This is a genomic window from Porphyromonas somerae DSM 23386 (assembly GCF_000372405.1).
Taxonomy (GTDB): domain Bacteria; phylum Bacteroidota; class Bacteroidia; order Bacteroidales; family Porphyromonadaceae; genus Porphyromonas_A; species Porphyromonas_A somerae.
Genome location: NZ_AQVC01000006.1, coordinates 1 through 57,671 on the forward strand (window position 1 = coordinate 1; position 57,671 = coordinate 57,671).

The following is a 57,671-nucleotide window of genomic DNA, read 5'->3' on the forward strand; positions in this document are numbered from 1 at the left end:
TCTCTAGTCCGCGAGACTTTAAGTCTTCAAAGAAAGCATTCCAAATNCCACTTCCTTCTGTGGGATTGTTGTACACTCCAACGATATCTCTACGACCGTCTGCATCCAAGCTCATTACAACAAAGAACGCCTCCTTGCTAACGCTATCTCCTCGCCTTACTGGGAGGTATGTTGCGTCAATCATAAGTGCTTCCAGCTCACTTGGAAGCGCCCTTTTACGCCATTCTAGGACAGCCTTCTGCGTGGAGAGAGCAAGACGTTTAACTTGGCTCGTGCTATAACTTTTGCCATACAAACGCTCAAAAACACCTGAGATGTCCTTCATCGTATTACCACAGCTATAGAGATAGCTCGCAACTTCTCCCATCTCTTTCTCTTGCTCTTTTAATACCCCTAAAATAACGGGCATAAAACCACGCTGACGTGTCCGAGGAACTCGCAACTCAAGCATATTACCACTCGCAAAAATACGACGACCTCGGTAGCCATTACTAACATCTCCGGTATCTTCCTTGTAAAGTTCGCGTTCCCCTTCCATCACGATCTCTACAACCAGCTCCATCAATCCCTTAATTCCTTGCCCTTCAATTATAAAGTTTGAAAGAATTTCCTTAACTTGCACTCGTGTAAGTCTCATACTAATGTCTATTCCTTTGTTATTAATTTACAACTTTACAAAGATAGCATTATTGGGGCTTACACACTTTTTTGGGACAGTATCGTTCGTCCGACTCATCCGACTCGTCCGACTTGTCCGACTTGTCCGATAAGGCACCCCCAAAAAGAGCACCCGACAGGGTGCCATTCAGATAGCCCCCGCGTCGGAGGGGGCAGAAGCCCCCGAACGACCGGCGGGAAACGAGGTACCCACCCCAACACACGACCCTTGTAGTCGCACAAACCTATCCAAGTGCGACCACAAGGGTCGAATTATATTGACCGTCACTTATCCCGCTGGTCATCGGCTCTGCGAGCCTCGACCAGGGGCTAGCTGAGTGGCACCCTCGCGGGTGCTCCGACACGTCCGACTTGTCCGACTCGTCCGACTCGTCCGACTCGTCCGATAAAGCACTCTAAAAAGCACCCTCGTGCTATGTCTCTTAGAAGAAAGCCTTCTTTATCTCACCTACCAATGATAGCTGCTCCCAAGTGAAGAGCTCCACCTCCTTATCCACAGCCTGTCCGTATGGGTCATCGAAGTGCTTCACCACACTGCGAGGGGTACGTCCCATGTGACCATAGGCCGACGTCTCCCTGTAGATTGGGTGCTTCAGCTTCAGCGACTCCACGATACTGTAAGGGCGAAGGTCATAAACCTCCAGTAGCTTCCGTGCAATCTCAGAGTCACTATACCCCACATTGCTACGGCCATAGGTATCCACGAAGAGACTTACCGGCTCCGCAATACCAATCGCATAAGCCACCTGTATCTTCACTTCATCAGCCACTCCAGCAGCCACAAGGTTCTTAGCGAGGAAACGTGCCGCATAGGCAGCCGATCTATCCACCTTCGAACTATCCTTTCCACTAAAGGCTCCACCACCGTGCGACGACTTACCACCATAGGTATCCACAATGATCTTACGACCCGTTAGCCCCGTATCACCAGCGGGACCACCGATTACAAACTTACCAGTTGGATTGACGTGAAGAATCACCTTATTATCAAAAAGCTTCTGCACCTCTGGTGAGTACTTTTCCACCACACGAGGGAGCAAAATAGAGTGAATATCCCGCCTGATCTGCTCCTGCATGATCCTATCCGCCTCCTCCTGCGAAAGCCCCGCATGAGGCTTCACAAAGTCATCGTGCTGCGTACTCACCACAATCGTATGCACACGCTCAGGGGTGCGGTCGAGGTTGTATTCTAGCGTCACCTGACTCTTAGCATCGGGGCGAAGGTAAGGCATCAAGTCTGGCTCCTCCTTACGGATACGGGAGAGCTCCTGAAGGATCGTGTGAGATAGCTCAATAGGGAGTGGCATATAGTTGTCACTCTCCTTAGTGGCATACCCAAACATCATTCCTTGGTCACCTGCACCTTGCTCCGCAAGGTCCTGACGCACCACGCCACGGTGGATATCAGGGCTCTGCTCCTTAATCGCCGTGAGGATACCACACGAATTGCCATCAAAGAGATACTCCGCCTTATTATAACCAATATCATTGATCACCCCTCTCACCACGGAAGGGATATCCACATAAGCCTGCGATGAAAACTCACCCGAAATCATCACCTGCCCAGTGGTCACAAGGGTTTCACACGCCACCTTACTCTCCTCATCAAAAGCGAGGAACTGGTCCAGGATTGCATCCGAAATTTGGTCGGCCACTTTGTCAGGATGTCCCTCACTTACCGACTCTGAAGTAAATAAATAACTCATAATAAAACCATCTGTCTTATATAAGGCCAAATAGACGAGGCAAGAACTCTCCACAGATAGCTAAAGGGGTGTCAAAAACCAGTCCGTCAGAAGATACAGTGACTGGCAGGGTCACTCATTTAGCATTTTTTACCGTGGTTGCAAGCAAGCACAAATCTCTCCACGACTATCTAGCGATAATATTAATAATTCCTTTTGTTTGGCAAAGGTAGCAAAATAGTTGGCATCCGCCACAAGATGAACCTCTAAAAATGATTAACTTTGGACTTCCAATCAAGTTCAATATGAAAAAGAGCCGATTGATCACCTCATACGCAACCAATGGAGATAGCGGTTTTGCATGCCTAGCTATGGTGGCAACCCACTATCACATCACCCTACCCTCATCCTTTTTTGAGCAGAATGCACAAAGCACCCTCACCACCCTCGCCAAGCATGCCGAAAGCCTAGGGCTGAGAAGTGTTGGAGGTCACATCTCAAAGGAGAAATTAGCCGCCCAAGCCCAGCTCCCCTGCATCATTCCGTGGAGCAATGGTGGCTTCGTGCTACTTGAGAAGGTAACTAAAAAGTGGAGGAAAAAGCGTACATACCATATCATTGACCCCTCCAACCCGAAAGAAGCCTACCAATGCTACGACGAGAGCGACTTCATCTCCCATTGGGGCAAAGGAGGTCTTGGTGCTGCACTGCTACTAGAGCCATCACCATTGCTACAATCACCCAAGATCACCCAAAGCAAACTCACCTTTCTCTGGAGCTACCTACAGCGATACCGCTCCCTATTCATACAGATTATGCTAGGCCTTTGGGTTGTAGCACTACTTCAGCTCCTATTTCCATTCCTCACACAGGCAGTAGTCGACTATGGTATCGGACAGCGACAGATCAGCTTTGTATGGCTCATACTCATCGCACAACTGATGCTGATATTCAGCCGCACCGCTATAGACCTCTACCGAGATATCATCTTACTTCACATCGCTAGCCGACTCAATATATCACTCATCTCCGACTTCTTCATCAAGTTGATGAGACTGCCCATCGCTTTCTTTGATCAGCGACAATTAGGCGATCTCCTCCAAAGGATTGAAGACAATCAGAGGGTGCAAAACTTCCTCACCTATAGTCCCATCAGCCTTCTCTACTCCCTTTTCACATTTCTACTATTCAGCATCGTCCTCGCCCTATATCATTGGGGTATCTTCCTCATCTTCGTGGCCGGGACAGTAGTTTATGTCGTATGGAAAGCCCTTTTCCTCAAAAAGCGAAAGCAACTGGATTATCAGCTCTTCGCAAAAGAGAGCGAAAATAGCAACGTCACCTACCAGCTCATCAATGGCATGCAAGAGATAAAAATACAAGGGTGCGAAGAGCCAAAGCGGTGGGAGTGGGAGCATGCTCAAGCAGGGCTCTTCAAAATCCATCTTAAAAGCCTCAACCTCCAACAAACTCAGGCCGCTGGCTGCACAGCCATTAGAGAGGTCAGCAACGTCATCATCACCATCATCTCCGCTACAACCGTCATCAATGGAGATCTAACACTCGGTATGATGCTAGCCATCCAGTCCATCGTTGGGCAACTCAATAGCCCCGTAGAGCAACTCATTGGATTTATCTACTCATGGCAAGATGTCAGCATCAGCCTTGATAGAGTCCAAAAGATTCACCACCATAAGGATGAGGATAGCGATACCTCCCTCCTCCCCACTGGTCAAATAAAGAGCGATATCCACCTCAGCCATCTCTCCTTCAAATATCTACTCAATAGTCCAAGAGACACTCTCCATGATATCTCACTCACCATACCTCACGGCAAGATTACCGCCATCGTAGGACCAAGTGGAAGTGGCAAAACCACCCTCCTCAAGCTACTTCTAGGCTATTACCAAGCCTCACTAGGGGAGGTAAAACTAGGCTCCACCCCTCTAGATCAATACTGCCTAGAGTGGTGGCGTAGTCAGTGCGGCGTAGTGATGCAAGATGGCTACCTATTCTCCGACACCGTAGCAAAGAATATCGCGCCCACCAATATCCTACCCGATGAAAAACGACTACAAGAAGTGATCCAGTTAGTTGGCCTCTCGAACTGGATCGCCCAGCTCCCTCACGGCATCAATACCCTCATAGGCGGAGAAGGGCAAGGAGTTAGCGAGGGACAAAAACAGAGAATACTCATCGCAAGGATGCTCTACAAAGAGCCAGACATACTACTTTTAGACGAAGCTACAAGTCATCTTGATAAAGATAGAGCCACCCAATTGATAGCGCAGATTTATCGCCACACTAGGGGCAAAACGATCATTGTGATCGCACATCAACTAGCCACCATTCAGCAGGCCGATCAAATCATATACCTCAGCAAGGGGCAGATAATAGAGCGTGGTACCCACCAACAGCTCATGGAGAAAAAAGGCGAATACTACAGACAAGTTCTTAAGGAGCATAACCATGAAAAGTAATAAAGAGATAGATATTGTAGGCAAAGTGCCCTCTAGCCTTACCATAGTAGGGCTTTCACTCATTGCTATCGCACTGGTCGGCATCATCGTCACCACCTACCTACTACCCTACGAGAGGAAGATGACTGGTACAGCTATGCTCAGCGATCTAACCCCCTCCAACGACAGTATCAAGGGAGTACTCCTACTAGAGCTCCAAGAGGAGCTACCTAACCACCTAATGCACTCCTCCGGCATTCCCATTCAGCTACGAGCAGATGAAAGAGTTATCAACGCCACACTTCTCAGCATCACTCAAGTAGACAGCATCAATACATACCAAGCTAATTGCCTGATAGCACCCACAGACACCACATTTCTCCACGTCCAAGAACTTACCGCCACCCTCCACGTTACCCCCACCAGCTTCACCCAAAAACTATACTCCCTATTCATCGCCAATTGATCCCCAAAGCAATACACAGGACGTTCGAGCACCCACCGAAAAAGGACCTCGGCAGAGGTCCGTGCTAAATAGGCACAGGTCGAGGGCGAAGCCCGAAGACCTGTGTATAGGAGACCACCACACCCCACGACCCTGGCCGAGGGGTCGGACAAACCCTATCTCTAGGTCTGACCCCTCAGCCGGGGTCATGGATATAGACCGCCTATCTGTACACAGGTCATGCGGGGCTAACGCCCCTTTGACCTGTGCCTATTTAACACGGACCCCTCAGCCGGGGTCCTTACCATTGACCCAAGCGTCCGACCTATCCGACTTGTCTGACCCGTCCGACTTGTCCGATAGGCACCTCAAAAAAAGAGCACCCTCCCCGTCCAATAAGGTGGCTACTCCTTTAGTAGGGCAGCAATCACCTGGTGCCACTCACTTGGAGAGAAACCCGAGGCAGGGTGCTGCACAGGCAATACCCGCACCTCATGGCCATTCCGCAAAGGGTAAATCCACGTCTCCACTCCACAGCAGTCAGCTCCTTGATGACCAGCTTCGGGCAGATGGTCATAAAGTCGGCTTCGACCCCATACCAGTACCACATCGGGCTGATACTCCTCCAGCACCTCTATGAAAGCAGCCTCCGAAGCCACCAACATCTCCTTTGTAGGTGCAGTACGAGGGCCAGTAAGAGGTTGTTGGACAAAGTTGTAGTAGAGTACTTCATCCCACACTGCTTCCGAAGAGAAGCGGTCCTCCTGATGCCCACTTAGAGCACTTGCAAACTTTGTGTAGGTATTCATCCACCCCTCAAAGTCGCAAGAGCGGTCAAACTGCCACTCAAACACCTTCGTGGTGATGTTGGGAGTTGCGTCGCTAGGGTTGTCACAATAGTGACTCTCCCCCAGCACCATCACACGCTTGCCCCATCTGGAGCGAGTATAGCTCCTCCCTACCCTCGGTAGAAACTTCACGTCACCCATTCTTCTTACCTCCACCCAAGGCAACTAAGATACTCACACCAACTGAAGCAATGGTACCGATGGTTTTAAGTACAGTCTCTGCAGTGTCCTTCCAGTCTTTTTCCTTGTTCTCGCTCATAATAGTTCTTGTTTTAAAAGTTATACATTATAGTTACTACTCCTCATTATATAGGTGATACAAGTCATCGACCCATTTCACAAACTCCTTGCGTACCCACTCCGGCTCCAGCACCTCAATCGTACCACCCATTGATAGAAAGGTCTGAAAGAGGTCAAAGGTAGGGCGGAGCTTGTACTTAAAAATAACGTAGTTACCATCCTCCTTACAGGGGTACTCCTTCTGCGAATGATGCAGCGGAAGGGTCCGAATATAATTGGCCTGCTTCCTTGTCGCCCTAATCGTGATATACTCGAAGGGGTCATCGCCAAGTATGATCCCATAGCAATCCTCAAAGAGCGACTCCATATTAAAGTCCTTAGGATACTCAAAAGTCTCCTCCAAGAGCGTCAGTCCATGCAAACGATCCAAACCATAGATCTTAAGCCCCGTAGAGAGATCTATCCCCTCCTCATCGTAGCAACCAAAAGGCGATAGGTCAGACTCCTTCACCTCCTTCGCAATAAGATACCACCGCTGCTTAAATAGCCGAAGGGCAAAGGGATAGAGCCTTAGAGTAGCTGAACCACCAAGTGCAAAACTCTGATATTCAATCTCTATCTGACGATTCTGCTGAATCGCGTCTAGCAACTCAAATAGATAAACCGAATCATAGCTAGGCACCTCCTCAAAAATCACCCGATCATGGATATTCTGATATTGATGAAAAAGAGTATTAAAGGTAAAGTTATCCAATAGCCATTGATTGATTTTCTTCTGACCACGAATAGAGTTAGTATCAATCGTATATCTATTCCCCGCCTTTTTATTGCAGCTAATCTCCACTTCAAAGAGCTCCATCACCGCATTCTTATGCTCATGGAAAGTCCGCTCCGACAGCGGTTCGCCCAACTCATTAAGAGGCGACTTCTCCCACTGCAGAGAGATCTCCTCACGTGTCAATCCACGTGAGCGAGCCAACGTATCATATAGCCATAGATATCTCCTCAGTAGTCGTGCTATACTTGTACGACCTGTACCACTATTACTTCTCGCCATAAAATCGATCACTACTCATTAACGATTCATAGGCAAATATACCCAATGATACTGCAACATCTCCGCAGTACCCTACCACCCACCCCACATTTAACATTTACCCCCCAAAAAAGGAGTAGCCTTCTCATCCAAAAACCTCTGCGAGGTTTTCGTCTGACCCGCCCTATAAGGCAACGTCAAAAAGCCCTGTCAAAGCGGGTAGCAAAGCTAAGCACCTCACGGCTGGGGATACCTAGCTTATTGGCGAGTTGTCTCCACCTCCTCATAGTCTCCGTAACCTCATCAATAATCCGCTGAGCAACCTCCTTCTCAAGCATATACTCCTCAGATGCATCTGCCAAAAAGTGCAAGTTAGCTTCACACGTATTGGAGTTGATGAGAAGACTTTGATATGGATTAAGCGTAGGGTTCATATCGTAAGCAGGAGACAAAGTCCATCCTTTAGCGGTCAATAAAAAACCATGGTTACGAAAGTGGTCATCACTATTACCAATACAGATATTAAAGGCCACCCTTCTATATAGTTCTTGTAGATTCGCTTGCACATCGGTACAATGCTGGATAATAAAATCAACAATATCTAGGTAACCAAAACCATTAGATGCATTGTCTCCATCACTCAACCCTAGCAAAGTCATTGCCGATGCAAAATGAATACGCTTATTCCCTTCCACCCTATCAAATCTACGTGATAATAGAGTATGATATGGAGTCTCTGTAGTTAACACCTTCGTATCAGCCGCATCAATACCAGCCTCTTTTGCCAATAAGTGACAAAAGTGCTCCCACAACCCTGCATCATAATCATCCTTCCTAGATGGAAACTTAGCGATGTATAAGGTTCCATCAGTATCTACCACATTAGCCTTTGGCCTAGCTCCACCAAGCGAGGAGCCAGGTTGCAATAGTTGTGTCAACCACTTCTTATCTGGCAATTCGCTCGCCTCCTCGCTTTGTTCTATTTCCTGGCTCGCCGCTTCCAAAGTCCTTAAATCAGTCAAAGGAGGCACCCTCAAAAACGGACTACTGTTGATAAATTCCCCATCAGCTACCTCCTTAAATCTAAAGCCACCCATACGAGAAAAGTCATCAATACCAAGGAGATAATCAAACGAGGTAATACGATGGAGAGGTCTTTGTTCTTCCATCGCTTGGATTTGCTCCCTACGCATAAAAAGCATCCTTCCCCAGCGATCTGGCAGTGCGTCTGAAAAGCAACCAAAAATCTCTTTACCCTCCTCAGTGTACTGCATACCAATAAACGGCTTAAGGTCAGCACTCAAATAGAGACTACCATAATCCCGAAGCCACTCTTTATCAAATGAGAAACCATAGCTATCAGACCCTCGAATCGATTCGTAAGACAATTCTCCGACCATCCTAACCTCATCAAGCCAATCAAAATCAGCATATACCAGCAAACTTTTCATGAGCATTATTTCTTTGAAGCACGTTGTCTATCCACCATACTCAGGTCTTGTAGACGGCGACCGAGTTCATCCTCTTTGGCCAACCAAAGGATGTCATCTTCAAGTTGAAGGGCATACAGCACCCTAAGGTAAATACCAATCGCCACGGTAGGAGTCCCCTTCTCTATCCGTGAAACAGTAAGAGGCGAACAGGTTGCTCGCTCTGCCACCTGTGCAATGGTAAGATTTCGTCTTAGCCGTGCCAGCTTAATCTGTTCGCCTACAATCTGCATCTTCTGCTCTAGTTTACGGGGCAACTTCGTCCCCATCGTATTCTTTGCCATACTACTTAACCTATCATATAATATGCAAATATACACAATATCTATATTTAATGATATATAACAGGACCTCGCAGAGATCCGATCTAAATAGCCACAGGTCGAGGCTCGAAGCCCGAAGACCTGTGTATAGGAAGTCACCACCGCCCCCTCCTCACGCCCCCGGCCGAGGGGTCGGACAAACCCCATCTAGGTCTGACCCCTCAGCCGGGGTCATAGGGGGTATTGGGCATCCACGGTACACAGGTCATGCGGGGCTGACGCCCCTTTGACCTGTGCCTATTTAATAGGAACCCCTCAGCCGGGGTCCTTACCATTGACCCAAGCGTCCGACTTGTCCGACTTGTCTGACCCGTCCGACTTGTCCGATAGGCACCATAAAAAAGGACGTTGAAGCAGGCGATTTGCCGAGTTGCAACTAAGCGATCGGCGAGTTGCAACTAAGCAATTGCCGAGATGCAACAAAGCAAATGCTTAGTTGCATCTCAGTTTTCGCCTTCATAATCTACTGATTGATAGCATGATACAAACATCAGATTTTCCCCTCTCCTTATGTGATAGAGGCACCCCAAAAAAGGACCTCGCAGAGGTCCGATTTGTCGTAGCCCCTAGTCGAGGCTCAAAGAGCCGATGACTAGGGGGAATCACGACAACCCACCCCACGACCCCTTGTGGGTCGGACAACCTTTTCCAGGATTAAAGGATGGGTGGTCCGACCCGCAAGGGGTCGATTATTATCGGCCCGCCATGAACCCCCAGTCGTTCGGGGCTGACGCCCCTCCGACGTGGGGGCTACGACAAATCGGACCTCCTCGCGGAGGTCCTTTTCCATCCGACCCACCTAATGAGGCACTCCCGATAAAGGACCTCGGAGAGGTCCGATTTGTCGTAGCCTCTAGTCAAGGCTCGAATAGCCGATGACTAGGGGAATCCGCGACACCCCCTCCCCCACGACCCCCTGCGGATCGGACAACCTATTCCAGGATTAAAGGATGGGTAGTCCGACCCGCAAGGGGTCGAATATTATCGGCCCGCCATAAACCCCCAGTCGTTCGGGGCTGACGCCCCTCCGACGTGGGGGGCTACGACAAATCGGACCTCCTCGTGGAGGTCCTTTCCCATCAGACCCACCTAATGAGGCACTCCCGATAAAGGACCTCGGCAGAGGTCCGATTTGTCGTAGCCCCTAGTCAAGGCTCGAAGAGCCGATGACTAGGGGAATCCGCGACACCCCCGCCACCCCACGACCCCTTGTGGGTCGGACAACCGCACCAACATTCAATACAAATTGGTAGATTTGTATTACAAGCAATAATCATGAATAAACTATAATGGCAGACAATAATTATTTAGCCCTCTATTATCACCTAGTCTTTTCAACCAAGAATAGGCAACGTACTATTCACCCAGAAATAGAAGCCAAATTATACCCCTACATTACAGGTTGCTCCATTCCACATAAGGTATCAATCATTAGGGTCAATGGTATGAGCGACCATATTCACCTACTTATTTCCGTCTATAGTGGCGACTTCAACCTTTCTAATTTTATTCGTGAGTTTAAGAAGTCAACCAACAAGTACATTAATACAACACTCGGCTTGAATGGGGCATTTTCATGGCAAGAGGGTTACTTCGCCAGCACCGTTAGCAAAAAAGATATTGGGTCTGTCAAACAATATATTTCCGATCAAAAACAGCACCATACGGCGATCCCCTTTGAAGAAGAAATGGTGTTGATATTTGGAGAAGAGATAAGGGAAATATTCAGATAATGTTGTCCGACCCGCAAGGGGTCGAATATTATCGGCCCGCCATAAACCCCCAGTCGTTCGGGGCTGACGCCCCTCCGACGTGGGGGCTACGACAAATCGGACCTCCTCGCGGAGGTCCTTTCCTGTCCGACACACCTAATGAGGCACTCCCGAAATCGGACCTCCTCGCGGAGGTCCTTACCCATCCGATCTATCCGATGAGGCAACCTCGAAAAAGGGCATTTGCTTATCCGATTTATCCTATGAAATCAGGGGTACATTATCAAAAAAGCAGTATTTTTTTAGTAAAGCTCAAATATATTACGTACCTTTGCTCGGAAATAGTGTATCGTATTGATACATTAAGAATGTTGAAATAGTAATGAGAATGCAATTTTTATACAACAAAACTAATTTGAAAATGAGTAAGAAATTTTTTCTAGCACTGCTCGCCCCCCTATTTATGGGAGGTCTCGTGGCTTGTAACAAGCAGGCCAGCAACGACCTCACCCCTGAGGGTCAGAGCACCGGTGACACCTACATCTCTGTCACCTTCTCTACAGCCAACCCTAACTCTACTGCTCGTGCAGCAAAAGAGGATATCGACTTCAACTCCATCGGTGAGTACATGGGTCGTGACAAGATTGAGAATGTAAACATCTACATGATCAATGCCCTTGACTATAGCATTGAAGTGAAGAAGTTTGACAACACTGATAACTTCAACACAGACCCCGACGGCAACCCTGACACTAGGGACTACCGCACTGAGGCGTGGAAGACCACTCCTGGTGACAAGATCGTTTATGTTTATACCAACATCGCTGGTACCGCCATTGAGACAGCTCTTGATGCAGCTACTGATAAAGCTTCCTTTGAAGCTGCCAACAAAGCTACCTATACTCTCGTGAAGAATGGTGCAGTAGATGAAGCTTATGCCAAGTTTGACGGCACCGACGACATCATCGCGATGAATACTGTAAAGCCTGAAAATCTTACAGTGGTTGCAGGTGTGAAGGAAAATGAAGCTAAGACTGGTGCCAAGAACTGTGCTACAGTAACTGTTCGCCGTCTTGTAGGTCAAGCTGCTGTAACTAGTACCGCTACTACTTACGAGATCAATGAGACTTTCAAGGGTGCTGAGACTACCCTTGCAACCCTTGGCAACTTCAAGTGGGACGTAATGCAGTTTGAGCAGAAGTCTTATCTAACACCAATGCCAACAGCGGATGGTAAGGACGCTCTTAAGGTTGCCTTCTGCAAGACTCCTTCTTTTGAATTCATTACGACTGATGCCAACTACACCACTGGCACAGACAATGCAGCTGACAAGTACGCATATCGCAAGTTTAATGGCGCAGAGGTTAAGCAATTCACTCGTAGTGGAGACGACAAGGCTAATGTTACTGCGATCGTAGCTACTCCTATGAAGTTCATCACTGAGACTACTCACCAACTTGGTAAGAAGATTGAGGATACTACCGCTGCACTTAAGACTGGTTACCGCAAGGGCAACACTGCTTACGTCATCGTATCTGCAGAGATCACTCCAAAGAATTGGGCTGAGGGTGAGGAAGCTAAGGATGGTGCAGATCTCTACTTCGGTGTCAAGGATCACAAGTTCTACAAGGAACTAGAGGCTGCTAAGACTGCCAATAAGGTTGAAGCAGTTCCTGAAAGCGATCAATTAAATACACCTGACAACGTAATCAAGTACACTGGTGGTATCTGCTACTACGTAGCTTGGCTCAACCCAGATGTCATTACAGAACCAGTTAATTCTCCAGTGCTTCGCAATAATATCTACCACGTAAATATTAGTGCAATTAAGAAGCTCGGTTACTCTGGTAACCCATTCAATCCAAATGGTGACGATCCAAAGGATCCAGATGATAAGACTCCAGATCCAAAGGAGACCCTTTATCCAGTTGATACCTACATGGCAGTACAGATCAACGTGGTTAACTGGGGTGTACACTCTTATGACCAGGAGTTCTAAATAAAGTCCTAGGGGTACTTGACACTTAAACCCCACAGGCAGGAGGTGCCTGACCGCACCTTCTGCCACTAAGAGAGAGGGAAAAGAAACAACAACAGACGCAGAGAATAAATATGACGAATATAAGCAGATCCATCAATCAAAAGCTAGCCACCCTGAGCGGCGTGCTACTAGCACTGCTCCTTAGCCTCACCGGCTGCCAGAAGGAGCGTTTCGTCCCCGAAGAGGATCTCGGCTACCGCCACACGGCAGAGTTTGATGAGGGCAGCACCTATATGTCCCTCGCCCTACGTGGCTCCAATCCACCGGCATCAAGCCAGCAGACCGAGGACCAGACCGGTGGCAACTACCAAGTCACTTGGCAGGGCGATGACATCATTGAGAACTTCGCCGTCTACATTATTTCCGAGGATAGCCCCGAGGTAAAATGTATCGCCCGTAAAGTGACCGACACTGAAGTTGTAGAGAACTGGGATCCCGCGAAGCAAGAGCTACTCCTCAAGCCCTTCAAGACCAATCCTGTCAATAAAAAGGTCTACGCCTTTTTCAACCCCCCTGTGGCGTATCTAAAGAAGCTTGAGTCGGAACTAGATAATAAGGTTAAGTTTGAGAACCTACTTAAGGAGCCAATACCTTTCCAAGGAGCACAAGGGGTTACCTACGATGGCGAACCCACAGGTATGGATGCATTCCACCCCGATACCCTTATCGCCACAAAACGACTTTATATAGGACTAGGCAAAGATGGATATGGTGACGATATAATGACGTCTTTTAAACTTGAAGACATTCCCTCTTTCGGAACCGAAGGAGAGATAAGGAAGAATGCCGAATTCGCATTAGATCCATTCTATCAAGTAAGTAAATTAGACTTCCTAACTCAAAAGCCACATAACTTTAGTTTTTACAAGTATGCAGATCGTATTCTTTCCACAGGGGTAAGGAGTTTCCTACCTGAAGATAACATCTCAAAGGAGTCTGTAGTGAATGACAAGCGTAACCTAGTGCAAGTCTATACCCGTAGAGCATTGGCACAGGCTATTGTAAGCACCGATGCTTCGGCACTTCTTAATCCTTGCGTAAAGGGTATGCGACTGATGTCTGTTACCTTCCAAGCACTCAACTTTGAGCCCTCTTTTTACCCCGTTGCTCAGACAGTAACTGAAGGGGAATGGCCTGGCAATGGCAACACCAAGTCCCCACTCTACTCCTCTACCGACGGAGCTACGTTAATCAACTTTAGCACCTACACCCCGACCGTAAAGATCAATGGCGAGACTGAAGAGTTCAACCCCTACACATTTGCCAGTGAGCGCTTCTTCCATTCAGCACACATCTTTTATGAAGGTGATTTGAAAGTTACTGACCCACAATATGCTCAAAAGCTTTTAAGACAAGTACAATTAAAGCCTAATGCAGGACAGGGTCCTTCTTTTTTGATGGATGGAAGTAACCCACCAGATCCTGGAGACGCACGTAATAAACCAGTAGCAACTACCACCTTTTGGGGGAGTTGCTATGTAACAGAGACCACACACAAGTGGGCAGAAGATGGGACAAGTGGCTACAAGACTTCCAACACTCCTTTCTTTGCTGTCATCGCTTCATTTGATGGTGCGTCCCTGCCTTGGGCGGAAAATATAGAGGAAGCGTATAACCTCCTAGATAGCAATAAGCAACAAGAGTTTAACAAGTTGCAAAAAGTTGTGGAACTAGATAGTCGGATTAATCCTATTAAGCAACAATTAGAAATTGCACAAGCTGAATTGGAGTCTAAACTAGGGCCGGTAAAGGCGAAACAAAAGGACCTTATAGATTTCGTAGATCCTCTACCTATGGTAAATAAAGGCAAGCCATATCCACCAGGAGATAAGGCCTGGGAAGACTTAAAGGTAGCCATGGATAAATACAATAAAGGAATTGCAACAAGTGAACGTCTTCTGCGTAATTTTCCTACTAGTACCGTTAAGCGTTATATCACCACCATTAAAAGAGGCATAGGTACTGCTAATGCAGCTGTATTTGACACTAAGTGGCAAGCGTACCTAACTGAAAGTAGAAAGGAAGATATAGTAAAAGCTAAAATAAAGTGCTTCAAACTCAACTTCGATATTAAAAACCTAGAAGGAGAGAAGGAGGAACTTTGGAAGGACGAATTTAGCCCAATGAGTTATCCTACGAATGACAAATTATCCCCTATCCTCTTTGAGCGTGGCATCAATAGGTTGTATTACTCCCAAGCAGATGGAAAATTCTATTTCGACTACCACGACATCCCAAAGGGTAATCGATTTGGTGTGGAGCATCATCTCAGTACCACCGACTCTTGGCTTCAGGAGCTCCAAGCTGCTATTGAAGCAAAGGGATGGAAGCTTCCGACTAAGGAGAACGGAGTTATAGAGTATAGAGCCGTATTGCCTCCTACACAGAAGCTATTAGACAAGCTGAGTGATCTGCTGAATGGAATCATCACGACGAAGGACTTATCTCCAATAGAGATGCGCTCTATGGATCTATACCTCTATGGAAGAGTAGCACCTTTTGTGATGAATACATTTGATAGCAAACATAAAGGCATTGAGCAGATAGACCTTCGTGCTGGCTTCATAGAGTGGTACACCGCTAAAAACAAGGACCAAGTGGTCAATTACGAAAGCTATCTTAGGACACGAGAAGAGCAACCTGCAGCAAAAGGTAGATACATAAGGATCGGTCACCCTCGCCTGCTGATGGTCTACTACGCTTGGATCAACCCAAATACAGGTGACCCAAGCAACAGCTACGCTTCGCCTGTATTGCGAAACAATATCTACCATATGCACATTATGGGCTTCACCAAGATGGGGCTATCAGCGATCCCATTTGTACCAGAGCAACCTAATGGGTCAAAGTACAGATTCCTACACAAGTTTGATCCAGATGAGGCGGTGCCAGCCAAAGGCGTACCCCTTCCACAAGCAGGTGGCACAGGACAGCCAGCCCAGACGTCGGCGCTTAAGTCGAGCTATTTGATGAAATTCTGATCAGAGATAAAGATGATGACTAAGATATACAGACATAACCTATTTAGCCTCTTGATGGTGGCATTGCTCCTCGTAGGAGCCAGTAGCTGCCAGAAGGAGCGGTTTGTAATAGACACTCCTGATGAGGAGCAAAAAGGGGTAACCCCCTCCTACGGCTCCACCTATATGTCGCTCAACCTCCGCACCGGCGGTGGCAGTAGCTTTTCAGAGGACCAAGACTACAACTATCAAGGCGCTTGGGCAGGCACCGACGACATCACCTCCTTCGCCGTATTCGTTATCTCCGAGGATCGCGACGAAGTCCATTGCATCTCCAGCAATAAGATTATCATCTCTCCTGCTGAGTATAGTAAAGACTGGCAAACATGGGGTCAAGTGACCAATAAAGCGGTATTGGACCCCAACGTACAAAAGTGGGAAAATAACGTACTGACACTGACTCCATGGCAAACCTCACCAGGGAAGAAGACCATCTATGCCTTCCTCAATCCCCCAGCTCAGTATGTTGAGTATCTAAAGCAAACGCTCTCCAGCAAGGCTAGCTTTTTGGAGGCGATCAAGAAGCCAATTCCTTTTCAAGGAGAGGCCGGTATGACCTATACGACGACAGCCGATGCCCCCAAGCTCGGAGGCTTCCGCCCCGACCCCAACATCGCCAAGAAGGTCATTTATAAGGGTCTTAATGAAAACTCTTACGAGTATACAACTGAACCCTTAACAGGCTTTAGCACTGACAAAATAAAATCCTTTGACAATCGTGCCTTTGATTTTAATTCAGAACCAGCTAAAGGTAGTTGTGATTTTGTCAAATATGCAGACCACATTATGTGCTCTGGCATAAAGGAGGACTTTGCCGTTACAGATAATGTGTCAAAAAGCGAAGTAGCCAATAGTCGCACGAACTTGGCTGTAGTCAGTGTCCGCAGGGTACTCGCTCAAGCCGTGGTGTCGTGGGATGAGAAGATCATCGGGGATGGGCTTAAGGGCGACCCCGAAAAGGAGAAGATGGAACTGAAGGGCATCTACTATCAGGTGCTCAATTTTGAGCCGACCTTCTACCCTATTGCCGAGCGTTCCGATAGTGAGTGGTTCAATATCAAGAATACCAAGAGTCCCTCTTATGACGATCTTACCCCCACCGACTTGATTAACTTTAACACCTATCATCCATACGGGGAGGAGAATTTTGACCCCATTACACTCGAGGATGAGCGTTTCTTCCGCAATTCTATTCCTGTGAATAAAAGCATGGTAATGCCCCCTAGCACAGATAATGCGATACCAAATCTCTTACGTCAAAAGGTGCTATTAGTGCCAGGAAAGGTGGAAGATGACGCATCATACAATAAAACTGGCTTTAAATTTCCTTATGAGACTCCGAGTGTACGATGGGGTGGTTGTTACCTGACCGAGACCACCCACCCATGGGGTGCCGGAGAGGATAGTGGCTACCGCAAGGGGAATACCCCTTTCTTTGCCGTCATCGCCTCCTTCGCTATCAAGAGCCTCCCATGGGATGAGAGTGCCCTCTCAGGGAGAAAGAAGAGAGAGGAAGATCTTCAGAAGAAGATTGCAGAAGTGAAAGCTAGTGCTGAACAAGCAAGAAGAGACTCGTTAGCACTTGAGCAACAACTAGTTCTAGAAAAAGAAGAATTAGCGAATTTTGAATCGTCAATTAAAGATTCTAAGAACTGGGGCAAAGCCGCAGAGTATACTAAGGCACTGAATAATCGGGATGAATGGCAAGAAAAGTACAATGCGGCAACGGGTAGAAACCGAAAAGCAGCTTATAAGAAAGAACTAGAAAAAGCTCAAGCACTAGTCAATAAGTTACGTAAAGATTACTATGATGCTAAAAAAGATTCTGATGGCTACAGCAAACACATTGCAGCGGAAAATCAGGTGACCACTACAGAAGCTAAGATCGCTGAGGCGAAGAAAAAGATAGCTAGCATTGATAAGGAAATAGAAAGGCTTACAGAAGAGGCTGACAAAATTGAAGTGGCTGGTGTGACGTATGATGATGGAGATGATATTACTCCTATCACCTACGCCCATGGCATCAACCGTATCTACTACTCTCTGGATACGCAGAAGTTTTACCTCAATTACCACGACATCCCTGCGGACAAACGTGGCGGTAACCATAAGTTAAAGACTACTGACGACTGGTATACCAATATTACCAATGCCATCCCGGCAGGGGTAGCGATACCAGTAGCGTCACAAACTTTGCTGGATAAGTTCAGCGAGGTGTTGAATGGTAAGATTAAGGCGGAGACGCTCCCTGCTGATGAGCAGCGAGCTATGGACTTCTACCTCTATGGTAGGGTAGCTCCCGACTTGGTTCCCGCCTTCAAACAAGGTGCCAGGAAGTATGATTATATTGACCTTCGTCTTGGCTACGTAGAGGAGTACACCGCTAAGCACAAGGACAAGGTGGTCAACTACGAAATTCTGACCCGATACCGTGGAACAGATACAGCAAGCGAAACAAGATACAATGAAAATCAAATGTTACAAACTCGCCTGCTGATGGTCTACTACGCTTGGGTGAACCCTAGCACCAATGACAACCGCACCTGGTACTCATCACCAGTATTGCGTAATAATATCTACCACATGCACATCACCGGCTTCACGAAGATGGGGCTATCGGGGATCCCCTTTGTGAAGAAGCCTGACGACCCACGCTTCAGCTTCCTGCATAATATCGACCCCGATGAGAAGGTGCCATCGAAGGATGAGTATCTGCCTATTGAGAGCCCATATATGGGTGTACAGGTGAATAATGTCGGATGGGGGATACATAGCTTTAAAAAACAATTCTAATCACTATTAGATATGACAAAGAGAATACTAAATAGGGCACTGGCCCTCCTCCCAATTCTATTTCTTGGAGGGTGTCAATCGTTATTGCACGACCAGCTTAAGGAGTGCCCACGGGAGATAGAGGTTTCGCTCTATACTCAGACCGATTGTGATGCAGCACGCACCTACCCTAGCGATGTGAAGAGTGTGCTCCTCATCGCCTACAATGAAAAGGGCGAGGCAGTAGCCACACAAACCCACGAGGGACCTATTTCGGCCGAGACCAAGGTGCGGATGACGGTGCCTGCAGGCGAATCGGTTCGAGTTGCAGCATGGTCGGGTCTTTACAAGGACTACTTTGCACTCACCCCTAATGCCAAGCTAAGCGAGCAATTTGTTCAGCTAAAGGCGGGTCAGGATCTGAAGGATCAGCGAATCCGCCAAGGGATTAGCCGTGAAGTAGCTCTGAAGCCACTCAATGAAGAGGGGGCAAATGAGGTCACCTCTGTGGAGGTGAATCTATTGGAGCTGACCAACCGCATCAAGGTGCACATCATCGGTCTTGAAGATCCAGATAAGATCTCTGTGGAGGTGGTATCGGCCAATGACCGCTACAGTGCCGAGGGTAAGATGCTGGGCAATAATGAGGCTACCCCTTATCCCTACCCTACCACGATTACGACCAAGGCGAATACCTTTGTCGGCCCAGTAGAGCCAGGTTGTGAACCTGGGTATGATGGCGAGCTAACAGCAGAACTGACCACCCTACTTCTGAGAAGCGGCCACAATAGTTGGGTCACCATGCGTAAGGCAGGTCAGGAGCATCCATTTTTCCGTAGCAACCTGATTGGGCTACTGATGAGTGCAGCTAAAGATGGTGCCGATATCAATCTCTACTGTGACCACGACTTCACCGTGGAGCTGAAGGTACGCCGCTGTCCTAACTGTTCCGAAGGATATCAAGTCGCTTGGGTGAAGATCAATAACTGGCAGGTACACAGCTACGATACTGAACTAGCTCCGTTATAATTAGGAATGAGACCGCTTTCCTATGGTGCAGGGATCTGCTGTTTACTACTGCTATCCCTCTTTCAGACCAGTTGTACCGACTTAATATTTGACGCACCTTATCCTGACCCTGGTCAGGGTAAGGTGGCGGTCGTTTTTAGTCGTCCCGAACTGCTATTGCCAGAGGGGACGGAGGAGCACTTCGGAAAGATCACCTCGCTACGTCTGGTAGCCACCAATCTAAAGGGAGAGGTGGTGTACAATGGGCGGCTACGCTACAAGGGGGCGGATAGAAACCTCAGTTGGCGTCAGCTGGCGTGTAGTGACCCTGTGGTACTGGATCAGAGTACCTATGAATTCTTTTTCTTCGCTAATGAGGAGGGGATCGGTATTCAGGAGGAGACATTTCAGCAAATCAATAGCAAGCAGGCGTTGTTGCGGCTCACCTATTTTATCCCTTTGTCACGCCCAGAGCATCGGCCATTTTTGATCCCATTGGTGGGGCACCTACAGCGACAGTTGCCTCGGCAAGAGGAGACGGATCGTACCATTATCCTCTATCCTCAGCTGGCACCATCGGTGGCACTCCTAGAGGTGGATACCAAGGGGTTGTCGATGGAGCGTATCGAGCTGGGGTTCCCTAAGGATCGGGAGGATGGGGGGCTCTTTGGGTACCCCTACTCTAAGGCGTCGGATCGGAGGCATCAGATGCACTACTATCCGCTCACCCCATTGGAGAAGGGGGGAACGCTCTACTGTGTCGGGGTGCCTGAGGTACGCTGTTATGCCCCGGAGCAGCAGCAGTGGCGAAGTCCAGAGCTCAGCGATATGACGCATCTGCGGATCCAGTTGACGAATGGCGAAACGAAGCTATTGCCACTGATGCAACTACCAGAGGAGCGACTCCCCAACAGTTACGAGGAGTACCTCCGCATCGCGATGGAGCCCGCCCCCATCGGCATCAATGGCCTCATTGAACGCTTCACCATCTTCCCAGGTGGCCATTACCGCTACCAGCTCCGTAATTTGTAGAGTACCTTATCGGACAAGTCGGACGGGTCGGAGCACCCGACAGGGTGCCATTCAGATAGCCCCCGTGTCGGAGGGGGCATTCGCCCCCGAACGACCGGCGGGAAACGAGGACACCCCCACCCCCCACGACTCTTGCATGACGCCTTATCGGACAAGTCAGACAGGTCAGACAAGTCGGACGGGTCGGAGAAGGACCTCGCAGAGGTCCGATGGATCCTAGCCCCATTCGAGGGCGTCAGCCCGATGAATGGGGGATCAATAACCGCCCACCCCCACGACCCCGGCCGAGGGCTATCTGAGTGGCACCCTGTCGGGTGCTCCGACTTGTCAGACTTGTCAGACTTGTCAGACTCGTCCGATGAGGCACCCCAAACCTTTCCCAATATTTGTTAAGTACCCTAAATATTACTATCTTTGTAGGTAGATAAACAGATATGGTGATAGGTTATCCTACTCTTTAGATAGCCTATAAAAGGGAATCCAGTGAAAGTCTGGAGCAGTGCCCGCTACTGTAAGCTTTGAAATAAGCTTTGGATATTCGTATTTATTTACCACTACCTCATAAGGTGGGAAGGTATTCCAAAGTAAAGCAAGTCAGGAAACCTGCCATATCATAGTGTGTATTGTGGTGCTCCGGGGTGCAGAGTGCTGTTATATTGATGTCGGAAACCATTTCAGACTTATGAGGAAATTATTGCTAGGGACTATGGCAGTTCTTATCTCTATGCTATGCCATCAGCAGGTGAGTGCTCAAAACAAGGTGTTTATTGAGGACCCTCTATTTGAAAATTTACAGGAGGGCGATAAAGGGGCCATCTTAATCACACACTTCGGTACCACACACGATGATACCAGAGCTGTGACACTTGATGCCATTAACAAGGCAGTTAAGGAGCGTCACCCCAATCTTGAGGTACGTGAAGCCTATACCTCTCGTATCATCATCAAACGACTAAAGGATAATAAGGGGATCATCAAACTCAATCCTACTGAGGCCCTACAGCAACTACACAATGAAGGTTATACCCATGTACTAGTGATCTCCACTTCTATTACCAATGGCGTAGAGGTCACCTCGGTAATCCGTGAAGTAGCCCACCTACCCTTTAACTTTAAGAAGATAAGAGTGGCAACTCCGCTACTATTCCACGAAGCAGACTACGAAAAGCTAATAAAACTTATCACGGCTGATAGCCAACCTGATGTGGCAACTATTTGGGTAGGTCACGGCACCTACGATGTGGCTACTGCACAATACGCGATGCTGGACCACATGCTGATGTTAAGTGGGCACCCTAATGTGATCATCGGCTGCGTAGAGGGCTACCCTTACTACGAGCAAGCACTTCAAAGACTTAAGGCTACAGGACTAAAGAAGGTGGTACTCCGTCCTCTTATGATTGTGGCTGGGGAGCATGCCAAGGAGGATATCGCCGAGGATTGGAAGGAAAACTTAACCAAGGCGGGATTTGAGGTAGAACTAAGGCTCGAAGGACTAGGCGAACTACCTGAGCTACAACAGATCCTCAACGACAAAATAGACTTCTACTCTCAATATAGAAGATTGCTCATTGGTGAGAAGAAAAAAGTCTATGAGGTAACAGGTGAAAAGATGCACGCTGATGATTAATAGACTATTTCTTACGCTTATCCTAGTTCTGACTGCTACTATAGCCACCGCTCAGACTTACCAGATAAATGGAAAGGTAGTGGATGAAAAAAATCATCCACTACCTTACGCAGTGATTGCCATAGAAGGCAAAGGCAATGTAGCAGCAGCCGATCAGACTGGTAGCTTCTCGCTCAACTTGAAGTCGGGCAGCTACCTACTCCGTGCCTCGCTACTCGGCTATAAAACCACTCACAAAAGGGTGAACCTCTCCAAGAATAGTTCCGTAACCATTCAATTAAAGGAGGATTATAAGCAGCTAGGAGAGGTATTGGTGGTAGGTCCCGACTACAGCAAGCAGATGCAAGAGGGGGTCTACGCTGCAAAAAGCCTCAATGTCCGCCCATACGCCGCCTCCAACAACAGCTTAAACAACCTATTGGGACAGACCAGCGGGGTGAGGATTAGAGAGGAAGGAGGTATCGGCTCCAACTTCGATCTCACCTTGACGGGACTAAGTGGCAATGCTATTAGATACTTCATCGATGGGGTACCACTTACCTCTCTCGGCAGTGGCTCCAACGTGGCTAATCTCCCAATTAATATTATTGATAGAGTGGAGATCTACAAAGGAGTGGTTCCTCCCGAGCTAGGTCTAGATGCCCTCGGCGGTGCAGTCAACATCATCACCCGCAAGGAGAATAAGAACTATCTTGAGGCCTCCATCAACGGGGGTTCTTTCCACACTTATGGTGCTAACCTTAGTGGAGAATACAGGGTGAAAAGCAATGGCTTTACCGTCCGTGGTAATGGTAGTCTCACCTCTACTCGTAATAACTATATGATGCGTGGGGTGGATGTGTGGAATCCAGAGGCCAATGAATACCAAGCTGGTGACTACCGAAGATTTCACGATGGCTACCGCTCTATCAACGGAGAAATACAAGCTGGATTCACTCAAACTAAATGGGCGGATGAAGCACTCATCGGCGTCTACTATGCCAATAGCAAGAGTGAGATTCAAACTGGTTTGAGCCAAAAACTGGTGATTGGTGCTGCTGAGAGGTACCGAGATGCCCTTAGAGTTTCTCTTAACTATAGCAAGAGGAATTTATTGGTGAAGGGGTTGACGGCAAAACTATTTGCCTCTCATACTTTGGACCATGTCCTTTTTGCTGATACCACCTTTAGAAAGTACTTTTGGGATGGTTCGTTCTTGGAGTCCAATAGGAGTGAGATCACTCAACGCGGCAAAATGCTCCGCCACATTAAACGACCTACCACTGTGGTAAGAGGTAATCTTTCATATCGACTGACGAATGCGAGTACACTCAACCTAAATTACACCTTAACCGCCAATCATAATAATAGGAGTGACAGCTATGATGAGGACTTTATCCCGACAAGTGACTTCTTAGCACGCCATATTATAGGACTTTCGTACAGTAGTTACTGGTGGGGCGATAGGATCAATTCCACCCTCTTTTTGAAGGATTATATTCTCCAATCTTCTATTGAGCAAGAGGATATGTATTGGATTACTGGAGTTCGTGATGTGGAGCGTAAAGTGGTTCGCAATAATATAGGGTATGGTTTGGGGGCACGTGTCACCTTTGCCAAAGAGATTTCGCTAAAACTCTCCTACGAAAATGCAACTCGGCTCCCTACGGCACGAGAGTTATTCGGTAATGGGGCTAGTATCTACCCCAATTTCAAGCTCAACCCTGAAAGAGCCCACAACCTCAACCTTGCCCTCTATGGAGCTTGGAGAATTAATAGTAACCACTCTATCAACTACGAGGGGACCTTTTTCATGCGCGATGTAAAAGATTATATCCGAAGAGATATTATAGGTGAAGGATTAGGTACCTATAAAAATGTAGGGGCAGCTCGAGTATTTGGAGGTGAAGTTGATCTCAAGTATCGATATAAGAATCTGATTGACTTCGGGGTGAATGCAACCTACGTCGATGAAAGGAATAGAAGCGAGAAGCTTCCCGATGGTCGAATAGATATCACCTATAATAACCGGATACCCAACAAACCCTTTTTCTACACCAATAGCTCACTGGGGATTAGTTTTCAGGAGCCTTTTGGTCTGAAGGAAAGTGACCTAAGGATTAATGCCTCGTATGGATATGTCCATTGGTTCTATCTCTCATGGGCAGCTCTGGGTTCTAAGAGTTCCAAAGCTATTATCCCCACCCAATCAACCACCGACATTGGTGCTACATGGTCTTGGAATAAGGGCAAGCAGAAACTATCCATCAACTGCAACAACCTTTTTGATCAGATTAATTACGATAATTATATGCTTCAGAAGCCTGGACGCTCTCTCTTCTGTAAACTTACCACATTCTTTAACTAAACAGATAACTTAAATGAAACGCAAGTCAATTATCCAACTATTAGCCATCCTAGTGATCGCTTTAACCACAAGCTGTGGCAGTAACGATACCCCTAAAGGTAAAGATCCGAAGAAACCTGATGTGCCAGAGCTACCAGAGCATCCAAAGGATCCTGAGAATCCAGAAAAGCCAGCTGAAGACCTCTATGATATGTGGTTGGCGATTGGAGAAGGTACCTCATCCACTAAAAAGCAAGACCCACATGTGGTTAAGAAAATACCTACCCTCCTTGAAGGAGAGTATGATATCAGACACAAAGGGGCTGAGACGCTTAAATCAGGTATCACCCCATTTGTTATCTACCATAAAGGCTATTACTACAGTATTAGCCGAGAAAACAACTTCGGTAAATATAAAATCACTGATTCTGGAGTGGAACCCATTAAAATATTCCCAATACCTGAGCTTTCTGACCGAAGATTTGCACATGAATGGCTAGATGACAATACACTTGTGCTTATAGGTGCACCCGACAGTAAAGACAAAAAAGCACCTAAAAAGCACAAGATGAACTGGTATAAGATTGATACTTCAGGAACCATGAAAGTATTAGCCAACGGCACATTGGATTTACCTAAGCTAGGCAACAATGAGATCTTTTCATCTTGTGGCCTCTTGGTATACCGAAAGGCGGATAACAAGCTTTTATTCAACTTTAGACACGAAGATAAGAATAAGCCTAAAGATAAAAAGACCCAAGATAGCCACAAATCATTCTTTACCGCTACGATCAATCCCGACAATATGGCAGTGGAACATGTCTACGAGGAGACGCGTGCAGATCGTCCTGGATTCGTATCATTTGGTTCTCTAAGACAACAACACGGCTTCTTCATGCCAAATGGAGACTACTATATGCTGTGTAATACGGTTAGAGATGATGCCACTACATCCACAATGCAATATGGACATATCATGCGTATTAAGGCAGGTGAATATAGACCTGACCCCAACTATATAATTGATATCTTTGACGATAACAAGATAATTACCTTACATCACATGAGAGGGACCAAGGTACTCGCCTACATAGAGAGCCCAGAAAATAAAGCTGTCGAAATTAGCTGGAAAGTACCTAGAAGATTCTTCTGGGCTGTAATAGACTTAACCCCAGGTGGAGATCAGCACCGCATTGAAGGAATTCCAACCAGCCAGGGTGGCAACTTCACAGAACTTATCGTGGTGGAAGAGGACTACGCCCTTCTTGGTATTAGTGATGACACTCAGACAAAATTCTATAAGTATGAATTTGCGACAGGAAAGGTGACTGAGGCAGCCAAACTAGCGCCCGGATTCTTTGCCGACCGCATCATAAAACTAGATAGATAACAAGATATCAACCACCTCACCCCACCACCTACCCAGGGGTTACGCATTAGAAAGGTTTTCCCTTATGGTTTTTAGTGGAGTGCCTAATGAAAAGGACCTCCTTGGAGGTCCGACGAATCCTAGCCCCCACGTCGGAGGGGCGTTAGCCCCGAACGACTGGGGGATTAACGGTCATCCCCCCTATCCCACGACCCCTTGCGGGTCGGACAACCGCGTCAGATTAATCCTGAAATGGGTTGTCCGACCCACAAGGGGTCGAATGGCGGGGGTGGGGCGGGGTTTGATTCCCTAGTCATCGGCTCTACGAGCCTCGACTAGGGGCTAGGATCCGTCTGACCTCCCACAAGGGGAGGTCATTCATGGTAAGGTCTTTCTAATGCGTAACCCAAGACAATCTACCGAACCAATTTGGTAGTGGTGGGGTTTTGTTGATATGAGACAATTGCACAAAGGCGATCTGCGGCGTTGCTTTCGGGATTCGGGCTCGGTCACGTACGTAAGTACGCTCCCAGCGCCCTCACCCTCAGCGCCTGGCATCTCATCCTTCGTGCAAAGTCTCAGCACATTTGAAGCAAATGTGCGAGAATGTCACTTCGTGCAACATTCTCTAAATAGGAAAGAGTTTTGTTTGGTACGAGAATCATTTTTGTTTGGTACCTAAAACATTTTGCTTTGATACGAGAAGCATTTCTGTTTGATACCTAAAACATTTTGCTTTGATACGAGAAACTCTTAGCTTTGTAATGTGAGGGAAAATGGTTGTTTAATTGATAGAGTTTAATTGAAATATAAATGTGATGGGAAAGATATATGTGATTGGGATAGGTCCGGGTAGTGAGCGCGACCTGACCATTGGGGCAAGGGATATTTTAGGCAAGGTGGATGTAGTGGTTGGCTACAAGTACTACTTCCAGTTTGTCTCGCACTACCTCCGACCTGATACAGAGTGTGTAGATACAGGTATGCGTCAGGAGACGGCAAGGGCAAGAGAGGCGTTTAGGTTTGCCGACGAAGGTAAGGAGGTGGCTGTGATTAGTTCTGGAGATGCTGGTATTTACGGCATGGCTCCCCTTATCTATGAGATGGCTGAGGAGCTGAAGAGTGATATTGAGATTGAGGTGCTTCCAGGCATTTCAGCCTTTCAGACGGCGGCCTCTATATTGGGGGCTCCCATTGGTCACGACTTCTGTATCATCTCGCTTTCCGACCTTATGACGCCATGGGCAAAGATTGAGCGAAGAATCATCGCTGCTGCCGAGGCGGACTTTATCACAGCGATTTATAATCCTAAGAGTGTCAAGCGGTACTGGCAGATTGAGCGTCTACGTGAACTTTTCTTGAAAGAGCGAGACGCTAATACTCCTGTGGGTATTGTACGCCAAGCAGGTCGTGAGGATCAAGAGGTGACCTACACTACTTTAGCAGAGTTCGATGCAGAGCAAATTGATATGTTTACCATGGTGATCATTGGTAACAGCCAGACGTTCACTACCCGCAATCGCATGATTACTCCTCGTGGCTACTATCGTGAAAAAGCGGATAAAGATACCAAGCTGGGTCAGCAAATTATGATCGAGAGCTTCCGAACGATAGAGTCTCAGCTTAAGAACCCAGAGATTCCGCTGGATCACAAGTGGGCATTACTCCACGCGATTCATACCACTGCCGACTTTGAAATGGAGCAGATATTCTACTCCGATCCCGATGCTGTGAAGAGACTGCATGAGGCGTGTGTTTCAGGGAAAATCAAGACCATTATTACTGATGTTACGATGGTCACCTCTGGTATTCGCAAAGGGGCTCTTCAAAGATTGGGCATTGAGGCTAAGTGCTACCTCTCAGACCCTCGTACCAAGGAGATGTCGGATCGTCTAGGTATCACCCGTACTCAGGCAGGTATTCGTCTGGCAGTGGCAGAGCACCCCGATGCCCTCTTTGCCTTTGGAAATGCACCAACTGCCCTACTAGAATTGGCCAGCTTAATCCGAAAAGGAGAGGCAAAGCCTATGGGTATCATTGCGGCTCCAGTTGGGTTCGTACACGTTTGCGAGTCGAAGCATGCGGTGAAACCTTTCCGTAATATTCCTAAGTTGATTATTGACGGCCGTAAAGGAGGTAGCAATCTTGCTGCAACACTGTGCAATGCGATTCTCACCTTTGATGATGCAGAGGCACTAAGACCAGGTCGCGACGTATAACCTCTTCCTCCTATGAAGATTACGATAATAGGCATAGACGACAATCGGGAGCAGTTTTTCCGCCCTGAAGTGCTCAAGGTGCTTCAGGAGGGATACCACTTCTCAGGCGGAAAGCGACACTACGAGATTATCAAACCTTACCTTCCGAGCAAACACGAATGGATAGAGGTGGTACCTCCTATGGGAGCGTTGATGGAGCAGTATCGCCAATTTGATGATTTGGTGGTCATTGCCTCATGCGACCCACTATTCAATGGAATTGGGGAGACCATTATGAGGCATATTCCTGAGGCGACGGTAAAGGTTTACCCTAGTTTTCACTCCCTACAAATGCTGGCTCACCGTGCCCTATTGCCTTACCAGAGTATGCACGAAGTAACCCTTACGGGGCGTCCTTGGCATGAGTTTGATAGAGCTCTTATCCAAAGGGAATCGATGATCGGATTGCTATTGGATCGCAAAGAGCATACTCCTGCTACGGTGGCTCAGCGGATGCTCGACTTTGGGTACGACAATTACAAGGCATACGTAGGCGAACTGCTAGGAAATCAGGAGGAAGAACGGGTGAGTGACCTGTCGCTCTCAGAGGTGGCGGAGAGGGATTTTAGCTATCCCTACAATATGATATTGGTGGAGACAAGGCCGAAGCAGAAGTACTTTGGGATACCAGATGAGGAGTTTCACCTCCTTAATGGTCGGGCTAAGATGTTGACCAAAAGCCCGATTAGGCTACTCACTCTTTCTATGCTTGAGCTGCATAATCGCCACGTCTTTTGGGATATCGGGAGTTGTACCGGTTCGGTCTCCATTGAAGCGAAGCTGCAATTTCCACACCTTCGAATGGTAGCTTTTGAGATCCGACCTGAAGGGGAGGAGCTACTTTCCTCCAATAGCAAGAAGTTTGGCACTCCAGGCATTGACTTTAGAGGAGGGGACTTTTGCGAGGTCGAGATGAGTGATTTACCAAAGCCAGATTGTGCTTTTATTGGAGGTCATGGCGGAAAACTGGTAGAGATCGTGCAGAGAGTTTGGCCGTTATTGCCAGAGAAGGGACTCTTGGTCTTTAACTCAGTTTCGCAAGAGAGTCAAGATCTATTCAGAGTGGCCATTGAGAAAGTATCTGGCACCATCATAAAAGAGGTGGAAATCTCTATTGATAATAACAACCCAATAAGGGTGATGAAAGCAATAAAATGATGAATCAAAATATAGGCATTATAATCCTCTCTGAGGTAGCGAAGGAGAAAGCACTCCAACTTCATTCCGAATTGGGTGGAAAGCTATATAGCACAAGAGAACTAGAGGGTTTTGAAAAGATTGAGGATCTTCAGGAAGAGACGGGGCGGGTAATGGCGGAGCACGACCTAGTCGTTTTCTTTTCTGCAATGGGAATTTGTGTGAGGAGCATAGCACCTTATCTAAAGGATAAGCATAGCGATCCAGCCATTATATGTATTGATACCACTGGTAAATATGTCATATCCGTGGCATCGGGGCACATTGGTGGAGCGAATGAATGGACTAGCCGAATTGCTTCAATACTGGGAGCGGAACCCATCATCACTACGCAAAGTGACCGACAGGGGCTTTGGGCGCTGGATACTCTGCCTAGACAGTTTGGCTGGAAATTGGAAACGGTGGGGGCGACTCTCAATGAGGCGATTACCAAGTTTGTAGATGGTGTTCCAACTGCTCTTTTGCTAGATATGCGATGCGACTACCTAGAGCGTACTAAGCCCAGTTATGTAGATGTCTATTATCATCTGGAAGACTTGGATATCTCAAAGTATCAATTGCTAATTGCAGTGACTCCAAGAGAGCTTTCTGACCTTAGTATTCCACAAATTCTTTACCGCCCTCAAGTGCTACACTTAGGCATCGGGTGTCGTCACAAAGCCAATCCTCAGGGGGTCAGTGAATACATTCTCAAGCAACTTCATACAGCAGGTTTCTCGGAGCTCTCTATAGCGAGTATTAATAGCATTGAACTAAAAAGAGGCGAACCAATTATTGAGAGACTTGGGGAGAAGCTGGGGGTAGTGCCACAATACTATTCGGCCGATCAACTTGAGGAGATAGAGGTGCCCAATCCTTCTAATAAAGTAAATGAGGTGACCTCCTCACCCAGTGTTTCAGAAGCATCAGCTCTTCTTGCTTCAAATGGAGGAGTGCTGGTTATTGAGAAACAAAAAGGAAAGCTATCGGAGGGAAACGACTTCACTTTTGCTCTAGCTATTGATGCCAATGCCCTACCCCATGGACACATAGAGATTGTGGGGGCAGGTCCTGGTGATCCGGAGCTTATTTCTGTGCGAGGAAAGCATTTCCTACAGCAAGCCGATTTAATCCTCTATGCAGGTAGTCTGGTGCCAATTGAACTCACCTATTACGCCAAACCAGGTGCTACAGTTCGGAGCTCTGCCGACATGAATTTGGAGGAGCAATTTGCCCTTATGAAGGAGTTTTACGACCGCCACTGCTTGATTGTACGTCTGCATACGGGTGACCCTTGCATCTACGGTGCCATTCAGGAGCAGATGGCACTCTTCGACGAAGCAGGAATGAGCTATCACATCACCCCTGGCATTTCATCTTTTCTTGCAGCAGCAGCGGAATTGAGGTCTCAATTCACCATTCCGGAGAAGGTACAAAGCATCATTCTCACCCGTGGAGAAGGGCGAACTCCTATGCCAGAGAAAGAGCAGCTACACAAGTTGGCAGCCTCTCAAAGCACTATGTGCATCTACCTCAGCGCCACCTTAGCAGAAAAGGTGCAGAGTGAATTGCTGGTACACTACCCACCTGAGACGCCCGTAGCAGTTTGCCACAAACTCACGTGGAAAGAGCAAAAGATCATTAGAGGAGAGCTACGAAACCTGGCACAAATCATTCGAGACAATAAGTTGACACTCACCACGCTAATAGTAGTGGGTGAGGCGATTGATAATCGCGAGGGACTATCCAAACTCTATAATGATTCATTCAAACATCTATTCCGGAAATGAGTTCGATTAAGATCATATCTCTAGGAAGTGGGGTCCCTGATAATATCACACTAAGAGCTTTTACTGCGTTAAAAGAGAGTGATATTATCTTTGCACCTAGTGGGGAAGCCGTGAGAGTGCTAGAGCGACTGAAGCCGCTCGAGGATCTTCTCCTAAAAGTAGAGCAGTTTGATATCCCGATGAAAAAGGATCCAAGTTTGGCTATAGGGGTGTACGACAAAGTCACTCAAAGGCTTTATGATCTTTATATGAAGGAGCAGCAAGTGTCCTTGGTCACTATTGGCGATGCTGGCATTTACTCATCTGCCTTCAAGATCATTGCAGAGCTCACCAAACGTGGTGCAAAAGTGGAGGTGCTACCAGGCGTCCCATCATTTGTCGCTGGTATGGCACAAGCTATGGTACCTCTTGTTGAGCAAGGACAAAACCTTACCCTTCTTTCCCAGGTAGGCTCCATTTCAGATATTGTTACTCCCCTTGCCAATGGTTCGGTTGTTGCCATCATGAAGTTATCCCTTTACCAGGAGAGCATCAAAGAGTTGCTCCGCCAAGGGAACTACTCATTTACCTATATGGAGTGGCTTGGAGATGAGAAGCAATTCCTCACCTCGGATCTGGAAAGCTTTCTCTCTCGCACTTGCCCCTATTTTTCTATCATTGTCATAAAACCTCAAAGCGTATGAAGCGTATTCTCATCTTATTATTCGCTATGATAGCTCTTTGGTCTTGCAAAGAGGATCAAAGCAACCAGAGCGAACAGCTTGAATCAGTAGATTATATCAAGTATGCCAAAGGATTGAACATCCAAAAAGGGGAGGGCTACACCTTGGTAGATATGACCGATCCTGCCAATGAAAACGAACAGATTTGGAAGTATGCCTTAGTTCCAAGAGGCACGCAACCCAAAGGAATCCCCAATGATTATGTAGTGATTGAGACGCCAGTGAGGCGTGCAATTGTTATGACGACGCTCCAACTCTCCAACTTTATCAAGCTCGATGCAATCGACAAAGTGGTGGGAATGCCGAGCACCCGCTTTCTTTTCAACGAACAGATGAAAGCTCAATTGGCAGATGGTCGTAGCAAACGCATTGGCATTGAGGGAAACTTTGATACCGAACTAATTATGGCGATCCAGCCTGATATCATCCTAGTTTCCCCCTTTAAGCGAGGGGGCTATGATGTGCTCCAAACCCTCGGCACTCCATTAGTTACTTTTCTTGGATATAAGGAGCTGACCCCTCTTGGGCAAGCTGAATGGATCAAGTTTATTGCCCTACTCCTTGACGATGAAGAGCGTGCGGAGACGATATTCAATGGCATTGAGGAGCGATACAACGCCCTAAAAGCCTTAATTCCAGAGGATATTGAACGACCAAAGGTACTGAGTGGAGAGCTCCACGGTGGCAACTGGTATGTAGTGGGTGGCGAAAGTTATCTTGCCCATCAATTCACCGATGCCGGGGCAGAATACTTCATGATGGACAATGAAGAGTCAGGTGGCTTCTACGTGGACTTTGAAACAGTTTACGCACAAGGTGCCAATGCCGACTTTTGGAGAATTCTCAATAGCTATCCAGACACCTACAGCTACGAGGTACTCGATAAAACGGATAGCCGCTACCGCGACTTCAAGGCATTTAAGGATAAGAAAGTGGTCTACTGCAATCTCTCCGAGCGTCCCTTCTACGAGCTATCGCCCGTAGAGCCAGATGTGGTATTGGCCGACCTTATCAAGGCCTTTCACCCACAATTACTTCCAGATCACCAGCCTGTTTTCTATGAAGTATTGAAGTAATACCTATTCGTATGGCTACCAAACGCAATATTATTCTTTTTGTACTGGGTATCTTCTCCATACTCCTCTTTTTCCTACTCAATCTAGCCCTCGGTACCATTCCAATACCCACGCTAGATGTCTTCCGCATACTGATTGGGAAGGAGACTACTGGCGGCGAGATATGGAATAATATTATATGGAAAAGTCGCTTTCCACAAACCATCACCGCCTTCATTGCTGGTGCTGCGCTCTCTATTAGTGGACTGCAGATGCAAACCGTATTCCGCAATCCCCTTGCTGGCCCTTCTGAGTTGGGTATTAGTTCTGGTGCGAGCTTAGGCGTAGCCACCTTGATACTCCTCTCGGGAAGTATCAGCCAAAAAGCCCTCACCCGCATGGGTTTTATTGGAGAAATGGCCGTATCCATTGCTGCGATCATAGGGGCAATGGCAGTGATGGTGCTGATCATTCTCATCTCCAAAAAGGTGCGAGGCAATGCCATTCTACTGATTATGGGTGTCATGATCGGCTATATTGCCAATGCCATCATCGGGGTACTCAAGTTCTTCAGCAATGATGAGGATGTTCGTAGCTACGTCATCTGGGGCCTTGGTAGCTTCTCCAAGGTGAGTGGAGATCAAGTCTACACCTTCGTCATCATCATGCTGATCCTAATTCCCCTCTCATTTCTGCTCATCAAGCCACTCAACCTACTCCTCCTTGGCGAAAACTATGCCCGCAACTTAGGTCTCAATTACACCAAGGCACGCAATGTCATCATCTTCTGTTCCTGCGTCCTTACCGCCATTGTCACCGCTTACTGCGGTCCGATCGTCTTCCTAGGCATGGCAGTACCACACCTTTGTCGCACCCTCTTCTCCACCTCCAACCATATCATATTGGTGCCAGCGGTGACAGTGGTAGGGGCTTCGCTTTCGCTACTTTGCAACCTCATCGCTCGCATGCCAGGCTTCGAAGGGGCACTCCCCATCAACTCCGTCACCGCCCTAATCGGTGCCCCAATAGTGATATCCGTCTTATTTGATCGCAAAAGAACTGAGATAATATGATGAAGACTATTGCACTTAGGGACTTGTCCATTGGGTACAAGCAGAAGAATGGGGAGAAGGTTGTTGCCAAGCACCTCACCGCCTCAGTGAATGCAGGCGAACTGACCTGCCTCCTCGGCTCCAATGGAGTGGGAAAATCCACCCTACTCCGCACCATTGCCCGCTTCCAGCCCAAGCTAGCAGGAGAGGTATTGGTGCAAGATAAAGATATCAACCAGTACAAAGAGAGCGAACTATCCAAAGTAGTCGGCGTAGTACTCACTGAAAAGGTAGATGCCAATAACATGACCGTCCATGAGCTCATAGCCCTCGGAAGAAGCCCTTATACCGGCTTCTGGGGTCGCCTTGCTTCTCAAGACCGCCAAGCTGTAGATCTGGCCATTCAGCAGGTTCGTATCGAAAAACTGCGAGATCGCATGGTACACAGTCTGAGCGATGGAGAGCGCCAAAAGACCATGATCGCCAAAGCATTGGCTCAGGAGACCCCCATCATCATCTTAGACGAACCTACCGCATTTCTCGACTTCCCGTCCAAAGTAGATATGATGCAACTGCTGCATCGCCTCTCTCGAGAGTTGAATAAAACCATATTTCTCTCCACTCACGACCTTGAGCTCGCCCTCCAAATTGCAGATAAAATATGGCTGATGGACGATGATCGTCACCTCCATATCGGCACCCCTGAGGATCTAGCTCTATCGGGTGTACTCAGTCGTTTCTTCGAGCAAAAAGAGATCATCTTTGACCAAACCACCGGCCTCTTTCGCATCGAAAATGATTACGACCGACGCATCAAAGTGATCGGTCACGGCCACCTCTTCTCCATGGTTCGCAAGGCACTACTCCGCAACCGCATCTTAGCAGATCGTGAGGCAGAGACAGAGACCTACATTGATACCAGCGGAAGTAAGATAGTACTGCACCGCCCCGACACCCCTCCGATAGCTATTGATTCCATCGAAGAGCTCCTCCAAAGACTACTATGAATCTATTAATTCTAGGCGGAACTACCGAAGGTCGTAGGTGCGTAGAGGTGTGCGAAGAGGCAGGAGTACCATTTTACTACTCTACTTTTGGTAGCTCCCAAGAGATCACGCTACACAATGGGATCCATATTACTGGAGGAAAAGACAAAGCGGAGCTTCAAGCCTTTTGCCAAGAGAATAACGTAGGGCTCATCATTGATGCCGCCCACCCTTTTGCCACCAACCTACATAGCAATGTGGGTACCCTCCACCTACCTGTGATTAGATACGAAAGAGAGTTCCCAGCCATTCCAGCAGTAGTGCAGCAGGTTTCCTCTTTCGAGGAAGCCATCGCCCTACTTCACCAAGCAAAGCCTACCAAAGTACTCGCCCTTACTGGTGTGAATAGCATTGCCAAGCTACAGAGTTACTGGCAAGAGCACGAGATCTATTTCAGGGTGATGCCGATTGCCGAAACCGAGAAGACCATTGAGCGGACTGGTATCACTCGTTCCCAGATCATTTACTACGATAAAGAGCTGAACGATGAGGAGCTATTCCGCACGTTACAGCCCGACTTAATCATCGTAAAGGAGAGTGGCACCACTAGTGGCTTCACTGAAAAGGTCTCTGCTGCTCTCTCCTTAGGAATATCCGTTATCGCTATTACACGTCCTCCCCTTGGTTACATCCCCAACCTCACCGTCACCGGAAAGATAGGGCTCAGGCGAGGAATAGAGCAGTTGCTCCCAGAGTTCTTTCCCCAAAAGATTGGCTTCACCACAGGCACCACCGCCACCGCTGCCACCAAAGCAGCCCTTGTAGCCCTCCTAGAGGATATTGAGCTCTCCACGGTAGAAGTCACCCTTCCCGATGGCGAAATCATCCCCTTCCCCATTCAGTCGGTCACAGTCGAAGGAAATGAAGCCACCGCAGTAGCAATTAAGTACTCAGGCGATGACCCCGACGTCACCAATGGCGCTGAAATCTGTGCCACCGTATCTCTCCACAAAGGAAAAAGGGGGGTGAAGTTTAAGCAAGGCATCGGCGTAGGCAGAGTAACCCTTCCTGGGCTAGGTCTAGAAATCGGTGGCCCCGCTATCAATAAGACGCCACGGAGAATGATCACCTCCCTTTGCGAGGAGTTGCTCGACCTCACCCAAATAGGAGTAGAGATCACCATCTTCGTCCCCAAAGGCGAATCCATTGCCAAGAACACCTTCAACCCACGCCTTGGGATTGTAGATGGCATCTCCATCATCGGCACTACAGGAGTGGTCCGCCCCTACTCCAACGACACTTGGATCGCCTCCATACGGCGAGAGATGGAGGTCTCCAAAGCTGTAGGCGTTGAGCACTTAGTGCTCAACTCTGGTGGCAGGTCCGAAAAGTACCTCAAAGCCAGATTTCCCCACCTTCCCCCCAACGCCTTTATACAGTATGGCAATTTCATTGGAGAGACCCTTACTTTCGCTCATCAGCTCACCTTCCCTACCGTTACTCTCGGCATCATGCTGGGTAAAGCGGTCAAGCTAGCTGCAGGCGAACTAGATACCCACAGTCATAAAGTAACGATGGATAAGGAGTTTCTCAAGCAGGTACTAACAGAATCTAGAGAGGAAGTTGATATCAGCGGGATCACCTTGGCACGAGAAATATGGCAATTAATACCCAATAAAGCATCCAAATTCTACCAGCTCATCATCCAGCATTGTTATGAGGTGTGCCAGCCCATTGTGCCACACACCTCCTTGGAGATACTTCTGATTGACGACACTGGCCAGTTTATTTCACAAAAACCATGAAACCATCTGCCTTTATTATTGCAGCTCCCACCTCGGATAGTGGCAAGAGCACCATCACTATTGGACTACTTAGGGCACTTAGTCGCCAAGGATACCATGTCCAGCCCTTCAAGTGTGGACCCGACTATATTGATCCCAAGCTACATAAAAATGCATCGGGAGTCGATTCCGTGAACCTCGACCTCTTTATGCAGAGCGAAGAGAGTGTCCGAACTCTTTTCAGTAGCTATCAAGCCCCTAGCGACGCGGCTGTTGTGGAGGGGGTAATGGGTCTTTTTGATGGCTATGATCGGGACAGAGGCTCCACCGCACACCTTGCAGAGGTACTTGATCTGCCTATCGTCCTCGTCCTCACACCCAAGTCAATGGCCTACAGCGTTGCTCCCCTACTCTACGGCATCAAGCACTTTCGGCCAGAGCTCAATATACTAGGCGTGATTTTCAATAAGGTCAATTCCCCAAAGCACCTAGCTTATCTGCGTGACGCTGCTAATGATGTAGGGGTAAAGGTGCTCGGCTCTATTCCTACAGATAAAACACTCACTCTCCCGAGCCGCCACTTAGGATTGATTACCGATGATCAAGAAGCACTAGAGGCACACGCCAATCAAGCCGCCAACCTTGTAGAAGCACATATCAACCTCACTCAATTGCTTGCTGATTCTCAATATCAGCCTATCTCAACAATATCACCTATAGGAAGTAATGCACCTAAAGGCACAAAAAAAATAGCGGTGGCTCGCGACGAAGCTTTCAACTTCATCTATACCGAAAATATTCGGATGCTGGAGCAGTTTGGCACGATCACTTATTTTAGTCCCACCCACGATAGCCAGCTCCCCGAGTGCGACCTGCTATACCTGCCAGGAGGGTATCCCGAGCTATATGCAGAGCAGCTCTCTCAGAATAGTGCGATGATTCAGCAAATCAAGACCTATGCCGAACGCCAAGCCCCTCTCATCGCTGAGTGTGGGGGGATGCTTTATCTCTCTAAGAGTATCATCACTGCAGAGGGAAAGGAGTACCCAATGGTGGGTCTCTTTAATCATAGTGCTACGATGGAAGGAGCCCGGCTCACCATCGGCTACCGACAGTTGGAGCTCTTTGGCGTACCGCTCAAAGGACACGAGTTTCACTACTCACATCTCACACCCACAGACGAAGGAGTCACCAACCAATTGAATGCTACAGGCGAACCAGTAGACACGCTACTTTTCCAGCACGGAAAAGTGATCGCCACCTATACTCATCTCACCTTCACCGCCGAATTTCTCTCCCGTCTCCTAGAGCCATAGCTTAGCGGAGTAGGACGGAGACCATTCTGCCCTCCACTCTGAGTTGTTGCTCTGCCCAGAGCTCAAGATGCATCACCACCTTTCGATCGGTAACCTCTTGAATAGTAGCACGAAGCTCAAGAGAACACTCCATAGGTGTAGGGGCAAGGTAGTCAAGCCCCAAGTGGGCAGTCACGTACCGCAAACTAGGAAGTGACGCCATATCTCTGCTAAAGTGTCGGTAACCAGCGGCAGCGGCAGTTCCATTACCGTGGCAATCTAGGAGGGCAGCAATCAGTCCACCATAAACATTCTGCGGATAGCCACCAGTAGCATACTCTGGTGGCGTATAATGGGCTACGGCAGTGTCACTAGCAGGGTCGTTATCCAGCCAGTAACTCTTCAAGTGAAGACCATGCTCATTAAGCCTTCCACAACCATAGCAATGGCTAAACTCCTCTGTATAATAATCTTGAAATGCCTTCATATTTAATCTAGTATTGATATGCCTGCAATTTACCAAAACTAAAGTTGACTCCCCAACCTATTCGAGACAGAATCTTTTAGGGACAGCGTGGAAGAGTTTCCACTTTGGAGCATGGGATCAACATAAAAGGCTCGTTCCACAATTGTGAGACGAGCCTTTATTATTTAAGGTCTGATAGCCTTACTTTCGAGTAGCGTTAGCTGTCCAGGATCCCTCCTTAGTTGTATAAGCAGCGATGGTGAGCTTCTCTGCATCGATTCTGATTACTCCAGCCTCATCGGAACTAAGTGTCACAAGCGTATTTTCACCCTTTTCCATCTTTACGCCAGAGAGTGTAGGGATATTCTTTGAGCTGAAGCGGAAGGTATAAGTATCCCCCACCTTAACCACAGTAATAGTCACCTTTTCACCAACAGCGAGGTTAAGACCATCCTTGGTAGAAGCATAGCTCGCAGTACCTTCGTACCTGCCAACAAACAGATCCGCATCAGCAGGATCTTGGTTACATGAAGTAAAGGCAATAGCCATCAACACCATAGCAGCCATTGCTGCAAAAATCATATTCAACTTTTTCATCACGTTCTCAACTTTAAATTGTTAATACTAACATCATTTGCAAGGTAATCATTTTCACCCTAAGGCGAAGCCTAATTACACTATTTTATTGGAATAATATCACATTACCCCACATACATTTCATATCTTTTCATGCAGTTCGTGCCCACAATCACCTACCTGTGGCGTAATTTACGACCAGTATTGGCGTTGAAATTACGGTACTCCTCATACACCTTAAAAGCCTTTTCGGGAGTTAGCTGATTAATCAGTGCACTCATAAAAGACTGAGAGGCCTGATGACGCTTTTCAGTGAGTGCCTGTATCTTTTTATAGTAGTCGAGATACTGTTCGGAAGTAATTTTACCTCCCAACTTAGATATCTCATCATACACTTTGCGTATTCCTGCCCAAGAGGAAACGCGAACCTCATCGTACTTATCTAGCTCTTTTGAAACCAACTGCTTCTCCTCTGCCGAGAGCCCTGCTGCCTTGGCGATGGCTTCGATCCGCTCCTTTTTGAACTGCTCGTGCACCGCACTTTGGTCGCTGATCTCTTGTTCCACGCTGGAACTAAGGAGCAGTTCTCTATGGTTATTTGCAAAGAGTAGAGAGGGAGTAGTAAAACTCAATAACACCAATAGTACAAATGCCCTCAATCTATTTTCCTTCATAATATCTAACATTACCTTGAACTTATCACGCTTTGATCATCCTCCTCCATATAAATGAACCCCCAATAGTCTTCGTTGGTATCATCTAGTAAAAACTGCTGAAACTCCTCATCACTCATATCATAAGCATTGAGCTCTACTGGATCTGGGAGGGTGGATTGCTGGAGTGGAGATAGAGTCCACAAAGAGACGGCAAGCAACAGCACGGCCGCAGCTCCTATAGACCAATAGACATAAGGTTTCCATAACTTACGTGTTTGAGACTTTACCTCACTCTGTACCTTCTCCTCCTCTTCAATTCGTTGCTTCAAGCGCTCCTTGAAGGTGGCAAAATAATTTTCGGGAGTTACGAATGGGTGCAAAGGATCATTTTCAATATTTTTACGTTCAAAATTGGGGGTCATCACACATCAACTATCTAACTATTAATTGCTCTATCTGTGGGTTTGATGCACTAATCGCTGATTGGTTTAATCACCTACTTAATCTTTTTTAGGGGGTGGAAGGGTCACTCCTCATCAATCCCCATAGCCTTTTTGATCTTCTTCACAGCGTGGTGATAATTGGCTTTGAGTGCACCTTCACTGGTGTTGGTAATTTCGGATATATCCTTGTAAGGGAGGTCTTGAAAATAGCGAAGCTCAAAGGTCAGCTTTTGTTTTTCTGGTAGTTGGTCTATCGCTGCCATAAACTGAGCTTCTGCAAGGTCGCCATCAAAGTAGGGGTCGCTCATAAGCATCTGAGTGAGGTCATATTCCTCAGTGGTTAATGGTAGTCGTTGCATCTTCTTCTCCTTACGGATATGTGAAAGTGCCTCATTGGTGGCAATACTATAAAGCCAAGTGCTCAACTTTGACTGCCCCTTAAACGTACCGATATGTCGCCAGACCTTTACAAGGGTATTCTGTAGCACATCATCGGCCTCCTCATGTCGGTAGACAATACGACGAATCACCGCATACAACTGCTGGGAGTAGCGATCTACCAAAAAGCTAAAGGCCACCTCTAGGGTATCGGGATGGGTGAGTAGCTTCAATAGTTCCTCATCGGATATATCGTGGGGGATATTCATTTATCGGCTTCCTCAGCTTGCTTATTATCCTCTTGTGTATTTGGGCTTCTACGCAATTCGGGATAGTCTATGCGAGAGTGATACATATTGCGCAGCTTATCTATAAATACGAACTTTGTGGTCTCTATATCGCGGAAAGTGAGCGGTGTATTTTTGAGATAACCATCGGTCATGATACCATCAACGATCTTATTGACATGATCTATCAGTACCTGCTCGGTAATTTCCTTGAGACTTCGGGAAGAGGCTTCCACAGCATCGGCAAGCATCATCACACCCTGCTCTTTCGTCCATGGGTTGGGTCCTGGATAGTGGAAGATACTCTCATCAATCACCGCATCGGGGTTTTCATTTTTATACTTGATGTAGAAGTACTTAGTCATCCCCAGACCATGGTGGGTGCGGATAAAGTCGATGATGGGCTTTGGAAGCTTGGCTTTCTCTGCCATTTCGATGCCATCGGTCACATGCTTGATAATAATGCGCGCACTCTGATCGTACGAGAGTCGATCGTGCGGGTTATTAGCACCTTGGTTTTCGGTAAAGTAGGTAGGGTTTTTCATCTTCCCTATATCATGATAGAGTGCCCCACTCCTCACAAGCCGCACATCACCACCGATTTCTCCAATAGCCTCAGATGCCAAAGTGGAGACATTGAGTGAATGCTGGAAGGTACCTGGTGCTACCTCGCTTAATTGCCTCAATAATGGTTTATTGATATCGGACAGCTCTACTAAGCTAATACTAGATATATACCCGAATACTCGCTCAATAACATAGACCATCAAGTAAGCAAACATCAGGAAAATGAAGTTGATCACGAGATAGAATAGAATATTCCAATCCATACTCTCTGGCACTCCCTGACGGGCAATCAGCATGGCGTAGTAAGAGACAACCATACCAAACAAGGTGGCAAAACTGGTACGAATCAAGTCGCTGCGCTGCGAAAGGTTTCTCAGAGTAACCAATACAATTTGTCCCGCAATCAGCTGAATCACCACAAACTGTAGAGGAGATGGCACCACCAAGGCAGCTAGTAGCACCGTAACTAAGTGGGTGATAGAAGCGGTACGGCTATCAATAAACACACGTACCTGTATCGCCACGATACTAAATGGGATCATATAGGTGACTGCAGGCTCAATGGGGACAAGGATATAAGCCAAAGCCACCAGCAGGGAGACATTGAGAACTAAGAAAACAGTGTTCTTTATCTGCTTTAATAACTCCTCCCTAAAGGCGACAAGGTAAGAGAATAGAACTAAAAACAAGAAGAGGATCAAGAAGAATTGACCAATCAAAAGGACGATGCTCTCAGCGGTGGTGGTAGAAGCGTGTTCAAAAGCTGTGCGATACCCCTCCAAAACCTGATAAATTTCGGGGGTTACCACATCGCCTGTACCAACTATTCGCTCTCCTTTCTGTACCTCACCTACTATATCCGTTACCGTTGCCAACCTTGCATTTTGCATCTGATTGGTCTTATTCTGGTCTAGCACTAGGTTACTGCTGAGGTACTTCTCTATATTAATCTGCTGCAACACCTGTGGGCTGAGGTTGTGAGGTGCGCTTTGCATCGCATAGTCATATGCCATCCTCGCATTAAAGATATCATTGGCATCTTTACGTATTGCCACATTCATCTCATCCACCACGAAGATATAACCGCCCTCTTGGCTGGCTAGCAGGTCATACGCATCATTAGAGAGAATCCCTCTATCGTATATCTCATCTAGGATCTTATGGATATACTGTATATAGTCACTGGTCACTTCGCCACCTAGCCGGCCTTCTGTAAAGTCCTTGGTGATTTGATTTTTCGCCGAGAGTTTTACAGAGCTACTCAGCGTGAAGTAATTGATTATAGTGCGTTCGATACTATCTCGCTCCAATACTTTCTGTGCGTCACTCTTATACACAGGGAAGCTATAGGGTGCCGTGAGCACCCCTTCATACCTCCAAGGCTGACCAATGCTATAGTCGTACTTAAACTTTAGCTTAGTAGGATAGAGCAGCGTCATCAAGACGGCTGCCACCACAAAGATCAAACCACTTTTTATTTTACTAGATTTATATAGAGCCATAAGGAATAGGTATCTAAACGTGTCTATCTAGCTACTAGATATACCACTTATCAAAATAGAAGAAGATTTTTTTGGATACACTCCCACAGGTGAACATTAATCGGTCACCTGTGGGAGTCCTATCCATCTTTCTTAAGAAAAATTCAATTACTTAGCTTCCATCCCCCTACGACGGCGGGCACTAATTAGCGTATTTCGCATCAGAGAGATAATGGTCATAGGCCCCACGCCACCAGGTACAGGAGTAATGTATGAGGCCTTAGGAGCCACTTCGTCGAACTTAACATCGCCCGTGAGCTTGAATCCACTCTTGCGACTAGCATCGGGCACACGAGTAGTCCCTACGTCTACCACTACTACACCCTCCTTAACCATATCACCGGTAAGGAATTCTGGCGTGCCAAGGGCAGCAATGATGATATCCGCCTCACGAGTAATCGCAGCGATATCCTTAGTCCTACTATGGCAGACCGTCACTGTCGAATCTCCTGGATAGGCCTTGAGCATCATCAGCTGTGCCATTGGCTTGCCTACGATATTACTTCTACCGAGCACCACACAGTGCTTGCCCTTTGTCTCAATATTATAGCGCTTCAGTAGCTCCAAGATACCTGCTGGTGTGGCAGAAACAAAAGATGGCAACCCGATACTCGTTTTCCCCACATTGATAGGATGGAAACCATCGACATCTTTATTAGGGTCGATTGCCTCAATAATCTTTTGCTCATCTATATGCTTAGGAAGGGGGAGTTGAACGATAAACCCGTCCACACTATCATCATTATTCAAGCGATCTATAGTATCAAGTAGCTCTTTTTCTGTCACGTTGTCTTCAAACCTAATCAGCTCATCTTCAAAGCCTAGTTCGTGACCCGTTTTCATCTTAGAGGCAACGTAAGTCTCGCTACCACCATCATGCCCCACCAGTATTGCCACCATCTTTGGGGGCTTATGCCCAGCAGCAACAATCTCTTTTACCTCGGCAGCAATCTCAGCCTTCATGTCAGCTGAAATCTTTTTGCCATCCAATAATTGATAATTCATAGTTTGATATTTTACATTAACACGTTCTATTGATACAACAAACGATGTCTACAAATGGTTGAGGGCACTTACCTTCCTCCCATTTGTCGCTTCAAGGCACCCATATTCATACCTCTCCGACCACCTTTTGCACCGCCCATCAGTTGCATCACCTTGCGAGCCTGCTCAAATTGCTTCAGTAACTGATTCACTTGTGCCACCTCCACACCACTTCCAGCTGCAATACGCTTACGTCTATTACCATCAATGATTTTGGGATTCTCCCGCTCCTCGGGGGTCATCGAGTAGATAATAGCTTCAATTCCCTTAAAAGCATCATCATCCACATCAAGGTCACGGATCGCCTTACCTACCCCAGGGATCATCCCTAATAAGTCCTTAAGGTTACCCATCTTTTTAATCTGTTTGATCTGCTCAAGGAAGTCATTGAAGTCAAATTGATTCTTCTTGATCTTTCGCTCAAGTTCCTTAGCCTTCTCCTCATCGTACTGGTCTTGCATCCGCTCCACGAGCGATACCACGTCGCCCATTCCTAGGATACGATCCGCCATACGCTTAGGGTGGAATACATCAAGAGCATCAAGTTTCTCACCCGTACCGATAAACTTAATCGGCTTCTCCACGACCGAACGGATAGAGAGGGCCGCACCACCACGGGTATCACCATCGAGCTTGGTGAGCACTACTCCATCAAAATTGAGACGGTCGTTAAACTCCTTGGCGGTATTCACGGCGTCCTGACCCGTCATTGAGTCAACCACGAATAAGATCTCAGTAGGATTCACCGCCTTCTTGATATTGGAGATCTCCTCCATTAGCACCTCGTCAACGGCCAAACGACCCGCTGTATCGACAATCACTGTGGTGAAGCCCTCCTTTTTGGCTTTCTCAACAGCATGCTCAGCAATCTCTACAGGATTCTTATTACCCTCTTCAGTATAGACAGGCACCTTGATCTGTTCGCCAACTACTCGCAGCTGCTCAATAGCCGCAGGTCTGTAAACGTCACCAGCTACCAACAGAGGTTTCTGACCACGCTTATCATGTAGATACTTCGCCAACTTACCCGAGAAAGTAGTCTTACCTGACCCCTGCAGACCACTCATCAATATGATGTTGGGCTTCCCATCAAGTACTAGCTCCGACGTCTCACCACCCATCAGAGCGGTCAGTTCATCATGGACAATCTTCACCATCAGCTCACCTGGCTTCACAGCAGTGAGCACCTTCTCTCCAATCGCCTTCTCCCTCACTCTCTTGGTAAAGTCACGAGCGACATCAAAGTTAACGTCCGCCTCAAGAAGTGCAATCCGTACCTCCTTAATGGTATCAGCAATATTTAGTTCCGTGATAGAGCCCTCACCCTTGAGGTTTTTCATCACTCTATCCAATCTATCCGAAAGATTATTAAACATCTCTTACTCTTAGAAATATATGATTTTACTTACCTCGCAAATTTACCAATTATTTTGCACCTCACTCAGGAGTCGCAATACCGAAACCTACTACCCGCTAAAATTGGAAGTAGATAAAGGGTTGTACACCTATGGAGCGGAACTGTACAAGGATGATAAAGACAATAGCTAATAGCATAGCCTGACCCACAAGAGGAAGTCGTGTCACAAACCCTTGAATGTTGCGACGAATGGCCCCAGGTGTAAAGTGAACTAAGAAGCCTATTGCCATAAGTATGGAAACCACTTGATATCCTGCTATGAACTGACCCGCCACCTCGGGGTGGAACTCATGGGCAATCATATCCAGCATTACCCAGACATCCGACAGATTTTCCATACGGAAGAAGATCCAGGCAAAGGCAACAAAGTGGAAGGTGAGCAACACCGAGAAAAAGCGGACGATAGGATTCATCCCCTCCCCAGTAGGTCGCAAGAAACCGACAAATGAGAGCAACCACTTATGCAGAGCAAGTGCCAAGCCGTGCAAGCCACCCCATATGATAAACCTAAGGCTAGCCCCGTGCCACAACCCTCCAAGCAACATGGTAATCAGTAGATTGATATAGGTGCGTAGCTTGCCCTTCCGATTACCTCCGAGCGATATATAGAGGTAGTCTCTAAGCCACGAGGAGAGCGAAATATGCCACCGTCGCCAAAATTCAGTGATAGTAGCCGATTGGTAGGGGAAGTTGAAGTTGATGTTAAATCTAAAGCCCAACCAAAGTGCTATCCCAATAGCGATATCTGAGTAGCCCGAAAAGTCACAATATATTTGGAGAGAGTAGCCATACACCGCCATCAGATTCTCAAAGCCCGTATAGAGCGATGGGGCATCAAAGACTCTATCCACAAAGTTGAGACTGATATAATCTGAGATAACGCCTTTTTTAAGCAAACCGAAAAGAATCAGATAGAGGCCTTCGCCAAACTCCTCCCGTGTTACCACTGGAGTGCGGTATATCTGCGGGATAAAATCTTTCGCCCTTACGATAGGACCAGCCACCAATTGGGGAAAGAACGAGACATAAAATAGGTAGTCCACCCACTTGCGGAGTGGCTTGATCTCACCTCGGTAGATATCAATCACATAGCTCATTGATTGGAAGGTGAAGAAGGAGATCCCAACGGGTAAGAAGATATCAAACTGATGTGGCTCAAAGGGAGTACTCACCCACCCTAGCCACTCTCCGGCACTATAGAAAAGCGGACCAAAAGTATTGTACAGAAAGCCGGTGTACTTAAAGTACCCAAGCATTCCGAGATTGAAAACAATGGATACCAGCAGCCACCACTTTTTTCCTTGCCCCGAAGCCAAAGAGATGCGGTGACCAACTAGAAAATCGACCGTAGCGGTGAGGATGATAATAGCAGCATACGCACCACTACTCTTGTAATAAAAGTAGAGCGAGAAGAGCACCACATAGATAATCCTCGCCATCTGCCGATGTCTCAGAGCATAGTAAATGGGGATAAAGCAGAGAAAGAGAATCAAAAAGAGCCCACTATTGAAGATCATCGGTGCCTCGGGCTGGTATTTTAGCAAGTCTAGCATATATTACACAAGGATATGGATACTAATGTTGATCTCCAATCAGTCACAACTTACTTTCGTCTCGATTTTTCTTGGTAAAAGAGGGGCCTCTGACGCTCCAAGTAATGCCTAAAATCACTCAATAGTGCATAGGCAATCGCTTTACCCGACTCATCATATCCTTCTCTCGTCAGGTGTATTCTATCTTTTGAGAGCATCCCTGCCTCTAGCAGAGCATCCACGCAAGCTATTCCTCCAAAAGCACTATAAACATCAATATAGCCACAACCCAGATCAGCGGCCTCTTGCTCCAATACCTTAGCCACCTCAGCAGCATAAGGACAAGGAGTCCAGCGGTAAACTCCCCGACGTACCCTTTTGGACGTATAGGCCGAGACAGGTGACGTAAGAATAATAGCAGTAGTGGGCAACGCTCTCTGCAAAGCTCCTACAAAACTCCTCACATTACTAGCAAACTGTGTGGAGGAAAATCTGTGAACTAACATATCATTTGTTCCCAATGAAATGATTAGTAGTCGAGGACGTAGTAGCTCCAAATGATCTACAAAACCACGTTGATTCATTGAACTATAAAAAGCCCCATTATAGCCAATGGTATGTAGGAGCGGACCAGGATAGCCATTTTCCAGACTAGCACCATACCACCTTGCCCCTTTCGGGGCTACTAGGGTCAGTGACGAGGCGGGTAGATACAGCCTCAGCGTATCAGCAATCGGTTCTTCCGATGTAGTTAATAAACGTTGCGATGGGCTATCCCCTTTGAGATACAATGGGGGTGTAGAGGCGTCTCGAAACACCACCACTTTTTTTATCGGATAGAAGTCAGTCGCTGTTATCTCTACATCACTTATCCCATTTGTAGTAAGGGTAATACCTGTAGGGCTAGAAGAGCCGACATATTTTCGTGATGTGATAAAACTCCCTGACCACCCACTCTTATTGCCTGATATCTTAGCTGGTTGGGGCTGATTGCTACGCAGAAAACGATAGGGAGCTACCCACCCTAAGCCACCAATTCCAAAGTAATCATCGAAAAACTGACGGATAGGCATACTAAAGTAGCCCCCTTGTACGTGCGAATCGCCAAGATGAATAATCGGAATCGTCTCACCATTCATAGGCGAGGCACAGAGTTGCCAGAATTCGTCCAAATAGCCATCGGGGGCTTTTAAGGTACAGAGTTCCACCTTCAAGAGATCAAGCTTAGAGGGCTTTGGGGCTGCAACATTTGGACAAAATGGAAGCAACAACAGCAGAAAAGCCATATGAAATCTACTAATTCTCATCTTCTTCTACTCCTCCACCAACGAGAGATAAAGACGCTTAGCCAGTTGTCTTCCACCAGCTCCACTGAGATGGGTATAATCCTTCGCCATCCACCCTTTCTCTACTAAATTCTTCACACCGCCAAGTTCCTGTATTACCTTGTAGGTATCCCAGTACAAACAGCCCTCCTCTTTAGCCAACTTCTTTTGAATCGCGCGCACTTTATAGACCCCCTTAAGCGTGGTGACATTACCCTCTTCAATAGTTGCTCTATCCGAAACGGAAAGCAATAACACAAATGCATCAGGATAGAGTGCCTTGATATGCTCCAGACTCTTCTTCATCTTCCTATAATACCAGTAGTAATCATCGCCATTTTCCTCGGTAGAAAGTGCATTTAGCCCAAACGAAAGAATAATGAATCGGTAATCCCTCACCCCGCTCATCTCACTGCAGAGAGCGTCACTCAGGCGAGTCAACTCACCACCAGAAGCACCTCTTCGACTCATATTATCTACAGAGACTCCCGAAGCTCCGTCCAAGTAAATGCCGTGAATATCTATATCATCGCTCTGCACACTGAGCTTGAGAGAAGAGATATTTTGCCCTCGTTCTTCCCATAGAGCTAAAGCACCATCAGCTGTAGCACTCAAATCGTGTGAAGAGACAATGGTATCATTAATAGTGGTAGACAACACTGAGGCCGATTTGCTTTGGTAAAGCAATGCAACCCGATCTACTGGAGAACGCATCTTAAAAGTTACTTCTCCACTGCCTGAGAGGTGGTCATACTGACCTGATGCAGTATACACCCCCTTCTCCAATAGAGTATGAGCTTTCCATTGTCCACTAAAGCGATGCTTGATTGAGGTCCGGAAACGTGCCGTAGGAGAAGTCAAAGGAAGGTACCCCACCCCCTTTCCGCCGTACTTCTGCTGGAGCATACGCCGAAGGTCGGCTACCAATATATCGCCCTCAGTAAAAGAATCGGAAAAGAAAGCAATGTGTAAAGGAGTCGTCCCAGAATCCTCAAGCCACTCGCGAAGGCGAGTAATACCATCACAATTTGGAGTGTAATCCACCAGTATAGAAAGACTATCACCTGGCTCCTCTACCAAAGGGCTTATCTCCTCACTATCGTTAGGCGAAGGAATAGAATCACTCATAAAGGAAGTCTCATCAAAATGATCTTCACTATCCGGACTAGGAATAGACAAGTCAATATCCGCATTTGAGCCGATGGCTTCTTCTGCCCCCTTCGACTTAGAAAACAAATCGCCCAATGGATTAAACACCTTAACCTCTCCATTCACCCTATTCAAAGCAAAGGAGATCAAGTAGGCCAATCCAATTGCCAACAAACAGACTAAAAAGCTCCGAAAGAGCCACCCCCCTTTAGACCAATTACTCATCCTCAAATACTGCTACCAAAACCATCACCAAAGGTACCACTTTTTCACCAAAGAAGCCCCTCCTCACCACCAATTACCATAAGGCTGATACACAAGTAGACAATAGAATAAAAACCATCTAGATAGAGCAACACTCTCATCTAAGTTGGTGGAACTCGAGGATATCGAGTAGCTTGAAGAAGGTGCCGTTGATGTTTTGGTGCCAGCTCTGGTGGAAGTGACCATAGCACCAGTAGGAGATGGGGTGATTGGCATCTTTAAGGCATTGATATAATTGATCCATTGTAGCTCTCTCGACATTCACATCTTCCATTAGGTTTTCGTCCTTTAAGCACCACGACGCAAGACCTAGCTTGCTTTGTAGCTCACAAAATGAGGGAGCTGTATGGGTAATGACGGCATCTACTTTGAATTTCTCTCCTATTACCGATAGCTTTTCAGTATCTAGGATAGGAGATTCATTTTCCCAATAATAGTTAGGCTCTAAAGGGTCTTGATCACTTGGTGCGGGGAAACGCCCCTTATTTTGCTGCCATGCCTTTATTCTGTACTGTCTATCTATAGAGATGGCACCTCCTACACATAGGATCGTAAGTCCAGCCGCCTGAATAATAGAGTAGTCTGGCACAGCGATAAATCGCTTGTGGTTGATGGCCTTTCCATCAAAGTAAGCTGGATTGTCGTGATTACCTCGTACAAAAACGACCCAATTATTGCTATCATTCAGTGGCTTACGATGACGCTTAGTCACTTCCTTATAGTAGCCTATTTCATTAAACCCAAAGCCACAGTCTCCAGCAACAATTAGAAGCGTGTTCTCCAATTGATACTGCAAACATAGCTTTCCTATCATTCCATTAAAGTCTCCATGAATATCCCCACAAACCACTACACTCTTGGCTTCAGGAAAACTCAAATGATAGATATCTTTTTGCCCTATTGTCTCTAAATTGTTACTCATCTGGCTTTATTCTTTTGGCGACACTCTGCTCTCCTCATTGCCCTAAATTCACCTAATAATTGGACATGTGACCTTCTCTTTGAGAAGTCGCTGACACTTCCGAAACTGCGTCCCCCTTTTGCTTCTCACTCGAAAGCCTATAGCTAAAATCATATCAAGGGCATAGAAAGTTACCTGATAATTCTTGCCATCAGAAGCAGTTGTCAAATAATCTTTGACAACTGAATTTGCATCTAACTCACTCTCCTCCAATATGTTTGCCACATGATAACTAATGGTTTGTTTAGAGGTGGCAAAAAGTTCTGCCATCTGATTTTGGTTCATCCAGATGTTTCCGTCCTTTGCATAGAGGATTACACTCGCTTTGCCATCATCAGTATTGTATATGATAATCTGCTTATCTTTCGCTTGCTTCATAGTGTCATTTTGTATTCTACTTTAATATAGTACTTATATTAAGAGGAAATCATCTTCTTCATCAGTAGTCTTATCCATAATTCCAGAAGTGTCATTTTGATACTTTTCTATTGATGTTGCGATCGCATCTAAACTCTTCTGAATAGTGGCATACTGATTTTTACTTTCAACCAGGACTTTGTAAATATCATTAATACCATTAGCCAAATCATCTTTGATAATTAAGGAACCAAAGAAATAATCCTTTAATCTTAGTACCTCATCAACAAAATACTTATCGTTATAAGTCCCAGAAATAGCAATCGGCATATCAAGATGACTATTGAGCCACTCAACGAACTTTGCACCATCTATTAGTTCCTTCGGTTGTTCAAAAGAATGTGTTCCCCCTGCACTCCATGTGCCTGACAAATAGAAGTATTTGCTTTCACTGGCGCCAATAGTAAATGACTTGTCCGTAAAGCTAGTATAAAGCTCTCTAATATACTTAACAAAAAGGGACTCTATAAATTCATCTGAAAATCTCAGCTTAATATTGTAGGCTGGCTCTTTCCCCACATTTGAAACCTTTAATACTATGAGATCATTTTTATGTGCCAAGGAAAAAACTAATCGTGCTCTTCGTTCTTCGTTCCATTGTCTTTTTATTTCATCCAACTGCTTTCGATTTTGCCTTAGACTCATCGAGGTATAAACAATCATAATAAAAGAAGCTGCTGCCCCTAGATAGCTTGCCCAAAAATAAAGCCAATCCACTGAGGAACCCACAATAGGGAACCCCCACTTTTCAGACACGTCTAATGAAAGTAAAATATTAAGACCAAAAGGCATCAATACAACGAGAACAATAAACAACCCTATCAACACATTTTTATTCATACACAAACTTTGTTTTTTTTAGTCATTCATCGGTTCAAATACCTGTGTGCTACTCCATAGGTAAAGCGATAAAATCATTTAGTTCTTTTCGACGTTCTTGCCACGTAGATAGGCGATCAGTAAGTAATTGGATAAAGAGCTTATTGTGACTAGGGACTATTAAATGGCATAGTTCATGAATAACCACATACTCTATACATGGGACGGGGACACGTGCTAACTCCAGATTAAATATCAAATGCCTTCGCTTTGTAATACAACTGCCCCATTTTCGTTTCATCTGCTTTACTTCCCAAGTAACGTTTTCCTCTCCATACATTCTCGCGAGCCTAGGCACCATCTCCCTCAACAGTGCTTTTAGCTCACCTCTCGCATACTCTTGAAGAAGCGCCTCCCTATTCTGTATAGTGGTCAATGGCTGAATACGCATCACCAACCATTCTCCTTTCCGCTCCACAAAGTGGGTTGTATTTGGCACCTCATCGATACGCAGACGATAACGCTGTCCCAGTAGATAATGGCTTTCTCCATTGATATATTCCCTCTTCTCTTGCCTTGCTTGAGCAGCAATTTCCTCTCTCTGCTTACATACCCACCCCCACTTTGAAATCACAAAAGTGTAAATATCCACTTCATTCAGGTAGCGGGGAGCAGAGATATGCACCCGACCATCAGGAGGATATACAGATAGATGGAGATTTTTTATCTCTTTACGCTCCACTTCTATTGGCACACCATCAATGATCATCCTGCTCCTTTCTTATCTCCTCTTTATGAGCGACACAGATGTTATATGCCGTATCCAGCATCTCTTCATCGCCATTGACCACTTCACTTAGCTTTCTTCTCAGTGTTCTACTAAAATTATGATTATCCTCAAATCCTGGTGCTGCATAGGTTATAGCCGTCTCATTAACCTTCAGAGCCAGATCTGCGTTCCGACCCAAATTGTCATAAAACGCCATCTTTACTTCCGTATCAATACGTGGATCACTTGCCTTTTCTCCTTGCCTAAGAGCGTTATTCAGGACTACTATCTGCCTCAAAAACTCCTTGTACTCAATTGTTTCCGCCCTCATCTCCTTTAGCAGACGGTTCAGTTGATCAGCAAGGCGCTCATACTCTGCTGGATTTTGTTCCCGTTTACGATTAATTACTCTACGGCTATTAGCCACTAAAGCCTCCGCAACTCCTTTCTTTCCTCCTAGGGTCGACTCATTCTGAGCTTCCACCTCGTAGCTACCATCCTTCTTAACGATGATATCAAGGAATGAGAAATCATCCATTTTCTCTAGCACTTCACTCCTTGCTGCATCAATATATTGGTCAAGTAGATAGCGCATCTCTGCATCATAGCTTGCCATATCCACGTAGTCGCTACTCCTAAGTTGTATAGCCTTTAATAGGTTATAGTAATCTTGTACTTCATTGTGTATATCCGTGCTCTCCTTTCCACTATACCCTGCCTGCTCCATCTCCATAGCTAGGTCGGAATACCTACGGACTAAGCGATGGATGAGGTCATAAAAAATCTCTCTTCGAGCGGCAAATTCAATCACTTGTGCTTGCTTCTCCTCTTCATCCATATCAGGTTCATAGCAGAAATAAGCAAAGTACTCTTCTTGCTTCCTTTCTGTTGAAATATTCTGCAGAAGCATTCTCACTGCATTCAGGGCTTCATCAAGATCCTTTTTCCCTTGCTCCAGTCGTCCCTTCATCAATTCTGAAATCTCCTGCTTGCCAAAGCCTCCTTCAGTGACTTGACCATTGGTATAATCCTCTATTGCACGCTCAATAAATTCGAATAGCTTCTTATAGTCCACAATATAGCCATAACTTTTCCAAGTACCATTGACCCTATTGACACGACAGATGGCTTGGAATAGATTGTGATCTACCAACTTTCTATCCATATATAGATAGGTAGCACTTGGAGCATCAAAGCCAGTAAGAAGTTTATCACAAACGATTAAGAGCTTCATCTTTTCTGGTTCATCAATAAATTGCTGCTTGATTTGCTCTTCAAAATCATCTGGCTTCAAATCACCCATCATCTTCTTTGCAGACTCATACTTAAACTCCTCCTCCGTCTTTTTACTACCCGTATAGCCACGACTCAATTCAATGGAAAGCGGCTCATAGCTAGTAATCACAGCACAATGCTCTCCAAACCCTTTATCCCGGAATACTTGCCAATACTTATAGCACTCATAAATGCTATCGCAGACTAGCATCGCATTGCCGTATCCTTTCTGCAATGCCGGCTTGGTCTCCATATCGAAGAGGATATCCCCCACAATACGCCCAATTCGCTCCTCACTACTATAAATACTCTTGAGGGTGGCCCACCGCTTGGTGAGCTTTTCTTTTGCAGAGGGGTTCAGTCCTTTAGTCTTAAGGTCAAACTCCACCTCCAGACGCTCTTCACCTCCCAGCTTCTGCGGAACATCGCGAGCCTCATACCTCAGGTCCAAAACCACCCCATCTTCCACCGCCTCATCATAGCGGTAGGTATGGATATAGGGGCCGAAGCTTTCTTGACTACTCATCCTCCTCTTCTCCTTACTTGTGAGCAGAGGTGTGCCAGTATAGCCTATTAGAGTCACTCCATCACCCATAATGCGCCGCATCGCCTTGTGAAGAATACCACCTTGGGTACGATGACACTCATCTACAAAGACAAACAAACGCCCCTTCGGCTTAAATTGCTTGCCAAAAATCTGCTCTATATGATTACTCACCTCCTCCATCCACATCTCAGGCGATCGTTTGATCATTCTTTCAAGTTCACTCCTTTCATTAGTATCCTCACGCACCACCGAAGGGACAAACTTATGAATCAATGTGGTAATAATCCAAGGAGAGGAACTATTGAGCTTATGTAATAAGTCATTACCACTGGTCGCCTGATAGTCGTGATCCTGATAATTAATAGGGACCTGACCACTTTCCCTCAATCCTTTAGTAATCTGCTTATCCAGCTCATCACGGTCGGTGATGATCACTACTCGCCCTTCGCCAATATTTTCTTTGATCCAGCGAGCCAACCATACCATAAGCAGGCTCTTGCCAGACCCCTGCGAATGCCAAATGATACCCCCCTCGTGCTTAACTAGGATACGTTGCTGTGTTGCTTTGAATGCAAAATATTGATTTGGTCGGCATATTTTCTTGATACCGCCATCATAGATGATAAGGTCGTGAATCATCTCAAGGAGCCTCCAAGGGGTCACCATCTGCAACCATCCACGAAGGAGATCATCCTTTACTTCGCTGTACATCGGAAATATATTATTGAGGTCATCGCTATCCCCTGTCATCTCCTTCCACTTTAGGAAATACTTCTCCTCAGTGGCCGTAGTGCCATAATAGAGCCCCTCGCTACTACTTCCTGCCAATACCAATTGAATCGTGGTGAAGAAATGTGGTATCTCACCAGTTTGCTGGTTACGGTAGCTCTGCCGAATGCCCTCTTTTACAGAGACAGAAGAACGCTTTAGCTCAATAACCACTAAAGCAATGCCATTGACATAAAGCACCATATCAGGGCGTCTCGTGGAGCTACTCCCGCCACTACAAGGGACAGTGACCTCCTCAGCCAATTCAAAAACATTATTTTCCCATTGCTCCCAATCAATATATTCCACTCGCTCTTGTGGTCGACCAGTTCCTCCATAGACAGAGGTGCCATACCGGAGCAGATTGTACACTTTCTCCCCTGCATCCTTGAGTTCCTCCCATTTGCTACAGCTGTGAACCGCACTCGTAAGCGTATTAATTGCCCTCTTAGCTACCTCATCGCTCTTTCCGCGGTCCACTATGCACTTTCTCAGGACCTTCTCCCGGATATTGCTATTCTCTACCCCTCCTAGGTCTCCGATATACTTTATCTCACGAAGATACTTGCCTGTAATCTGCTTAATCTGCTCTTGCGAACAGCGCTCCGTTTCAACTATTCGGCTCATAATAGACGTGTTTTTCCAGTTAATAACTCCTGCATCGCCCCTTGCTTAAGCTGTTGATACTTCTCTATCAGTTGCTCCAAGTCTTCAATCTCCTTATCCATATTGGAGAGAATACGGACAATTCGCCTCTGCTCATCAATTGGAGGAATAGGGAAAGGTTGCACTTTTAGGAGTTCAATATTTACAGCTGCGAAAGTACCTATATTAACATTCAGTTTGCACCAGCTATCAATAACAAAAAAGTAATAGTATGCAAACATAGGAAGAATAATGTTTGTCAGCGATTCACGAATTTTAAAATTCGTGAATTGCTGATTCGCTAGCGAATCAGCAATTAGCAATGCGTGCTCTCCTATTGTAGCAGTTGTGGCCATAATAATGGATCCTGATTTGAATAAACCTTTTCTATTAACCGCTTCGGGGGTTATGTGAAGAATAGAATCCTTAAGAATCCCTCCATTCGCTCTAATATCTTCCATTTTAAACCATGGTATCGTCCCATTCTCCCAATAATCAGCATTTGAGGTTGAGGGGGTATACCCGTTTCTCATTTCAAATATATTTGCGATAAAATCCCATTGAACATTCTTCTCTTTCTGTCCTTTAATTGATAAAGGAAAAGTAAGCAACTCATGCATTGCAGCACTCTTAATCTGCTTTTTCTTCTCCAAGAGAGCAGATAGATTCTCTATGTGTTGATCAAAATGGCTAAGTACTTCTGCTATTCGCTTCTGCTCCTCCAGCGGAGGATAAATAACCTTTAAAGTCTTGAGGTCACTTTTGGTTATAGAATACACCTTGGTGCCTTGAAGCAAAGGGATAATATGATTATGAAAAAGCGTTGAATTAATTAAATACCCGAGAAACCCATTGTAATAGCTTTTGAATGGACGTAGCACAAAGGTGTGTAAGCCCCCTTCCACTTTCCTATCTCCTATATTAATTATCTCACAAGATTTTCCTACAGACTCATCCTCAGCTGTATCTGCCATAACGATATCCCCGTCACGAAGAAATTCTTTTGCTCTCCGACATATACTCTCGTTAATATATGGTAGAGAAAACTTTGACAAGTCAAGAACTTCTGGGAACTTTACATGTATATCTCCATAATGAACATTCTGAACACTTCCCACGACAGTAAGTTGATCTCTAGATAAAGTGTTGTTTCCAAGAAATTTGAATTCGTTCGCAATAGTTTCTACCTCCCAGTCACGAGGGATGGGACCGATCTCCGTATTCTGAAAGTTGGTCTCTTTGCGTGCATGAAGCAATGCTACAGGGTTATCGTCTTTTCTTGCCATAGATCATAGTGATAAACCAAGTGTTTTAAGGTCATTAAGCACCTTATTATAGGATTCTTCTGCCGCATGCTCCAGTTCTGAAAGGGTGGTAGCGTATCGTTCAGATAGCTGATGGAGCTCTTGTATCACACCTTGTATACTAGATACCATCAGTGCATCCAATCTGCTTTTCATCTCACTCATCCACTTCTTTTCAAAGACCATCTCCCTTACTTCTAGCTCAGTGAGCTTAGGGTACTTTGCTTCAATATCCTTCGTTAGCTTTTCTTTTTCCTTTTTCAAATTGCTAGCAAGCTTCTTTTTCTTA

At 46.5% G+C, this 57,671-nt stretch carries 45 protein-coding genes and 1 riboswitch (1 of these 46 running past the window's edge); of the genes, 20 read left to right on the plus strand and 25 right to left on the minus strand.

The window, feature by feature from the left end; genetic code table 11:
- Nucleotides 1–637, minus strand: a 637-nt coding sequence (locus A3GK_RS0101710; RefSeq protein ID WP_018027803.1) for an IS256 family transposase, incomplete at its 3' end; no start/stop codon positions are given.
- Between the two features lie 463 nt (nt 638–1,100).
- On the minus strand, nt 1,101–2,384 hold the full coding sequence (gene metK / locus A3GK_RS0101715) for a methionine adenosyltransferase (protein WP_018027804.1): 1,284 nt from the start codon (nt 2,382–2,384) through the stop codon (nt 1,101–1,103).
- Between the two features lie 251 nt (nt 2,385–2,635).
- Here metK and A3GK_RS0101720 point away from each other — a divergent pair, with 251 nt between their 5' ends.
- Nucleotides 2,636–4,843 (plus strand): peptidase domain-containing ABC transporter, encoded by a 2,208-nt coding sequence (locus A3GK_RS0101720; protein WP_018027805.1) that lies wholly within the window; start codon nt 2,636–2,638, stop codon nt 4,841–4,843.
- Nucleotides 4,833–5,288 (plus strand): hypothetical protein, encoded by a 456-nt coding sequence (locus A3GK_RS0101725; protein ID WP_018027806.1) that lies wholly within the window; start codon nt 4,833–4,835, stop codon nt 5,286–5,288. Before A3GK_RS0101720 ends, A3GK_RS0101725 begins: the two co-directional genes overlap by 11 nt.
- A gap of 383 nt (nt 5,289–5,671) precedes the next feature.
- Here the strand turns inward: A3GK_RS0101725 and A3GK_RS0101730 are convergent, their stop codons facing one another.
- The 5 genes from A3GK_RS0101730 to A3GK_RS0101750 form a co-directional block, all read right to left on the minus strand.
- Nucleotides 5,672–6,256, minus strand: a complete 585-nt coding sequence (locus A3GK_RS0101730) for a hypothetical protein (RefSeq protein ID WP_018027807.1) — start codon at nt 6,254–6,256, stop codon at nt 5,672–5,674.
- Nucleotides 6,249–6,374, minus strand: coding sequence for a hypothetical protein (locus A3GK_RS11725; protein WP_018027808.1), 126 nt, complete (start codon nt 6,372–6,374; stop codon nt 6,249–6,251). The genes A3GK_RS0101730 and A3GK_RS11725 overlap by 8 nt, the downstream gene beginning before the upstream one ends.
- Nucleotides 6,375–6,410: 36 nt before the next feature.
- A complete protein-coding gene (locus A3GK_RS0101740) occupies nt 6,411–7,412 on the minus strand; it encodes a helix-turn-helix transcriptional regulator (protein ID WP_018027809.1) in 1,002 nt (333 codons plus the stop codon).
- 176 nt (nt 7,413–7,588) lie between these two features.
- The gene (locus tag A3GK_RS0101745; RefSeq protein ID WP_026161648.1) at nt 7,589–8,842 is read right to left on the minus strand and encodes a type II toxin-antitoxin system HipA family toxin; all 1,254 of its coding nucleotides are present in this window, start codon (nt 8,840–8,842) and stop codon (nt 7,589–7,591) included.
- 5 nt (nt 8,843–8,847) lie between these two features.
- Nucleotides 8,848–9,165: a helix-turn-helix domain-containing protein gene (locus tag A3GK_RS0101750; protein ID WP_018027811.1), complete on the minus strand. Its 318-nt coding sequence runs from the start codon at nt 9,163–9,165 to the stop codon at nt 8,848–8,850.
- A 1,328-nt stretch (nt 9,166–10,493) separates the two neighbouring features.
- On the opposite strand from A3GK_RS0101750, the gene tnpA reads away from it, so the two are divergent.
- The 18 genes from tnpA to A3GK_RS0101845 all read left to right on the plus strand — a co-directional run bounded on the left by tnpA (nt 10,494) and on the right by A3GK_RS0101845 (nt 38,253).
- Nucleotides 10,494–10,937: an IS200/IS605 family transposase gene (gene tnpA / locus A3GK_RS0101755; RefSeq protein ID WP_018027812.1), complete on the plus strand. Its 444-nt coding sequence runs from the start codon at nt 10,494–10,496 to the stop codon at nt 10,935–10,937.
- 400 nt (nt 10,938–11,337) lie between these two features.
- On the plus strand, nt 11,338–12,915 hold the full coding sequence (locus A3GK_RS0101765; RefSeq protein WP_018027814.1) for an Mfa1 family fimbria major subunit: 1,578 nt from the start codon (nt 11,338–11,340) through the stop codon (nt 12,913–12,915).
- Nucleotides 12,916–13,028: 113 nt separating this feature from the next.
- Nucleotides 13,029–15,938, plus strand: coding sequence for a fimbria major subunit (locus A3GK_RS0101770; protein ID WP_018027815.1), 2,910 nt, complete (start codon nt 13,029–13,031; stop codon nt 15,936–15,938).
- Between the two features lie 12 nt (nt 15,939–15,950).
- Nucleotides 15,951–18,770, plus strand: a complete 2,820-nt coding sequence (locus A3GK_RS0101775; RefSeq protein WP_018027816.1) for a fimbria major subunit — start codon at nt 15,951–15,953, stop codon at nt 18,768–18,770.
- 12 nt (nt 18,771–18,782) lie between these two features.
- Nucleotides 18,783–19,778: a FimB/Mfa2 family fimbrial subunit gene (locus tag A3GK_RS0101780; RefSeq protein ID WP_018027817.1), complete on the plus strand. Its 996-nt coding sequence runs from the start codon at nt 18,783–18,785 to the stop codon at nt 19,776–19,778.
- A gap of 6 nt (nt 19,779–19,784) precedes the next feature.
- A complete protein-coding gene (locus tag A3GK_RS0101785) occupies nt 19,785–20,789 on the plus strand; it encodes a hypothetical protein (RefSeq protein ID WP_018027818.1) in 1,005 nt (334 codons plus the stop codon).
- 423 nt (nt 20,790–21,212) lie between these two features.
- Nucleotides 21,213–21,414, plus strand: a riboswitch (cobalamin riboswitch).
- 57 nt (nt 21,415–21,471) lie between these two features.
- Complete coding sequence (locus tag A3GK_RS0101790; RefSeq protein ID WP_040575784.1) at nt 21,472–22,419, plus strand: sirohydrochlorin cobaltochelatase; 948 nt, start codon at nt 21,472–21,474, stop codon at nt 22,417–22,419.
- On the plus strand, nt 22,412–24,766 hold the full coding sequence (locus tag A3GK_RS0101795; protein ID WP_018027820.1) for a TonB-dependent receptor: 2,355 nt from the start codon (nt 22,412–22,414) through the stop codon (nt 24,764–24,766). Before A3GK_RS0101790 ends, A3GK_RS0101795 begins: the two co-directional genes overlap by 8 nt.
- 13 nt (nt 24,767–24,779) lie before the next feature.
- The gene (locus A3GK_RS0101800) at nt 24,780–26,135 is read left to right on the plus strand and encodes a hypothetical protein (protein ID WP_018027821.1); all 1,356 of its coding nucleotides are present in this window, start codon (nt 24,780–24,782) and stop codon (nt 26,133–26,135) included.
- Between the two features lie 797 nt (nt 26,136–26,932).
- Entirely contained in the window at nt 26,933–28,333 is a 1,401-nt protein-coding gene (gene cobJ / locus A3GK_RS0101805) for a precorrin-3B C(17)-methyltransferase (RefSeq protein WP_018027822.1), read from the plus strand.
- Nucleotides 28,334–28,345: 12 nt separating this feature from the next.
- The gene (gene cbiE / locus A3GK_RS0101810; protein WP_018027823.1) at nt 28,346–29,530 is read left to right on the plus strand and encodes a precorrin-6y C5,15-methyltransferase (decarboxylating) subunit CbiE; all 1,185 of its coding nucleotides are present in this window, start codon (nt 28,346–28,348) and stop codon (nt 29,528–29,530) included.
- Nucleotides 29,530–31,338 (plus strand): precorrin-4 C(11)-methyltransferase, encoded by a 1,809-nt coding sequence (gene cobM, locus A3GK_RS0101815; protein ID WP_018027824.1) that lies wholly within the window; start codon nt 29,530–29,532, stop codon nt 31,336–31,338. Before cbiE ends, cobM begins: the two co-directional genes overlap by 1 nt.
- Nucleotides 31,335–32,021 carry a precorrin-2 C(20)-methyltransferase gene (locus A3GK_RS0101820; RefSeq protein WP_018027825.1) on the plus strand — a complete coding sequence of 229 codons (687 nt, stop codon included), beginning with the start codon at nt 31,335–31,337 and terminating at the stop codon, nt 32,019–32,021. Before cobM ends, A3GK_RS0101820 begins: the two co-directional genes overlap by 4 nt.
- Nucleotides 32,018–33,136: an ABC transporter substrate-binding protein gene (locus A3GK_RS0101825; RefSeq protein WP_018027826.1), complete on the plus strand. Its 1,119-nt coding sequence runs from the start codon at nt 32,018–32,020 to the stop codon at nt 33,134–33,136. Before A3GK_RS0101820 ends, A3GK_RS0101825 begins: the two co-directional genes overlap by 4 nt.
- A gap of 11 nt (nt 33,137–33,147) precedes the next feature.
- Nucleotides 33,148–34,188, plus strand: a complete 1,041-nt coding sequence (locus A3GK_RS0101830) for an iron ABC transporter permease (protein WP_018027827.1) — start codon at nt 33,148–33,150, stop codon at nt 34,186–34,188.
- Nucleotides 34,188–35,174: an ABC transporter ATP-binding protein gene (locus tag A3GK_RS0101835; protein WP_018027828.1), complete on the plus strand. Its 987-nt coding sequence runs from the start codon at nt 34,188–34,190 to the stop codon at nt 35,172–35,174. Before A3GK_RS0101830 ends, A3GK_RS0101835 begins: the two co-directional genes overlap by 1 nt.
- Entirely contained in the window at nt 35,171–36,958 is a 1,788-nt protein-coding gene (gene cbiD, locus A3GK_RS0101840) for a cobalt-precorrin-5B (C(1))-methyltransferase CbiD (protein WP_018027829.1), read from the plus strand. Before A3GK_RS0101835 ends, cbiD begins: the two co-directional genes overlap by 4 nt.
- The gene (locus tag A3GK_RS0101845) at nt 36,955–38,253 is read left to right on the plus strand and encodes a cobyrinate a,c-diamide synthase (RefSeq protein WP_018027830.1); all 1,299 of its coding nucleotides are present in this window, start codon (nt 36,955–36,957) and stop codon (nt 38,251–38,253) included. The genes cbiD and A3GK_RS0101845 overlap by 4 nt, the downstream gene beginning before the upstream one ends.
- Nucleotide 38,254: 1 nt before the next feature.
- On the opposite strand, the gene A3GK_RS0101850 is transcribed toward A3GK_RS0101845, so the two are convergent.
- From A3GK_RS0101850 to A3GK_RS0101935, 18 genes are all read right to left on the minus strand, one after another.
- Nucleotides 38,255–38,719, minus strand: coding sequence for a PaaI family thioesterase (locus tag A3GK_RS0101850; protein ID WP_018027831.1), 465 nt, complete (start codon nt 38,717–38,719; stop codon nt 38,255–38,257).
- A gap of 180 nt (nt 38,720–38,899) precedes the next feature.
- Complete coding sequence (locus tag A3GK_RS0101855; protein WP_018027832.1) at nt 38,900–39,295, minus strand: hypothetical protein; 396 nt, start codon at nt 39,293–39,295, stop codon at nt 38,900–38,902.
- Between the two features lie 155 nt (nt 39,296–39,450).
- Nucleotides 39,451–39,948: a hypothetical protein gene (locus A3GK_RS0101860; protein WP_021903287.1), complete on the minus strand. Its 498-nt coding sequence runs from the start codon at nt 39,946–39,948 to the stop codon at nt 39,451–39,453.
- 11 nt (nt 39,949–39,959) lie between these two features.
- The gene (locus A3GK_RS0101865; RefSeq protein WP_018027834.1) at nt 39,960–40,352 is read right to left on the minus strand and encodes a hypothetical protein; all 393 of its coding nucleotides are present in this window, start codon (nt 40,350–40,352) and stop codon (nt 39,960–39,962) included.
- 104 nt (nt 40,353–40,456) lie between these two features.
- Nucleotides 40,457–41,020, minus strand: coding sequence for an RNA polymerase sigma factor (locus tag A3GK_RS0101870; RefSeq protein WP_018027835.1), 564 nt, complete (start codon nt 41,018–41,020; stop codon nt 40,457–40,459).
- A complete protein-coding gene (locus A3GK_RS0101875; RefSeq protein WP_018027836.1) occupies nt 41,017–43,107 on the minus strand; it encodes an HD family phosphohydrolase in 2,091 nt (696 codons plus the stop codon). The genes A3GK_RS0101870 and A3GK_RS0101875 overlap by 4 nt, the downstream gene beginning before the upstream one ends.
- A 147-nt stretch (nt 43,108–43,254) precedes the next feature.
- Complete coding sequence (folD, locus tag A3GK_RS0101880) at nt 43,255–44,151, minus strand: bifunctional methylenetetrahydrofolate dehydrogenase/methenyltetrahydrofolate cyclohydrolase FolD (protein ID WP_018027837.1); 897 nt, start codon at nt 44,149–44,151, stop codon at nt 43,255–43,257.
- Nucleotides 44,152–44,219: 68 nt separating this feature from the next.
- The gene (gene ffh, locus A3GK_RS0101885) at nt 44,220–45,566 is read right to left on the minus strand and encodes a signal recognition particle protein (RefSeq protein WP_018027838.1); all 1,347 of its coding nucleotides are present in this window, start codon (nt 45,564–45,566) and stop codon (nt 44,220–44,222) included.
- Between the two features lie 97 nt (nt 45,567–45,663).
- Nucleotides 45,664–47,160 (minus strand): MBOAT family O-acyltransferase, encoded by a 1,497-nt coding sequence (locus A3GK_RS0101890; protein ID WP_018027839.1) that lies wholly within the window; start codon nt 47,158–47,160, stop codon nt 45,664–45,666.
- Nucleotides 47,161–47,210: 50 nt separating this feature from the next.
- Nucleotides 47,211–48,446 (minus strand): GDSL-type esterase/lipase family protein, encoded by a 1,236-nt coding sequence (locus tag A3GK_RS10255; RefSeq protein ID WP_081605299.1) that lies wholly within the window; start codon nt 48,444–48,446, stop codon nt 47,211–47,213.
- 6 nt (nt 48,447–48,452) lie between these two features.
- Nucleotides 48,453–49,838, minus strand: a complete 1,386-nt coding sequence (locus A3GK_RS0101900) for an SGNH/GDSL hydrolase family protein (protein ID WP_018027841.1) — start codon at nt 49,836–49,838, stop codon at nt 48,453–48,455.
- A 136-nt stretch (nt 49,839–49,974) separates the two neighbouring features.
- Complete coding sequence (locus tag A3GK_RS0101905; RefSeq protein ID WP_018027842.1) at nt 49,975–50,799, minus strand: metallophosphoesterase; 825 nt, start codon at nt 50,797–50,799, stop codon at nt 49,975–49,977.
- A gap of 48 nt (nt 50,800–50,847) precedes the next feature.
- The gene (gene rhuM, locus A3GK_RS0101910) at nt 50,848–51,216 is read right to left on the minus strand and encodes a RhuM family protein (protein WP_018027843.1); all 369 of its coding nucleotides are present in this window, start codon (nt 51,214–51,216) and stop codon (nt 50,848–50,850) included.
- Between the two features lie 33 nt (nt 51,217–51,249).
- Entirely contained in the window at nt 51,250–52,095 is an 846-nt protein-coding gene (locus tag A3GK_RS10925) for a heme exporter protein CcmD (RefSeq protein ID WP_018027844.1), read from the minus strand.
- Between the two features lie 49 nt (nt 52,096–52,144).
- Complete coding sequence (locus A3GK_RS0101920) at nt 52,145–52,843, minus strand: M48 family metallopeptidase (RefSeq protein ID WP_018027845.1); 699 nt, start codon at nt 52,841–52,843, stop codon at nt 52,145–52,147.
- Nucleotides 52,833–56,060: a type I restriction endonuclease subunit R gene (locus A3GK_RS0101925; protein ID WP_018027846.1), complete on the minus strand. Its 3,228-nt coding sequence runs from the start codon at nt 56,058–56,060 to the stop codon at nt 52,833–52,835. The genes A3GK_RS0101920 and A3GK_RS0101925 overlap by 11 nt, the downstream gene beginning before the upstream one ends.
- Nucleotides 56,057–57,364 (minus strand): restriction endonuclease subunit S, encoded by a 1,308-nt coding sequence (locus A3GK_RS10265; RefSeq protein ID WP_018027847.1) that lies wholly within the window; start codon nt 57,362–57,364, stop codon nt 56,057–56,059. Before A3GK_RS10265 ends, A3GK_RS0101925 begins: the two co-directional genes overlap by 4 nt.
- A gap of 3 nt (nt 57,365–57,367) precedes the next feature.
- On the minus strand, nt 57,368–57,671 hold the end of the coding sequence (locus A3GK_RS0101935; RefSeq protein ID WP_018027848.1) for a type I restriction-modification system subunit M. The gene runs 2,144 nt beyond the window's last position; the window shows 304 of its 2,448 coding nt (coding positions 2,145–2,448); its start codon lies beyond the right edge, outside the window — the gene reads right to left on this strand; its stop codon occupies nt 57,368–57,370.

Bases quoted from the DNA above. Each gene is read 5' to 3' on its own strand.
- A3GK_RS0101905 (WP_018027842.1), bottom strand. From the start codon at position 50,799: ATGAGTAACAATTTAGAGACAATAGGGCAAAAAGATATCTATCATTTG.
- rhuM (WP_018027843.1), bottom strand. From the start codon at position 51,216: ATGAAGCAAGCGAAAGATAAGCAGATTATCATATACAATACTGATGAT.
- cobJ (WP_018027822.1), top strand. From the start codon at position 26,933: ATGGGAAAGATATATGTGATTGGGATAGGTCCGGGTAGTGAGCGCGAC.
- metK (WP_018027804.1), bottom strand. From the start codon at position 2,384: ATGAGTTATTTATTTACTTCAGAGTCGGTAAGTGAGGGACATCCTGAC.
- A3GK_RS0101765 (WP_018027814.1), top strand. From the start codon at position 11,338: ATGAGTAAGAAATTTTTTCTAGCACTGCTCGCCCCCCTATTTATGGGA.
- A3GK_RS0101825 (WP_018027826.1), top strand. From the start codon at position 32,018: ATGAAGCGTATTCTCATCTTATTATTCGCTATGATAGCTCTTTGGTCT.
- cobM (WP_018027824.1), top strand. From the start codon at position 29,530: ATGAATCAAAATATAGGCATTATAATCCTCTCTGAGGTAGCGAAGGAG.
- A3GK_RS0101845 (WP_018027830.1), top strand. From the start codon at position 36,955: ATGAAACCATCTGCCTTTATTATTGCAGCTCCCACCTCGGATAGTGGC.
- A3GK_RS0101780 (WP_018027817.1), top strand. From the start codon at position 18,783: ATGACAAAGAGAATACTAAATAGGGCACTGGCCCTCCTCCCAATTCTA.
- A3GK_RS0101770 (WP_018027815.1), top strand. From the start codon at position 13,029: ATGACGAATATAAGCAGATCCATCAATCAAAAGCTAGCCACCCTGAGC.
- A3GK_RS0101785 (WP_018027818.1), top strand. From the start codon at position 19,785: ATGAGACCGCTTTCCTATGGTGCAGGGATCTGCTGTTTACTACTGCTA.
- A3GK_RS0101835 (WP_018027828.1), top strand. From the start codon at position 34,188: ATGAAGACTATTGCACTTAGGGACTTGTCCATTGGGTACAAGCAGAAG.
- A3GK_RS0101865 (WP_018027834.1), bottom strand. From the start codon at position 40,352: ATGACCCCCAATTTTGAACGTAAAAATATTGAAAATGATCCTTTGCAC.
- A3GK_RS0101795 (WP_018027820.1), top strand. From the start codon at position 22,412: ATGATTAATAGACTATTTCTTACGCTTATCCTAGTTCTGACTGCTACT.
- cbiD (WP_018027829.1), top strand. From the start codon at position 35,171: ATGAATCTATTAATTCTAGGCGGAACTACCGAAGGTCGTAGGTGCGTA.
- A3GK_RS0101740 (WP_018027809.1), bottom strand. From the start codon at position 7,412: ATGGCGAGAAGTAATAGTGGTACAGGTCGTACAAGTATAGCACGACTA.
- tnpA (WP_018027812.1), top strand. From the start codon at position 10,494: ATGGCAGACAATAATTATTTAGCCCTCTATTATCACCTAGTCTTTTCA.
- cbiE (WP_018027823.1), top strand. From the start codon at position 28,346: ATGAAGATTACGATAATAGGCATAGACGACAATCGGGAGCAGTTTTTC.
- ffh (WP_018027838.1), bottom strand. From the start codon at position 45,566: ATGTTTAATAATCTTTCGGATAGATTGGATAGAGTGATGAAAAACCTC.
- A3GK_RS0101725 (WP_018027806.1), top strand. From the start codon at position 4,833: ATGAAAAGTAATAAAGAGATAGATATTGTAGGCAAAGTGCCCTCTAGC.
- A3GK_RS0101820 (WP_018027825.1), top strand. From the start codon at position 31,335: ATGAGTTCGATTAAGATCATATCTCTAGGAAGTGGGGTCCCTGATAAT.
- A3GK_RS0101800 (WP_018027821.1), top strand. From the start codon at position 24,780: ATGAAACGCAAGTCAATTATCCAACTATTAGCCATCCTAGTGATCGCT.
- A3GK_RS0101875 (WP_018027836.1), bottom strand. From the start codon at position 43,107: ATGGCTCTATATAAATCTAGTAAAATAAAAAGTGGTTTGATCTTTGTG.
- A3GK_RS0101920 (WP_018027845.1), bottom strand. From the start codon at position 52,843: ATGATCATTGATGGTGTGCCAATAGAAGTGGAGCGTAAAGAGATAAAA.
- A3GK_RS10255 (WP_081605299.1), bottom strand. From the start codon at position 48,446: ATGAGAATTAGTAGATTTCATATGGCTTTTCTGCTGTTGTTGCTTCCA.
- A3GK_RS0101750 (WP_018027811.1), bottom strand. From the start codon at position 9,165: ATGGCAAAGAATACGATGGGGACGAAGTTGCCCCGTAAACTAGAGCAG.
- A3GK_RS10265 (WP_018027847.1), bottom strand. From the start codon at position 57,364: ATGGCAAGAAAAGACGATAACCCTGTAGCATTGCTTCATGCACGCAAA.
- A3GK_RS0101860 (WP_021903287.1), bottom strand. From the start codon at position 39,948: ATGAAGGAAAATAGATTGAGGGCATTTGTACTATTGGTGTTATTGAGT.
- A3GK_RS11725 (WP_018027808.1), bottom strand. From the start codon at position 6,374: ATGAGCGAGAACAAGGAAAAAGACTGGAAGGACACTGCAGAGACTGTA.
- A3GK_RS0101900 (WP_018027841.1), bottom strand. From the start codon at position 49,838: ATGAGTAATTGGTCTAAAGGGGGGTGGCTCTTTCGGAGCTTTTTAGTC.
- A3GK_RS0101890 (WP_018027839.1), bottom strand. From the start codon at position 47,160: ATGCTAGACTTGCTAAAATACCAGCCCGAGGCACCGATGATCTTCAAT.
- folD (WP_018027837.1), bottom strand. From the start codon at position 44,151: ATGAATTATCAATTATTGGATGGCAAAAAGATTTCAGCTGACATGAAG.
- A3GK_RS0101775 (WP_018027816.1), top strand. From the start codon at position 15,951: ATGATGACTAAGATATACAGACATAACCTATTTAGCCTCTTGATGGTG.
- A3GK_RS0101790 (WP_040575784.1), top strand. From the start codon at position 21,472: ATGAGGAAATTATTGCTAGGGACTATGGCAGTTCTTATCTCTATGCTA.
- A3GK_RS0101745 (WP_026161648.1), bottom strand. From the start codon at position 8,842: ATGAAAAGTTTGCTGGTATATGCTGATTTTGATTGGCTTGATGAGGTT.
- A3GK_RS0101850 (WP_018027831.1), bottom strand. From the start codon at position 38,719: ATGAAGGCATTTCAAGATTATTATACAGAGGAGTTTAGCCATTGCTAT.
- A3GK_RS0101870 (WP_018027835.1), bottom strand. From the start codon at position 41,020: ATGAATATCCCCCACGATATATCCGATGAGGAACTATTGAAGCTACTC.
- A3GK_RS0101720 (WP_018027805.1), top strand. From the start codon at position 2,636: ATGATTAACTTTGGACTTCCAATCAAGTTCAATATGAAAAAGAGCCGA.
- A3GK_RS0101830 (WP_018027827.1), top strand. From the start codon at position 33,148: ATGGCTACCAAACGCAATATTATTCTTTTTGTACTGGGTATCTTCTCC.
- A3GK_RS0101855 (WP_018027832.1), bottom strand. From the start codon at position 39,295: ATGAAAAAGTTGAATATGATTTTTGCAGCAATGGCTGCTATGGTGTTG.
- A3GK_RS0101925 (WP_018027846.1), bottom strand. From the start codon at position 56,060: ATGAGCCGAATAGTTGAAACGGAGCGCTGTTCGCAAGAGCAGATTAAG.
- A3GK_RS10925 (WP_018027844.1), bottom strand. From the start codon at position 52,095: ATGAATAAAAATGTGTTGATAGGGTTGTTTATTGTTCTCGTTGTATTG.
- A3GK_RS0101730 (WP_018027807.1), bottom strand. From the start codon at position 6,256: ATGGGTGACGTGAAGTTTCTACCGAGGGTAGGGAGGAGCTATACTCGC.